Below are 55,845 nucleotides of genomic sequence, written 5' to 3'. Positions count from 1 at the left end.
GAGTGGCAGATCCCGCAGGCCGAGCAGGCACCGGTGTGGTGGCTGTGTCCGCCGCAGGCCCCGGTGCTGTCAGAGGCGCCATGGCAGGCCATGACGTGGGTCCCGTCCTGGAGCGCCTGCCCGTGGTCGTGGTCATGGTCGCTGCCATGATCGTGATCGTGGCTGGACGCCGGCACATCCACGATTGCGGGGCTGAATTCCTGCTCTGCCGGCGCTGCCCCGCTCGCACTGCGCATTGCATTGGCAGGCGCGAGCCCATGGCCCGAAGCTGTGTGCGAATGGACTGCGGCCTCGTGCCCGGGCTGAAGGGGTGCCGGCATCGCCATGCCGGTGGCCATGGCGCTACCCATCAGGCCTCGAAGGACCAGGACCATCATGAGCACGAAGTAAAAGCCGCGACGCATCCCTCGATGATACGGTAGCGGCATGCCGCGCTGCGAAGCCTCGCCCAGGCCGTTCTTGGTGTGCTCGCCATCCGTGAGGATGTATTCCTACACGGGGTACTGCCGAGGCCGTGCACAAAATAGGAGTACCTGATTCGCGCGTAGTTGTTTAGGATGAAAGCGCCGTTGCCGGCGCTTGTGCCTTGGCACCCCAACCCGGGTATGAACCGCGCAAGAAGCCCTATCTTCCTGAAAGGTCGCTGATGCCTTTGTGGCCGCCTCGGATCTCCGCAGTCTGGAGCACCCTGTCCGCCAGGATCCGGTGGCTGATTCTGGTGGCATCGCTTCCCGCGGTGGCTCTGCTGGTGCACCAGGCCAGCGAGCACCGGCTGGCGGGGGTGGCAGCTGCCGAGGACAAGGCCCGCCTCACCCTGCGCGCGGTGGTCGCAGGCCAGCAGCGCCTCGTTCAGACCACGCACGACTTCCTCAAGCAACTTGCGACCCAGCCCCAGGTGCATGACCCGTCGCAGCCGGCCTGCGGCTTGTTCCTGGCTGAAGTGCTGGCCTTGCAGCCCCTGTACGTGAACATTGGCGTTCCGCGCGCTGATGGCGAGCTTCTGTGCAACGCGCGCCCGCTCCAGGCGCCAGTCAATGTGGCCAACCGGCCGTATTTCCAGCGAGCGATCCAGGACCGTGAATTCTCGGTGGGTGCCTTCCAGATCGACCGTGCTGCGCAAGTGGCCAGCGTGAATTTCGCCGTGCCTGTGGTGCCGCCCGGCAGCGCCGAGCCCGTGGGCGCGGCAGTGGCTGTCGTGGGGCTGGAGTGGTGGAGCAAACGCCTGTCCGACCTGGGGCTGCCGGAAGGGGCGGTGGCGCGTGTGACCGACCCGCAAGGCAAGGTGCTGGCGCGCTTCCCGCCCGACCCCGCCGAGCTCGGCTCGGTGCTGGATGACGGGGCAGACATCAGCGCGCAATTGCTGAGTCCGGGCGAAGGCGTTCTGCAGCGCACCAATGCGCAAGGGCCGCACCTGGTGGTGTTTCAGCCGCTGGTCGAATCACGCGGCAAGGCGATCGCCACCATGAGCCTGACCGTGCCGCTCGGTGCACTGTACGCGGAAGCCAATCGGCACATGTGGATCGACATGGGCTTCTTGCTGGTAGGGGTCGTGCTGTCGTTCCTGCTGGCCAGGACCGGGGTGCGGCGTGGCGTCGTGCAGCCGCTGCAGCGGCTGATGGCTGCCACCGATGAGTTGGCCCAGGGACGGCACGTGCCACTGGAGCAGACAGAGGGATTGGCAGAGCTTGCGGAGCTCAGCCGGCGCTTCGACCGCATGGCGCGCACCCGGCAGGCGGCGGAGGTTCTTCTGCGCCAGAGCGAAGAGAACCTGGCAATCACCCTGCACTCGATCGGCGACGCCGTCATGGCTACGGATGCGGCCGGCAATGTCACGCGCATGAACCCCGTGGCGGAACGGCTCACGGGCTGGACCTTGGCACAGGCCCTCGGTCGGCCGCTGCGGGACGTGTTCCACGTTGTCAATGCCTCGACCCGCGCTGCGCAGCTCGATCCGGTGCATATGGTCATGGAGCGCGGTGAGATCGTGGAGCTGAGCAACCACACGACCTTGATCTCGCGCGACGGCGCCCAGTACCAGATTGCGGACAGTGCAGCGCCCATCCGCAGCGCGCAGGGCCAGATCGTGGGCGTGGTGCTGGTTTTCAGCGACGTCACCGGGGCCTACCAGGCGCGTGAGCAGCTGCAGGCCAACGCCGCACGCTTTCGGACGCTGGCTGCGCTGTCCTCGGACTGGTACTGGGAGCAGGACGCGCAGCTGCGGCTCACGCGGCTGGAAGGCAGTTCTGCAAGCCCGCCGGTGCAGGAAGTGGCCAAGCTCATCGGCAAGACCCGCTGGGAAGTGACTTCCCAGGGCGTGACCGACGCCCAGTGGGCGGAGCACCGCGCGCAGTTGGCCCGCCACGAGGAATTTCGCGACTTCGAGTTCCAGCGCGTCGCCCCGTCCGGCGAGGAATACTGGGTGTCCGTCAGCGGCACCCCTGTGTTTGACGACGCGGGCCGTTTCACGGGCTACCGGGGCGTGGGCAAGGACATCACGGCGCGCCGGCGTGACGAGCGGGAGCTGCGCATTGCCGCCATCGCGTTCGACTCGCAGGAAGGCATGGTGGTGACCGATGCGGATACGGTCATCCTGCGCACCAACCGAGCCTTCACGCGCCTCACGGGCTACGACGCCGACGAGGCGATGGGCCGCCGCGCCAGCATGCTGGCATCGGGCCACCACGACAAGGCTTTCTTCGACGCGATGTGGGCCAGCCTGAACGGCACCGGCGAATGGCGCGGCGAGATCTGGAACCGCTGCAAGAGCGGCGAGGTGCGCCTGAATGCCTTGGTCATCACAGCAGTGCGGGATGAGCGGGGCACGCTCACGCACTATGTTGGCATGCTGAGCGACCTGACCCAGCGCACACAGGCCGCGCGCGAGATCGAGACCTTGGCGTTCTACGACCCGCTCACCCACCTGCCCAACCGCCGGCTGATGCTGGACCGCCTGCAGCAGGCGTTTGCCACCAGTGCCCGAACAGGCATGCAGGGTGCTCTCCTGTGCCTGGACCTGGACCACTTCAAGACCCTGAACGATACGCTGGGCCACGACATGGGCGATGTGCTGCTGCAGCAGGTCGCGCAGCGCCTGGTGGCCTGCGTGCGCGAGGGCGACACGGTGGCGCGGCTCGGAGGCGACGAGTTCCTGATCCTTCTGGAAGACCTGGGCGCGCATGCCACCGAAGCGGCCGAGCAGGCGCAGGTGGTGGGCGAGAAGATCCTTCTGTCGCTGAACCGGTCGTACCAGTTGGCATCGCACCACGTGCACAGCACCACCAGCGTGGGCGCGGTGCTGTTCAATGCGCAGGGCCAGACGGTGGAAGACCTTGTCAAACATGCCGACCTGGCCATGTACGCCGCAAAGACCGCTGGGCGCAACAGCATCCGCTTCTTCGACCCCATGATGCAGGCGGCCGTCACGGCCCGCGCTGCGTTGGAGAGTGACCTGCGCGGAGCGTTGGAGCAGGGCCAGTTCGTGCTGCATTTCCAGCCGCAGATGGGCTGCGGCTTGCACATGGTGGGCGCGGAGGCGTTGATCCGCTGGAACCATCCGGTGCGCGGCATGGTGCCGCCGCTCGAATTCATTGCGCTGGCGGAAGAAACCGGCCTGATCGTGCCCATCGGCCAATGGGTGCTGCGCACCGCCTGCGCGCAGCTGCGGCGTTGGCAGGATCATCCGGCGACTGCGCCGTTGCAGCTGGCCGTGAACGTGAGCGCACGCCAGTTCCGTCAGGCCGATTTCATGGAGCAGGTCGTGGCGGCACTGCGTGAGACCGGCGCGCGGCCCGAACAGCTCAAGCTGGAGCTGACGGAGAGCCTCGCCCTGGAGAACGTGGACGACACCATTGACAAGATGCATGCCCTGCGTGCGCTGGGCCTGCGTTTTTCCATGGACGACTTCGGTACCGGGCAATCGTCGCTGGCCTATCTCACTCGGCTGCCGCTGGACCAGCTCAAGATCGATCAGAGCTTCGTGCGCAACATCGGCATCCAGGACGCGGACTCGCTCATCGTGCAGACCATCATCGGAATGGCGCAGAGCCTGGGCATCGATGTGATCGCCGAAGGCGTCGAGACGGAAGCGCAGCGCGTCTTCCTCGAGCGCCACGGCTGCACGCTGTGGCAGGGCTACCTGATGGGACGGCCCGCGCCGGCCGAAGAGCTGGAGCAGCGGCTCAAGGCACCGGCCACTGGGCCCGCAGGTGGCCCTGGCTAGACCCTGGTGGCCCGCGGCCGCGCGTATTCACACCGCCATGTAGCGCCCCGGCCGGTGGTTCATGGCCAGCACAAGATTCAGCGCCACAGCGCCCGCAATCGAGCAGGCCACCCGCACGGGGTCCACAGTCCACAGGGCCAGCAGCACGATGCAGCAGTCCACGGCCATCTGCACCTTGCCTGCGCGCCACCCGTAGCGGTCCTGCAGGTACAGCGCCGCGATGCCGACGCCGCCGAGGCTGCACCGGTGGCGAAACAGCACCAGAAAGCCGGTGCCCGTGATCAAACCGCCGGCAATCGCGGCGTACAGCGGCTGCAGCTGCGCAAACTGCAGCCACTGTGATTGCACTTCGGTGAGCAGCGACAGCAGCAGCACCGCAGCGAATGTCTTGATGGTGAATGCGCGCCCGAGCTTGCGCAGGGCCAGCCAGTAGAACGGCAGGTTCAGCACGAAGAAGATCTTGCCGAAGCCGATGCCTGTGGCGTAGTGCAGCAGGAACGCCAGCCCGGCGGTTCCCCCCGTGAGCAGTCCGGCGGTGGTAAAGAAGGCCACTCCCACCGAAATCAGCAACACCCCTGTGAAGATGGCGAGCGCGTCTTCCGTCAGGGTGTGCGGTACGGCGGCTGGGGCGGTCAGGGTTGCGCAGGAAGGCGTGGCAGGGGCGGAGGGTGAACTGGGCATGGTGCAATGGCGGCGGGCAGTGCGGAATCCGGACGATGGCCGGGCGGCCGATTGGACCATGCAAGCCTCATGCCGGAGTTGTCGCGCGTCAAGGTGACGCACAGGACGCCACGGTGCTGTATTTCAACAGCGACCGCGTGGCGCCGGCGAGGGGACGGGACGGGACGGGACGGGACGGGACATTCTCAGATGTAACACCTGCAACCTTGGGGGAGGCCTCGCAGATGCCTGTCCGGTTCCTGCGAAAATAGCCGGTTTTGCCTGCGGGGAACGATTCCCTGGCGCCGGCGCCCTTGGGGGCGAGGCCAGGCGCAGTGAATGGTTTCTCAGGGATGTATCCGCAACACAGACTCAGCAGCTCGGGCCTCGTTGTCCTGCTCCAGCAATGGATGCAGGCCGACGCGGGCGTTGCCGCGCGCCTGGACGTGGGCCTGGACGTGGCCGAGCAGATGGGCCAGGGCCTGAGCACGGTGGAGGCAGTGACCCTGAGCCGGTCGTTGCACGCCATCGAATCGTTCGCGCAGGATGCAGCGACCGGCGAGAGAGTGGACGTGCCAGCGCTGGAGCAGGCCGTTCAGCGGGCGAAGGCGGAGCTGACCGAACTGGCCTGTGCGCCACCCGCGCGCGCCAGGCCGGTGCGGGAGCGTGCGGACAACACCCGCGCCCAGGCGCCGGACCTGAAGGCCGAAGGCGAGTTCGGTTTCCACGCGCCGCGCTACCTCGGCCTGCAAAAACAGCTCGATGCCAGGCTGCTGGCCTTGCGTTCCCAGGTACGACAGGGGTTGGCGCAGGGCCCGAGGGCTCTGCGGCAACTCGCGGCGCTGGACGCGGTCATGGAGCAGCTCACCTGCGTGCGGGAGCAGCGACTGTGGGCCTCGCTGCCCGTGCACCTGGACAAGCGCCTGGTGCAGCTGCGCACGGCCCACCAGCAGCGGCTCGCAGCCCTGGGGCAGACCGACGAGCCGCTGCGGTGGCGCGATCCCGGAGGCTGGCTGACCGTATTCGAGCGGGATCTGCAGGCGCTGCTGCTGGCCGAGATGCACGTGCGGATGCAACCCATCACGGGCCTGCTGGAGGCAGCCCGCAACGAGAACATGGAACGACAGGAATGAACAAGAGTGTGATGGCCGCCGTATTTGCCCTGGGCTTGGCGGCAGTGGGTTGGGTGGTTTGGGGATTCGTGGGGTCGAGCCCGCTGGCGCTGGCTATGACGCTGTTGATCGGCGCCGTCTATGTGCTGGGTGCGCTGGAGTTGCTGCAGTTCCGCAAAGGCACGGTGGCGTTGGCCGGTGCCCTCGCCGACGGGGCGCCGCAGCCGCTGGCGGACCTGGGCCCCTGGCTGGAGCGCTTGCCCGCCCCGCTGCGCCATCCGGTGCGCCAGCGTATCGAGGGCGAGCGTGCAGTGCTGCCGGGGCCCGCGCTCACGCCGTATCTCGTGGGCTTGCTGGTCATGCTGGGCATGCTGGGCACGTTCCTGGGGATGGTCGTCACCTTCAAGGGCGCGGTGTTTGCCTTGGAGACGTCCTCCAACCTGGAGGCGATCCGTGCCGCGCTGGCAGAGCCCATCAAGGGCCTGGGCCTGTCATTCGGCACCTCGGTGGCCGGGGTGGCGGCTTCTGCCATGCTGGGACTTTTGTCTGCCATGGCGCGCCGTGAGCGCCTGGCGGCGTTGCGGCTGCTCGACGCGCGCATTCCGGCGATGTTCCGGCCGTTTTCGGCGGCCCACCGGCGTGACGAGACCTTCCAGGCGCTGCAGGCGCAGGCGCAGGCACTGCCGTTGATTGCCGACCGTCTGCAGAGCCTGGTGGAAGGGTTGGAGCGACGCCACGACACTCTGGCAGAGCAACTGCTGGTGCAGCAAAAGGGTTTCCACAGCGAGGCATCTTCGGCCTACAGCCAACTGGCCTGCGCCGTGGGAACGTCACTTCACGACAGCCTGGGGGCGAGCGCGCGGGTGGCTGGCGAGACGCTGCGGCCCGTGGTCGAGCAGGCGATGGCCGAGCTGGCGCTGGAGTCGCAGCGCGCGCACCAGCGGCTCACGGACGCCACTGCAGCCCAGATGCAAGCTCTGTCAGCCCAGTGGGAAGGCACGGCCCGCCAGGTCTCGGGCACCTGGACATCCGCGCTGGAACACCACGCGCATTCGCACTCCCGCCTGATGGGCGATCTCGAAGTCGCCCTGCAGTCCGTCACGGCGGCATTCGAGCAACGCTCCAGCGCATTGCAGGTGGCTTTGCAGGACACCGTGGCGCAGTCGCACGCCGCCCAGCAGGCAGCCGATGAGCAGCGCCTGGCCGGATGGGCGCAATCGATGGAAGGCATGGCGCAAACCCTGGCAGCGCAGTGGGAGCGTGCAGGCGCGCGCACGGTGGAGCAGCAGCAGGGCCTGCACGGCGCTCTGGAGGGTGCCACGGCGCGGCTGGAGCAGTCCCTGTTTGCTGCCACCCAGGCCTTCGAGCAGCGCTCTGCGGCGCTGGTCGTTTCGCTGCAAGAGACGGCAGCCGCCACGCAGGCGTCGAACGCCGCAGCGGACGAGCAGCGCATCGCCAATTGGCGCGCGTCGATGGACGGCATGGCGCAGACCCTCGCCGCCGAATGGCAGCGCGTGGCTGGGCAGGCAGCAGAGCAGCAGCAGGGCGTGGGCCAGGCGCTGCATGGCGCCGCCACGCAGCTTGACGGCGCGCTACAGGCTGCGACCCAGGCCTTTGAGCAGCGCTCCAGCGCGCTGCTGTCGTCGCTGCAGGACACCGTGGCGCAGTCCCACGCAGCCCAGGCGGCGGCGGACCAGACGCGCCTGGCCGGCTGGCATGCCTCGATGCAGGACGTGACGCAGTCGCTCACGGCCGAGTGGCACCGCATGAGCACCCAGACCCTGGAGCGCCAGCAAGCCGTGTGCGACGGGCTGGAGACCGCGGTGACCGGTCTGACCGGCCGCATGGGCGAGCAAGTGGCCCGCACCCTGGACGGCACGGCGCGGCTGATGGACCAGTCCGAGGCCTTGATGCGCACCCGCACCGACGCGGAAGCCCAATGGCTGCAAGCGCAGGGGGACCGCATGGATGCGCTGGCGGGTGTGTGGCGCACCGAACTCGCGGCGCTCCGGGATGCCGAGGCAGAGCGCGGCCGCGCTGCGGTGGACCGCCTGGAGATGCTGCAGGAGGCCGTGGCGCAGCACCTGGCCACGCTGGGCTCCGCCCTGGAGGCACCGCTCGCGCGGCTGCTGCAGACGGCATCCGACGTGCCGCAGGCGGCGGCGCAGGTCATCGCCCAGTTGCGCCACGAGATGACGCAACTGAGCGAGCGGGATAACGTCGCGCTGGCCGAGCGCACTGCCATGATGGAACAACTGGGCACGCTGCTGCAGTCCGTCAACGAAGCGGCCGTGCAGCAGCGCGGCGCCATCGAGTCCCTGGTGGGCACGGCGGCGTCGGCGCTGGAGCAGGCTGCGTCGCAATTTGCGCAGGCCCTGGACCAGCAGTCGGGCAGGGCGGGCGAGGTGGCCACCCATGTGGCCGCCAGCGCGGTGGAACTGTCCAGCCTGGGTGAGGCCTTCGGCCACGGCGTGGGGCTGTTCACCGCCAGCAATGACAAGCTCATGGAGAGCCTGCAGCGCATCGAAGGTGCCATTGGTCAGTCCCTGTCCCGCAGCGATGAGCAACTGGCCTACTACGTGGCCCAGGCACGCGAGGTGATCGACCTGAGCATCGCTTCGCAGCAGGGCATCGTCGAAGACCTGCGCCGGCTCAACGGCAAGGCTGCGGCTGCCTCTGCCGTGCACGAGGTGGCCGGATGATGGGCGGGGACGATGCCATCGACGATGGCACCGAACAGGCCGCCCCTGTGTGGGCGGTGTTTGGCGACCTCATGGCGGGCCTGCTGGGCGCCTTCGTGCTGATACTGGTGGGCGTGCTGGTGGTGCAGATCGATCTGGTCGCCAGCCTCAAGCAGGAGGTGGAAAAACGCCAACACGAAGAGAAGCGCCGCATGGCCCTGGAAAAGGCGCTGGCGGTGCCCCTGGCCAGCGGCCGCGTCACGATGAACAACGGCCGCATCGGCATCAGCGGCAGCGTGCTGTTCGCCGCCGGCTCCGACGAACTGCGGCCCGAGGGCCGGCAGCTTCTCAATAGCATGGTGCAGCCGCTGCAGGTGTACCTGCGCGAGCGCGACGAGATGCTGATGGTGAGCGGTTTCACCGACAACACGACGCTGCTGCAAGGTCGCCATCAGCGCTTCTCCGACAACCTGGAGCTGTCGGCGCAGCGGGCGCTCACGGTGGCGCGCGCGCTCATCGACGAAGGCATGCCGTCGTCGCAGGTGTTTGCGGCCGCGTTCGGCGCCGAGCAGCCCGTGGCATCGAATGCCGACGAAAAAGGGCGTGCGCAGAACCGCCGGGTGGAGATGGCACCGGTGCCCAAGGCCACGAACACCCCTGCCCGCGCGCAATGAGCGAAACCACCATCCCGTCGCTCAAAGCCCGGGGGGCCGACCGGCATGACCCGGTGCGCTTTCGCTATCTGGAGGCGATGGCAGAGCGTCTGGCTGCGCAGCCTGCCGCGGTGCAGCAGGTGCTGGCTCACCGGCTGCAAAGGGCGCTGGCCGACTACGCCGACAGGGTTGCTCAGGCCGAGAAAACCGACAGCCCGGGCCAGGCTGGCCCCCACGCCGCAGAACCGCTTGCGCCTTCGCCACTGGTACTGCTCAACCGCGATCTCGATGCGCGGGCGCAGGCTGAGGCGGACCGGGTGCGTGTCGAGGGGGGCGCCAGCGCTTCGGAGATGAAGAGCGTGCGTGCGTTCAGCGAGGTCTGGTCGCGCATCTCCGCCGAGCGGCAGGTCGCCCAGGCGATCGACCGGGGGCCGGAGAATGCAGGCCCGCTCAACCCGCACAGGCTCATGCTGCGCTCGCTCAGCCTGATGCGGACCCTGTCGCCCGACTACACGCGGTGCTTTCTGTCGCAGATGGATTCGCTGCTCTGGCTGGAGCAGGCCAACAGTCCGCGCGCGCGGAACTTCAGTGCGCCCGGCCGCACATCCCGGGCTCGGGCCAAGGGGTAGTTGCGAGCCCGCCGACTGACGGCGCAGGCCACCCGCCTGGGCGCGTGTAAGCCCTGGTGAGCACGAATCTTTCGCTTCTCCCAGCGAACACGCGGCGCCATCGCCTACATGCAACGGTGCAGGGTGCGGCGAGATTGAGTGCTTCACCACGGCCACCAGACGTCAGGGCTCACCAATGCCTCTCAGCACCATCCTCGTCGAAGACAGCAAAACCATCCAGGAAACGCTGGTGCCTGCGCTGCAAGAGCTGGCGGACGCGCATGTGGTGGCGATTGCCGCCACCGCCAGCGACGCCATCGAAGCACTTGCGCAGTGGCGGGAGGACTGGCAATTGATGGTGGTGGACCTGTTTCTGCAGGAGGGCTCTGGACTGGACGTGCTCCAGGCCCTGCAGCAACGGCAAGGGCTGCGGGCCACGCAGCCGGCGCGACAGGGAGAGCCCGGCCAGCATGTCTATGTGCTGTCGAACTATGCTACCGCCGACATGCGCCGCCAGTGCAAGGCTCTGGGCGCGGACGGGGTGTTCGACAAATCGACGGAGCTGGAGGCCTTTTTCGAGCTGTGCAGCGGGTTGCCGCACCCAGCGGACCGGGGTAGCGAGGATGCGGGCTCGCCGGGTCTCAGGTGAGTACCCTGATTTGCGACCGGGCTTGCAGTGGCATGCAGCGGCTCGAAGGGCTCGGAGCGGATTGACTCGCCTGCTGGAGACTTGCCTTTACCGCCGCACGAAATCGCCAAGTGCCTGATCGATCAGCGCCTGAACCTCTGCAGTTGGGGTCATGGGCTTGAACGCGTTGACGTGGCTGCGCCCGATGTTTCCGCGCGGTAGCCGGTCGAGCAGATGGCCCACGGACACCAGCGCGAGCCGCAGAAGTTGGCCGGCAGCTTCCCGCAGATCCCGCAGCGCCAGCGCGTAGTGCAGCATCGCGCAGTGGGACTGCCAGTGCAGGGGCAGCGAACCCTGGCCCACCACATGGGCGGCTTCCAGCCAACGCCAGCGGGCAGGCGGCGCTGCGCCGGCACTGTTGGCAAAACCTTCGAGAAGCTGATCGACAGCGCGGCGTCGTCGCCACGGGGTTGGTGGCGGTGCCGGGCCGTCGGAGGATTCATGTCTGAAAAGGGTGCGGGCCAGCGCACGCCAGCGGCGCTGCCGGTGCCGGAAGAAAAGCCAGGCGAAAACCGCGCTCAGCGGCGTCATGAGCCAGGGCAGGTAGCGTGCGGCCACATCGATATCGTCGGTGTACAGGGTCGCACCCTGAGGCAAGGCCTGCACCGTGATGCGATGGTCCCACCGGCACATGAGCCTGCCTTGTCCGTTGTCACGCAGGATGGGCCAGCCGCCCGCCTGCTGCGCGGGTTCGATGGAAATGCGCACGGCCTGCGAGCCCAAGGGGAGCAGGCCCAGCAGCCGCATGTGCACTTGCAGCTCGCCCACGGTCCAGCGGGTCGGCCAGGCGGCGCCGTCTGCCGGTGTGAACACCATGACCGGCGCCGTGATGTGACGGAACACCTCCGTGCTCTGCAACTGCAGCGCAACCCAGTCCGGCGGGGCCTCCAGGCGGGTCGACGAGCGCACCCGCATCTCAGTGTGCTCCGCTACGGGCAGGGGTACCGGTGGCCAACTCCTGCCGTGCCTGGCGGACCACGCTCCAGCCCCCTGTGATGGCCAGCCAGGCCATGATGGCTGCCACCGCCAGGTCGGGCCAGGCGGTACCGGTGCCGAACACGCCCAGCGCGGCCAGCATCACGGCCATGTTGCCCAGTGCATCGTTGCGGGTGCATAGCCAGACGCTGCGCATGTTGGCGTCACCCTCGCGGTAGGCGTACAGCAGCGCGGCCACGCCCAGATTGGCAGCCAGCGCCAGCAGACCCACGGTGCCCATCGTCAGCGGCTCGGGGGGGATGCCCTGCCAGGCACCCCAGGCCACGCGGGCCACCACCACCATCCCGAACGCGAGCATGCTCGCTCCCTTGACGATCGCCGCGCGTGCGCGCCACGCCAGCGCCATCGATAGCACCCACAGCGACAGCGCGTAGTTGGCTGCGTCCCCCAGGAAGTCGATGGCATCCGCCAGCAGCGATGCCGAGCCTGATTGCACCCCTGCACCGATTTCCAGCACGAACATTGCGGCGTTGACGACGAGTGCGACCCACAGGATGCGCCGGTAGCGCGGGTCGGCGGTGGCCGGAACGCCATGGTCGTGGTGGTTGTGGTTGTGGTTTTGGTTGTGGTGTTGGCAATTGGCAGACATGGGTCCTTCTTTCTTTCTCGGGATTCCACAGGTTTTGAATGCGATGGCATGATTGGAAACCTTGAAGTCACTTGAAGGTCAAGCCATGTTGCAGACGGTTATCGACACTCCGCAGTTGCGCATCGGCCAAGCAGCCCGGCAGTCCGGGGTGTCCGCCGCCAACATCCGCTACTACGAGAAAGAGGGCCTGCTGGCTGCTGGCGCGCGCGAAGACAACAGCTACCGCCTGTACAGCGGCGACGACGTGCATCGCCTGCGCTTCATCCGCCTGTGCCGGGCCATGGACATGTCGCTGGACGAAGTGCGCACGCTGCTGGCCCTGGACTGGAGCCGCAAGGCCGACTGCGAGGCCGCGCGCGACACGTTGGACGAACACCTGCAGCACGTGCGCAGCCGCCTGGCGGAACTGCAGGCGCTCGAGGCCGACCTGTTGGCGCTGCGCAGCCGCTGCGATGGCTCGGATGAGCACTGCCACATCATCGAGGCGCTGCATGAGCGCGCGGATGCCCAGCCTTGTGCATCGCCCGTTTCCGGGGTGGGCAAGCGGCATGTGTAGGGCTGCGTCCCGGCTGCGTGTGAGGAGCTGTTTCAGTCATCTCCTGAATGCTATTAAAAATATAGCTAATGGCGTTGGTGTGTCAAGCGATAGAAGCCAAAAATGGCCTGTAATCTTGGTGCCGTCCGGTGGACGTGCGACCTCCGGCACGCCGCTATGATCCGGTCATGATTGCGCGCTTGCCCGGCCTGTCCCTGCCCGAACGTGTGTGGAGCACCGCGCGGCGCTGGGCGGTGGCCTGGTGGCGCATTCTCTATCTGGGCGCCGTCGTGCTGGTGCTGGTGCTGTCGCCGTCGAGCTACGGCCGGGGGACGCGCCGGGCCCTGGCGCGCCACCTGTACCTCGACACCGCGCCTGTGCTGCTGGGCTTCACCGTGCTGGCCGCGCTGATCAGCCTGGTACTCACGCGCATCGTGGTGGTCACTGCGCTCAGCTACGGCCTGTCGCGCTATGCCCTCGAAATGGTGATCCGCGTGCTGGTGCTGGAGCTGATCCCGCTCACGGCAGCGCTGTTCGTGGCCATGCGATGCACCATACCCAATGGCAGCCAGATCACGCGCTTGCGGCAGACAGGCCGCTTCGACACCCTGCGCGAGCAGGGCTCCGACCCGGTGCGCATCGAGCTGCTGCCACGCGTGGTCGCCGGCGTGTTCGCCTGCATCACGCTGGCAGCGCTCAGCTGCGTGGTGGCGTTGGTGCTGGCCTACCTGGGGGTGTATGGTTTCAACCTCGCGGGGCTGCAGAGCTATACGCGGATGTTCGGCCAGGTGTTCAGTCCCACCGTCACCCTGGTGTTCGTGCTCAAGACCGTGTTCTTTGCCCTGGCCGTGGCCCTGATCCCCATGGCGGCAGGGCTCTACGACTCAGGCGAGCGCACGCAGCCCGATTCCGAGTTGGGCGGCCTGGCGCGCATGTTCGCCGTGCTCCTGCTCATCGAAGTGGCGTCGCTCATGGGCAACTACTACTGAGCAACCCGCACCACAGCCTGCAAAATCCGCGCGTCCCCACCCGGCCCATGAACGACACTACTCACCGACCCCCTGCCTCCGGCCAGCCGTCACCTGTGCACGCTGGCGATGTTCCGCCGGTGGAGACGCTTCGCCCGGTGGCCCACCTGGAGATCAAGGCGGCAGCGCTGCTGCTGTTCATGCTAGCGCTCGTCGTGGGCTCGGGTCTCTACCTGCTGTATGCGCGTGGCGCCTTCGAGCCCACACAGACCTTGGTGCTGACAGCCGACGATTCCGAGGGCGTGGTGGTGGGCATGGACATGACCTTCTCGGGATTCCCCATCGGCCGTGTGCGCCGCATCGAGCTTGCCAATGAGGGCAACGCCCGCATCATCGTCGACGTGCCCCGCAAGGACGCGCACTGGCTGCGGCAGTCGAGCGTATTCACCCTGGTTCGCGGTATCGTGGGAGGCACCAACATCCGCGCCTACACCGGCATGCTCAATGATGAGCCCTTGCTCGACGGGGCCGTGCGCCCCGTGCTGCGGGGCGATGCCACCGCGGAGATTCCGCAGCTCATGGCATCGGCGCGTGAACTGCTGACCAACCTGAACGCGCTCACGGCGCAGGATGCAGCTCTGGGCGGCAGCCTGGCCCAGGTGCGCACGCTCACCGAGCGGCTCAATGGCCCTGGGGGTGTGCTGGGGGTGCTGATGGGCAACGAGGCCGATGCGAAGAAGATCGTATCCACCTTGGAGCGCACCAACGCCTTGCTTGCGCGTCTTGACGGCATGGCTGCCCGCGCAGACCGTCAGGTGTTTGGCAGCGACGGCAGCAAGGACGCGCTGGTGCCGGAAGTGCGGGCCACAGTGGCCCAGCTCAATGGGCTGCTGGCCGACACCCGCACCAGCCTTCAGAAGGTGGATGCCGTGCTGGTGGAGGCGCAGGCCATTGGCGCCAATGCGCGCGAGGCCACCACTGACCTGGGCGCCCTGCGGGCCGAGGTGGAGAGCAATCTGCGCAAGGTCGAAACCCTGGTCAATGAGATCAATCGCAAGTGGCCCTTTGCCAGGGATACGGAGCTCAAACTGCCATGAAGTCCGATGATGGTGCTGCCGCTGCTGCCGCAGCAAAGAATCCTTTCGCCCGCAGCGTCCGCAGACACTCGTCGCGCGCATCTGCACGTTTCGTTCTGGCTGCCGCCATCACTGCCGGGGTTGCGCTGGGCCTGGCCGCCTGCTCGAGCAAGCCCGCGGTACCAGACTGGCAAATGAATGCCCATGCGTCCGCGAACAAGGCCATCGAGGCCTATCTGTCGGGCAACACGCGGGTGGAACTGCTCGAGTGGGATCGGGCCCGTGGGGAGGTGTCCCGCACAGGGCGGCCCGACCTGCTGGCGCGCCTGGAACTGATGCGCTGCGCTGCCATGGTGGCCAGCCTGGTTCCCGGGCCGTGCGAGCGTTTCGAGGCCCTGCGCGCCGACGCGGCGCCAGCTGAGCGTGCCTACGCCGACTACCTGGCAGGACGTCTTGACCCGACGCAGGCCCCGTTGCTTCCCGAGCCCCAGCGCAAGGTCGCGGCGTCGCCCGATATCGCTGCGCTGGCGGCCATGCCCGACCCTCTGTCGCGGCTGGTGGCAGCCGGCGTGCTGCTCCAGGGCGCTCGCATCAGCCCCGAAGCCATGGCAATCGCGGTGGATACCGCGTCAGGTCAAGGCTGGCGCAGACCGCTGATGGCCTGGCTGGTTTTGCAGGCTCAGCGTGCGGAGGCTGTGGGAGATTCTGCGGCCAGCGCCGCGCTGAAGCGGCGTATCTTGATACTGGAGCAGGGCACGCCAAGACGTTGAAGCGGCTGCCAGGGCGGTGCAGTTGTGCGACGGGCAGGGCCGGGCTGCCGCTGCGTTGTCTGCTAGCGCAGACGGGCCTCCAACTGGCTTTCGATGTGATCGCGCTCGGAAGCAAACTGTTGGGCCGTAATCTCATGGGCTTCGTACTTGCGCGCGGTGGACAGCAGCAGCACTGTGTTTTCCAGGCGCGTGTCCTGCTGCAGCGAGGGCGGCAGCGCCGTCAGCCGATCAAAGCTCTGGCGGTAGAACTCGCTCCAGCTCATGGTGCCTGCCTGGGCCTGCGCGCGCGCGGTGTCGTGCCAGCGCGCAAACTCGTCCAGCGTGCCGTCGCGCGGGCTCGTGCAACCCAGCATCAGAGCCCCCGCGGCGATGGCCGCGATCAGCCAGGCGCTTCGCAGGACATGAAAGGAGGGGAGGGAAAAGCCGACCGGGAAGCCAGCGGGGGTGCGAAAACGGGAGTTCATGATCGTCCTCCATTTTGGCCACCACCGTAACCTGTGGTGCGCAGCGCCAAATGGTACTCCGATGCTATGGTTTTTTCTACCCGGGTGTTGCTGGCGTGCGCAATGGGCGTCATGCGATTCTCCCTTGCGCCGGTGGCGACCCCGAATGACGGGCAGACCGCCGGTCACTCAAACAGGCTGGCGGGAAGAATCTGGTCCAAGCCATTCGGGAGCATTGCCGTGGAGTCCGCCGACTGGACAGCAAAGTCCGGGGTCATCACGGAGGCCGCGGCCAGCACGGCAAGTACAACGGCACCGACAAACGCAGCAAGTGCACGCATTCCGGGCGGCAGAGGGTGGCGTTTCATGGCAATGTCCTTGGAAAAAGGGGGTAGATCTCAATGACCGTTTGTGTCGCCGCAATGGCCGACATGGCTATTTGAGCAACGGCCACCAAGAGCGTCTGTCAGACAACGGCGATAACCGCGTTGATGATGGATTTGTTGCCTTTGGTTGCAATTGAATGGAGATCACACCAAGCCGGTCCTGTCTGCTGCCGGGTGCGAAGTGCCTTCGGCGCCTGCGCTGGATTCGGAGGTGGCATACGGGCGTGTCATGTCAGTCCCCGTCGCGGGGCGGCATTCTGCGGTTTTCGTATGTTCCTACCCGCCTGGGCGGACGTCTCTGACAAGGCCCGTGGTCAGTCAATACCCTAATGGCCTGAGCCGGGCTCATTCACCGCCCCCTGTGTGCCATGGTGCCCGGTTTTGAACGGAGGTGAAACCATGCAATCCGAGTCCCTCAACACCTTGCATCTGCGTCAATCGATGGTTGGCGAGGAAGACCCCGGCGCCGCGCTGGATGTCGTCACATCGATGCTGCGCAGGACTGCCCGAAATGGGCCTGAATCCACTGCAGACGCGGTGCCAGGTGGCCCCGTCGACACGGCCGCATGTCCTGCCAGGATCCAATTGAGCTGCAGTGACGATGGCAGGAACATTGACATCGGCGTGACCTGGCCCAACCACCCTTGGAGCGACGTCGCCAAGCTGCTGGGCCTGGTGGTCGCTCACCATGGCGCCATTGCAGATACTGCGCGGTCGGTATCGGACGCGGCCGGACTTCGCAGCGTCGAGTTGGAGGTGGATGAAGACACCGACGGCGTGTTCTACGTCAGCCGCAGAGATTGCTAGTTGCAACTTCCAACAGGTAGCGCCCGGACTCTGGCCGGATTGGATTTTTCAGCCCGCAGGTCGAAAGGCGTCCGTAGATGCAGCGGAGCGCGCCGAAGAAGCGCTCATGAGCAGGCCCGACGGGTATTTTTCTGCGCCCTGATGCTCTGGCGGATGGTGTGGTGTACAACAAAAAAGCCCACCATGGATCCATGGTGGGCTTTCAATGTGGCTCCTCGACCTGGGCTCGAACCAGGGACCTACGGATTAACAGTCCGGCGCTCTACCGACTGAGCTATCGAGGAATGATCGGTACGACTTGCAACTGACTAATTGAAAGGCCCCGCGTACACATGCAGGGCCTGCAAAATTCTTGGCTCCTCGACCTGGGCTCGAACCAGGGACCTACGGATTAACAGTCCGGCGCTCTACCGACTGAGCTATCGAGGAACAAGACTTAGATTATATACACAAAAAACACGTGCTGAAAACTCGCCTGGCAGGTTGTGGGGTGCATGTCGAAGGTTCAGCAGCCAGCCTGCGGTGGCTGCGCTGGTTGCGCGCATGTGTCACGGCTCGGGCCTGAGCCACAGCCAGATGAGCACACATGCCATGCAGATGGAGACAAGTGCGGTCACCCAGGTGCGCGTGCCGCCGACCCACAGGATGGTCGCACTGGCCGCCATGACGGTGCTCGCGCTCCATTTGGCGCGGCGGCTGACCTTGCCCCCCTGCGCCCAGTTGTGCAGCAGGGGGCCGAAAAACCGATGGTTCCAGAGCCACCGGTACAGCCGTGGAGAACTGCGCGCTGCTGCCCATGCCGCCATGAGAATGAACACGGTGGTGGGCAGTCCCGGAACGATCACACCGATGATGCCCATCACCAGGCACAGCACCGCAAACGCCAGCAGCAGCCACCGCACGGGCCACGGCAAGGGCTGCAGGGTCTGGCTGCTCGCGTTCGCCGCGGCTGTTGCGGCGGTTGCGGAGTGCGGGACTGCCGCTTCTGTGGCGTCTGTGGGCGGTGTGGCCATGGGCGGTATTGTCGCCCGCACGTTGCTGGCCGCGCTATGCTGCGCTTCACCGGCATCCGCCCGCAAAAACCACGACCCACCCGATGACCGTTCACACCATCCTCAAGATGGGCGACCCGCGCCTGCTGCGCGTGGCCCAGCCCGTGACCGAATTCGACACCGATGCCCTGCACCTGCTGGTGCGCGACATGTTCGACACCATGCGCGCCGTCAATGGCGCGGGCCTGGCCGCGCCGCAGATTGGCGTGGACCTGCAATTGGTGATTTTTGGCTCCAATGCACGCAACCCCCGCTACCCAGACCGCCCGCTGGTGCCTCCCACCGTGCTGCTCAACCCGGTGATCACCCCATTGGGCGACGAAGAGGACGAGGATTGGGAAGGCTGCCTGTCGGTACCCGGCCTGCGGGGCAAGGTTCCGCGTTGGTCGCGTATCCGCTACACGGGCAGGGACCCCTATGGCGATCCCATCGATCGCACGGTGGATGGTTTTCACGCGCGTGTGGTGCAGCATGAGTGTGATCACCTCGTCGGCAAGCTCTACCCCATGCGGGTGCGCGACTTCACGCAGTTTGGTTTCACCGACGTGCTGTTTCCCGACATCAGCGCCAACGAAGACGACTGACCGCTCGCGAGGCGGTCGATATGCCGGCCGCCGCCAGTCAGTCCGACAGCTCGCGCAGGAGTTCCGTCTCGATCTGGATCTGCCGCGCGTTGTTCTGCAACTCGGGCCCTTGCACGAGGAAGGTGTCCTCCACACGTTCGCCAAGCGTGCTGACCTTGGCCAGTTGCACGCTCAGGTGGTGCTGCGCCAGGATGCGCGCCACCAGGTACAGCAGGCCGGCGCGGTCGCTGGCGGAGATGGCCAGCAGCCAGCGCTGCGCTTTCTCGTCCGGCCGCAGGGTGACGCGTGGCGCGACCGGAAAGCTCTTGACCCGGCGGGATACCCGCCGGCGTGCAGGTTCCGGCAGCGGGCCGCCGGTTTCGATCACCCGCACCAGATCGCTCTCGACCATGTGCGTGAGCTCTCGGTAGTGCCCTGGTTGAGATGACGCCACGACCTGGAATGTATCGAGCGCATAGCCGTTATTGGCGGTGTGCACTCGGGCGTCCAGGATGGAGAAGCCCGCGCGGTCGAAGTACCCGCAGATGCGCGCGAACAGATCGGCCTGGTCGGCGGCATACACCATGACCTGCAGGCCGTCGCCCGCCAGCGACTGGCGCGCGCGCACCACGGGTTTGGCTGTGCCGACGTGGCGCGACAGGTGGCGGGTGTGCCAGGCGATGTCGGCGGCCTCGTGGCGCATGAAGTAGCTCACGTCCAGCGTGTCCCAGAGCTTCTTGTGCGCCTCGAAGGGCAGGGCGCTGAGCGCCAGCAGCACCAGCGCCTCGCGCTTGCGGGCCTCGACCTCGGCTGCTGCGTCGGGCGCGCGGCCGCCCAGGGCGCGCAGGGTGGCGCGGTACAGGTCTTCCAGCAGCTTGCCCTTCCAGGCGTTCCAGACCTTGGGGCTGGTGCCACGGATGTCGGCCACGGTCAGCAGGTACAGCGCCGTGAGGTAGCGCTCGTTGCCCACGCGTTTGGCAAACGCCGCGATCACGTCCGGATCGCTCAGGTCTTCCTTTTGCGCGATGCGGCTCATGGAAAGGTGTTCGCTGACCAGAAATTCCACCAGCTTCGCGTCCTCGCGGCCTACGCTGTGCTGCCGGCAGAAGTGCCGGACTTCCTGCGCGCCGATCACCGAATGGTCGCCGCCGCGGCCCTTGCCGATGTCGTGGAACAGCGCAGCCAGGTACAGCAGCCAGGGCTTGTCCCAACCGCCCGCCAGCTGCGAGCAAAACGGGTACTCGTGCGCATGCTCGGCCATGAAGAAGCGGCGCACGTTGCGCAGCACCATCAGGATGTGCTGGTCCACCGTGTAGACGTGGAACAGGTCGTGCTGCATCTGCCCCACGATGCTGCGAAAGGCCCACAGGTAGCGCCCCAGCACCGAAGTCTGGTTCATGAGCCGCATCGCGTGCGTGATGCCCGAGGGCTGTTGCAGGATGCGCATGAAGTTGGCACGGTTGACCGGGTCGCGGCGGAAGGCACCGTCCATCACGCCGCGCGCGTTGTACAGCGCGCGCAGGGTGCGGGCCGACAGGTCTTTCAAGCCCACCGTGGTCTGGTAGAGCAAAAAGGTCTCCAAAATGGCGTGCGGATCGCGCTGGTACAGGTCGTCACTGGCCACCTCGATGAGGCCGGCCTTCTCGAAGAAGCGCTCGTTGATGGGGCGCGGCTCGTGCGTGGAGGGGTTCAGTCGCTCCTCGATGTTGAGCAGCAAAATCTGGCTGAGCTGCGACACGGCCTTGGCCGCCCAGTAGTAGCGCCGCATCAGGCTTTCGCTCGCGCGCATGGGCAGGCGCGAGCCGTCGGGCGAGAGTGAGCGGTAGCCGAACGATTCAGCCACGGCGGTCTGCAGGTCGAACACCAGGCGGTCTTCATGCCGTCCGGCCGCGGCATGCAGGCGTGCGCGGATGAGGCACAGCACGGCTTCGTTGCGCTCGATCTGGCGTACCTCGAAAGCCGTGGCCATGCCGCTGGCCGCCAGCTCTTTCCAGTTGCGGCCCAGGCCTGCTGCTTGCGAGACCCACAGGATCATCTGCAGGTCGCGCAGCCCGCCGGGCGACTCCTTGCAGTTGGGCTCCAGCGAGTAGGGCGTGTTCTCGTACTTGTTGTGGCGCTGGCGCATCTCCAGCGTCTTGGCCACCAGGAAGGCCTGCGGGTCCATCTGCAGGCGGTACTGGCGCTGGAACTCGGCAAACAGCGCGGCGTCGCCGCACACGAGGCGTGATTCGAGCAGCGAGGTCTGCACGGTGACGTCGCCCGCGCTCTCAGCCAGGCATTCGGCCACCGTGCGTACGCTGGAGCCGATCTCCAGGCCCGCATCCCAACAGCTGCCGATGAAGCCTTCAAGCCGGGTGCGCAGCGCGCTGCCCGCCTCGGGGGCCACGCCTTCGGGCAGCAGCAGCAGCACATCGACGTCCGAATACGGAAAGAGCTGGTCCCGGCCGAAGCCGCCCACGGCCACCAGCGCCATGTCAGGGGGCATCCCTGCGCGCTGCCACAGGGTGTGCAGCAGGTGGCCCGCCAGGGTGGAGAGCTTGCGCAGCAGCACACGGATGCCGCGCGTGGAGGTGCCAGTGGCCTGCAATGCGGTCAGCAGGGCGGCCTTGTCACGACGATACGCGTCGCGAAGGGCATGGATTTCGGTCATGGTCGTCGTGTGTCGCGCTGTGAAGGGGCCATGCAAAAGCCATGCAAAAGTTGTGCGCGCCCGCTGGCAGAGGCAGGCATGCAGGCGGGGCCGGTCAGGTCTTGGTCGCGGTGACGAAGGACGGCAGAGGCGGCGAGCCGGCCGACAGCGTCATCACTTCGTAGCCCGTTTCGGTGACCAGCACCGTGTGCTCCCACTGGGCGGACAGGCTGTGGTCCTTGGTCACGATGGTCCAGCCGTCGTTGCCGTGTTCCTTCACCTCGCGGCGGCCTGCGTTGATCATGGGCTCGATGGTGAAGACCATGCCGGGAACCAGCTCTTCCAGCGTGCCAGGGCGGCCGTAGTGCAGCACCTGCGGCTCTTCGTGGAACCTCTGGCCGATGCCGTGGCCGCAGAACTCCCGCACGATGGAGAAGCCCTGCGCTTCCGCGAACTTCTGGATGGCGTGGCCGATGTCGCCCAGCCGGGCGCCGGGCCTGACCTGCACGATGCCGTGCCACATGGCCTCGAAGGTGATGGCGCACAGGCGCTTGGCGGCGATGGACCCCTCGCCGATGATGTACATGCGGCTGTTGTCGCCGTACCAGCCGTCCTTGGTGATCACGGTGACATCCACATTGACGATGTCGCCCTTCTTCAGGGGCTTGTCGTTGGGGATGCCGTGGCACACCACGTGATTGACCGAAGTGCACAGCGAGGCCGGGTAGGGCGGGTAGCCTGGGGGCTGGTAGCCCACCGTGGCCGAGATGGTGCCTTGCTGCGCCATGCATTCGGCGCCCAGGCGGTCGATCTCTTTGGTGGTGATGCCGGGTTTGATGTGCGGGGCGATGTAGTCCAGCACTTCGGAGGCCAGGCGGCACGCCAGGCGCATGCCCTCGATGTCCGCGGCGCTTTTGATGGTGATGCTCATGCCGCAATTATCCCATCGCACCCCGCCGGCTGCAGAGGGGGCCGGGCAGCCCGGTAAAATGCCGGGCTGACCACTTGGTTCCCGCCCACCGGCCGGGGGCTTCGCGTCAGCGCCACCACGTACCCCTCACACCCAACAGGCCGCTACAGTGACCTTGCACATGACCACGCTGGCGGGCGGCAACGCCCTCAGCACCTTCCGCGCACAGCAACTCCAACCCGCCCTGGAAGCCATCCACCCCAAGATAAGCGGCATTGCAGCGCGCTTCGTGCACCTGGTCGCCACGGATGCGGCCCCCGCGCCTGCCGAGCACGAGCGCCTGTCGGCCCTGCTCACTTACGGCGACCCGTACGCCGGCCCCGAAGACGGTCCCGCCATCGTCGTCACCCCCCGCCTGGGCACGCTGTCGCCCTGGGCCTCCAAGGCGACCGACATCGCGCGCAACTGCGGCATCGCCATCCGCCGTGTGGAGCGCATCACCGAATACCGCATCAGCCTCAAGTCCGGGCTGCTGGGCAAGACCCCCGAGCTGACCGCCGAGCAGCTGGCCCAGGTTGCCGCTTTGCTGCACGACCGCATGACCGAATCGGTGGTGACCGACCGCGCAGCCGCTGCGGCGCTGTTCACCGAGCTGCAGCCTGCGCCCATGGAGCACGTCAACGTGCTGGGCGGTGGCCGGGGGGCCCTGGAGGCCGCCAACAGCCGATTCGGCCTGGCCCTGGCCGACGACGAAATCGACTACCTGGTCAACGCCTTCACGGGCCTGGCGCGCAACCCCACCGATGTGGAGCTGATGATGTTCGCGCAGGCCAACAGCGAGCACTGCCGCCACAAGATCTTCAACGCCCAGTTCACCATCGACGGCGTGGCGCAAGACAAGTCGCTGTTCGGCATGATCCGCAACACCCACCAGCTGGCGCCCCAGCACACGGTGGTGGCGTACTCCGACAACGCCTCCATCATGGAAGGCCACCCGGTCGAGCGATTTGTGGCAAAAATGGCATCTAACGCTGATGCAGAAAGCGCTACCAGCTATCAAAAAAGTAGCGCAACCCACCATGTGCTGATGAAGGTGGAAACGCACAACCACCCCACGGCCATCTCCCCGTTCCCCGGTGCATCGACCGGCGCGGGCGGCGAGATCCGCGACGAAGGCGCCACCGGCCGGGGCTCCAAGCCCAAGGCGGGCCTCACGGGCTTCACCGTGTCCAAGCTGTGGGGCAGCACGGTCGGCAAGCCCGAGCACATCGCCAGCCCGCTGCAGATCATGGTCGAAGGGCCTCTGGGCGGCGCAGCGTTCAACAACGAATTCGGCCGCCCCAATCTGGCGGGCTACTTCCGTGAGTACGAGCAGGAAGTTGCCGGCGTGCAGCGCGGCTACCACAAGCCCATCATGATCGCCGGCGGTGTCGGCGTGATCGATGCCGAACTGACGAAGAAGATCGAATTCCCCGCCGGCTCGCTGCTCATCCAGCTGGGCGGCCCCGGCATGCGCATCGGCATGGGCGGCAGCGCCGCCAGCTCCATGGCCACCGGCACCAACGCGGCCGAGCTCGACTTCGACTCCGTGCAGCGCGGCAACCCCGAGATCGAGCGCCGCGCGCAGGAAGTCATCAACCATTGCTGGGCCCAGGGCGCCAACAACCCCATCCTCGCCATCCACGACGTGGGCGCGGGCGGCCTGTCCAACGCCTTCCCCGAGCTCACGAACGACGCCGGCCGTGGCGCACGCTTCGACCTGCGTGCCGTGCCGCTCGAAGAATCGGGCATGGCGCCCAAGGAAATCTGGAGCAACGAAAGCCAGGAACGCTACGTGCTGGCCATCGCGCCCGAGTCGCTGCCCCTGTTCAAGGCCTTCTGCGAACGCGAGCGCTGCCCCTTCGCCGTGATCGGCACGGCCACCGAAGAGCGCCAGCTGGTGCTGCAGGACTCCGCCGTCGTCGCGGGCGACCAGAAGCACCCCGTGGACATGCCCATGGACGTGCTGCTGGGCAAGCCGCCCAAGATGCACCGCGACGTGACCACGGTGCAGCGCCAGTTCGCGCCCATCGACCTGACCGGCGTGCCGCTGCAAAAGGCCGTGATCGACGTGCTGGCCCACCCCACGGTGGCGTCCAAGCGCTTTCTTATCACCATCGGCGACCGCACGGTGGGCGGCCTGTCGCACCGCGACCAGATGGTCGGCCCCTGGCAGGTGCCGGTGGCGGACTGCGCGGTGACTCTGGCCGATTACAAGGGCTTTGCCGGCGAAGCGATGAGCATGGGCGAGCGCACGCCCCTGGCCGCCATCAATGCACCCGCATCGGGCCGCATGGCCGTGGCCGAGGCCATCACCAACCTGCTGGCCGCGCCCATCGAGCTGCCGCGCGTGAAGCTGTCGGCCAACTGGATGGCCGCCTGCGGTGAGCCCGGCGAAGACGCCGCGCTGTACGAAACCGTGAAGGCCGTGGGCATGGAACTGTGCCCCGCCCTGGGCATCAGCATCCCAGTGGGCAAGGATTCGCTGTCCATGCGCACGCAATGGTCTGACGGCAATGACAAGAAAAAGGTCACCTCCCCCGTCAGCCTGATCGTGAGCGCGTTCGCCTCTCTGTCCGATGTGCGCGGCACGCTCACGCCCCAGCTGGATTCCGCCGAGGATGACACCACCCTGGTGCTGATCGATCTGGGCAAGGGCCAGAACCGCATGGGCGGCAGCATCCTGGGCCAGACGCTGGAGCAAAGCGGCGACGTGGTACCCGACCTGGACGACCCGCAGGAACTGGTCAACACCGTCAATGCCGTGAATGCACTGCGTGCGCAGGGCCGCATCCTGGCCTACCACGACCGCAGCGATGGCGGCCTGCTGGCAGCTGCGGCCGAGATGGCCTTTGCCGGCCATGTGGGCGTGTCGCTCAATGTGGACCTGCTGGTCACCGAAGGCGACGGCATCACCGACAGCCGCATGGAAACCGGCGACGCCAAGAACTGGGCGCAGCAGGTCAGCGCGCGCCGTGAAGAACTCACGCTCAAGGCCCTGTTCAACGAAGAGCTGGGCGTGCTCCTGCAGGTGCGCACCGCCGAGCGCAACGATGTGATGCAGGTGCTGCGCGAGCACGGCCTGTCCAAGTTCAGCCACTTCGTGGGCAAGACGCGCCCGCAGTCCTCCAGCATCGACGCCGGCAAGGGCGAGCTGCAGGTCTGGCGCGATGCCAAGGCCGTGTTCAGTGCCAAGTTGACCGACCTGCACCAGGTCTGGGACGCCGTGAGCTGGAAGATCTGCCAGCAGCGCGACAACCCCGCCAACGCCGATGCCGAGCACGCCGCAGCGGGCGAGGCCACCGACCCCGGCATGCACGTGCACCTCACGTTCGACGCAGCCGACGACGTGGCAGCTCCGTTCCTGAACCTGGCCCGCCCCAAGGTCGCGATCCTGCGCGAGCAGGGCGTCAATTCGCACATCGAGATGGCCTACACCTTCACCGAGGCGGGTTTCGAGGCGTACGACGTGCACATGACCGACCTGCAGACCGGCCGCGTCAAGCTCGAGGACTTCAAGGGCGTGGTCGCCTGCGGCGGCTTCAGCTATGGCGACACGCTGGGCGCGGGCATCGGCTGGGCGCGCTCCATCACGTTCAACCCCGTGCTATCCGAGCAGTTCCAGGGCTTCTTCGGCCGCGCCGACACCTTCGGCCTGGGCGTGTGCAACGGCTGCCAGATGTTTGCCGAGCTGGCCGACATCATCCCCGGCGCGCAGGACTGGCCGCGCTTCACCACCAACCAGAGCGAGCGCTTCGAGGCCCGCCTGTCGATGGTGGAAGTGCTGGAGTCGCCCAGCCTGTTCTTTGCCGGCATGGCGGGCAGCCGCCTGCCGATCGCCGTGGCGCACGGCGAGGGCTATGCCAACTTCAAGTACCGGGGCAATGCAGCACAGGCGGTCGCGGCCATGCGCTTCGTGGACAACCACGGCGCGGCCACCGAGCAGTACCCGTTCAACCCGAACGGTAGCCCGGGCGGCCTGACCGGCGTGACCACGGCGGACGGCCGCTTCACGGCCATCATGCCGCACCCCGAGCGCGTGTTCCGAAACGTGCAGATGAGCTGGACCAGCGGCGACCGCAGCGAACTGAGCCCCTGGATGCGCATCTGGCGCAATGCCCGCAAGTGGGTCGGTTAAAGGCTGCGATCCGCGCCAGCGGATGCTCCGCACGGTGAGCCCATCACGGGCCGCCGTCGGCACGGGGAATGACTTCCAACGGGGCTTCGGCCCCGTTTTTCATGCGACGGCGACACCGCTGGATTTGACCCGGGTCATTGCTATAGTCTGCCCCTTCACCGATTGACTCCAAGGACTTTCCCATGGCTTCTGGCAGCTTGCTGGCCCTGCTCGACGATATCGCTACCATCCTCGACGACGTGGCGCTGATGACCAAGGTCGCGGCCAAGAAGAGTGCGGCCATGGCCGACGACGTGTCGGTCATGACCAAGGTGGCCGCGCAGAAGACGGCCGGTGTGCTGGGGGACGACCTGGCGCTCAACGCCCAGCAGGTCACGGGCGTGCGGGCCGAGCGCGAGATCCCCGTGGTGTGGGCCGTGGCCAAGGGCTCGATGATCAACAAGGTCATCCTCGTGCCCGCAGCGCTGCTGATCAGCGCGTTTGCGCCCTGGGCCGTGACGCCGCTGCTGATGGTGGGCGGCGCCTTCCTGTGCTTCGAAGGCTTCGAGAAGGTGGCGCACAAGCTGCTGCACACCCCCCACGAAGACGCGGCCGAACGCGAGAGCCATGCACAGGCCAACGCCAATCCGGCGGTGGACCTCGTGGCTTTCGAGAAAGACAAGGTCAAGGGTGCCGTGCGCACCGATTTCATCCTGTCGGCGGAAATCATCGCCATCACGCTGGGCACCGTGGCCAACGCGCCCTTCACCCAGCAGGTGGCCGTGCTGTCGGGCATCGCGGTCATCATGACCGTCGGCGTCTACGGGTTGGTGGCTGGCATCGTCAAGCTCGACGACCTGGGGCTGTGGCTCAGCCGCAAGGCCAGCAGCGCGGCGCAGGCACTGGGCAATGGCATCCTGCGCGCCGCGCCATGGCTGATGAAGGGCCTGTCCATCGCGGGCACGGCGGCGATGTTCCTGGTGGGCGGCGGTATCCTGGTGCACGGCGTGCCCGCGCTGCACCACGCCGTCGAAGGCACGGGCGCGGCAGCGGCGCAGTGGCCGGTGGGCGGCCTGTGGGAATTGCTGGTGCCCAACCTGCTGAACGCGGTGGTCGGCATCATCGCCGGAGGCCTGGTGCTGGCCGCGGTGACGCTGGTCAAGCGCGTGCGGGGCAAGTCCGCAGCGCATTGACGACAAGCGCCCGCGAAGGGCGGATGCAAGAGCCCAGGCCGCGTTTCCTTGATGTATGTCTAAGGGCGCGGGCCGGGGCCTTGAGATAGGGCAAGGCCGGTGGGCGCCCGCAGCGGTTCAATGGATGCACGGGGGTCGTCCCCGTCCAACCGATGTGAACTGAACATGAAAAAGAACCTGCTGGCTGTCGCTCTACTGTGTGTCCTGTCCTCCGGCGCCGCCATGGCGCAACAGGCCGAAGGGCCGTGGATGGTCCGCGCACGCGCGGTGAACCTGGACAGCGCCAACAAGGACAGCACGCCCCTGGGTCTGTCGATCAACGACAAGACGATTCCTGAAGTCGACGTCACCTACTTCTTCAACCAGAACATCGCGGCCGAGCTGATCCTCACCGTACCGCAAAAGCACACGCTGAGCGCCGCAGGCACCGCCATCGGCTCGCTCAAGCACCTGCCGCCCACGCTGCTGGTGCAGTACCACTTCAATGCGCCCGGCTTCAAGCCCTATGTGGGCGCGGGCCTGAACTACACGCGCTTCTCGGGTGTGCGCCTGCCCGCTGGTGTGGACATCGACCGCAACAGCTTCGGCCCGGCACTGCAGGTGGGCGTGGACATTCCGCTGGCCAAGAACCTGTATCTGAACTTCGACGTGAAGAAGGTCTTCATCAAGACCGATGTGTCGGCGGGGGGCGCCAAGCTGGGCACCTTCAAGGCAGACCCCGTGCTGGTGGGCGTGGGTCTGGGCTGGAGGTTCTAGCTGGACTCCCCCTGAGTTGCTGCACGCCTGCGTGGCAGTGCGAGAGGCATGGCCTCTTCGGCCTGTCCAAGCCTGCGCAGGCAGGCCTGGAGCCGCAGGCTTCAGCCCCTGAGGGGGCGCCACCGGTGGCCCGGCAGAGCCGGTTCCACGGTGGCACTGGCGGCTTGGTGCCTATGGACAGACTCAATCCAACAGGAAATAACCTGTTGACTCTTCACAGCTAGGGACCCGGCCAGAGCCAGCAAGGCGCCGCCGCAGCAGCGGTCCAGCCACAGGATGGCGCGGCGTTGCAGCAGCTTCACAGCGCGTGTACCGATGGCGGCGTAGGCCAGCATGACGGCGAAGTCCAGACCTGCGAACACGATGGCAATGGCTGCGTACTGCGGCCATTGCGGTGTGCTGGCATCGATGAATTGCGGCAACAGCGCCGAGCAAAACAGGTAGCCCTTGGGGTTGGTCACCGCAACCAGGAACGAGCGCGCGAAGATGCCGCGCGGCGTGGTGGCCGAGCCCGGGACCTGTGCGCCCGCCGCCGCGAGTTCCAGACCTCCGTGCGAGCGCAGCAGCCGCACGCCCAGCCACGCCAGGTAGGCCGCGCCCAGCCACTTGATCACCGAGAACCAGAACTCCGATGCCGCCAGCAGCGCGCCCAGGCCCAGGGCCACGGCACCTACGAGCACGAAGTCCGACGCCACCGCGCCCAGCATGCCGGGCAGCGCGCGGCGCACGCCATAGCGCGAACCGTTGGCCAGCGCCAGCAGCACCGTGGGCCCCGGCGTGGCAATGGCCACGAGGGCCACCAGTGCAAAGACCAGCAGCGTGGCGAGCGTCATGCCAACAGCCCGCAGCCCAGGGGCTTGAGCACGCGTTCTGTGGACGCGGGGTACTTGGCCAGCTTGGAGGCCGGCCGGCGCGGACGCTGGACCAGGTCGCCGCCGCAGTTGGGGCAGACGTGGCCGAGCCGGGTGTCGGCACAGTCACTGCAGAAGGTGCATTCGAAGGTGCAGATGCGCGCGCCGGTGGAGTCCGGCGGCAGGTCTTTGTTGCAGCATTCGCAGTTGGGGCGCATCTGGAGCATGGGGTGTCCTTGGGGCAAAAGAAACGGCTGCAAGGGTATGCCAGCCGGCGTGGCCGGGCAAGGTACAGATGCCGCAGCGGCGAGCAGTACACACAAGTGCGGCTCGGCGCAGTGCAGGGCACTCAACGCATGGATCGTGAACACGCTCCTTGAAGGTCAGCCCCGCACGACTTTGATCGAAACCAGCCGCTGGCGTTGCCCGCTGGAGCTAGCGCGGGTCGGCCAATCAGGGGGCTGCAAGCTGCACGTCCGCACCCCACATGCGCTGCCACAGCCAGGGCAGGGCGGTGGCCAGGTCGGGTCGCTGCCACACCTGAGTGGTGGCCCGCTGGCCCGAAACCAGTTCTGCCGGCGTCCCCAGGTTGAAATGAAAGCTGTACGTGGGCTCGTTGCCCATGCGCAGGTCGGTGATGAAGACCTCGCCGCCGGCCTCGCTCATCTTGAAAAAGCCGTGGCTGAAGCGGGCTACGCGGTCCACCAGTGCGTGGCCTTGGTAGCGCGCATACAGCTCAGCCCCGCGCGCGTGGGTGGACCACCGAACGGGGCGGTCGCCATCGAGCAGCGAGTAGTAGCCCTCGTGGTAGTGCGTGGGCGTCACGGCCACTGCGCGCCACAGCAACGTGTTGAACGGCGCAGGGGTGACGAGCAACTGCCCGGGCGTGAGGTGCGGCACCGGCGCGGATGCCAGGATCTTGTGGGTGGCGATCTGCTGCGCAGCCAGGCCCCAGACCAGGTAGGCAGTGCTCAGCACGAGCCCGGCGCGCGTCCAGGCTATGCCTCGCCCCTGGCGCATCGCCAGGGCGAGCAGTACACCCAGCAACAAAGGCACGGTGTAGAGCGGGTCGATGATGAACACGCTGCCCACGGCATACGGCGTGTCGGTGAAGGGCCGCAGCAGCTGCGTGCCGTACACCGTCATCCAGTCCAGCAGCGGGTGGGTGATGAGGGCGAGCCAAAGGGCCAGCCACCAGCGCGTGAACCGGTCCGTTTCGCGGTGCAGGCGCGATACCAGCCACGCCATCGGCACCGACAGCACGGTCAGGTAGAACAGGGCATGGCTTTCTGCGCGGTGCAGCACCATGTTCAGGATGGCATCGCCGTGGTTGACGAAGGCATCCAGGTCCGGCAGCGTGCCGGCAATGCCGCCCCACAGCGCGGCCTTCCACACGGCGGTGCGGCGGCCCAGGGTGGCGATGGCGACGGAGGAGCCCAGAACGATTTGGGTGACGGAATCCATGCGGGCGTGTGGTGCGGACGGTGGCAGGTGGATGGGTGGCAGGTGGATGGGTGGCAGGTGGATGGGCGGGGGCGCCGGCTGGTGCCGTCGCCTTGCGACCCTATCAGGTCTGCACGACGATCGGGAATTCTCCCCGCATGCCGTCGGCCGCGGGGGCGAAGCGGACCGTGAGCGCCGCACGGTCCTTTTCGCTCAGCCGGCTCCAGAGGTAGTCGCGCGCATTGCCGGCGTCGCCCGCCACGTACATCTGCGTGGTCAGCAGCTCGCGCCCCGGCAGCCGCACCTTGAAGTGGATGTGTGGGGTTCGGCCGGTGTACGGCGCCGGCCGGATGGTGCGAAACCGGTACTGTCCATCGCGCCCCAGCACCACGCGGCCAAAGCCCTGGAAGGCCTGCGCTGCCTTGCCGCCGTCGCCCGGGTGATGGTAGTGGCCCTTGGCGTCGCACTGCCAGATCTCCACCGTGCCGCCAGCCAAGGGCACACCCTGCGTGTCCGTCACCCGGCCTTCCACCCAGACGGCCTCGCCCTGGGTGTAGCGCAGCATCCCGTTGCGCAGCAGGTCGGCGTCGCTGTCCGCCGGGAAGTCGACGGGGTAGTAAGGTCCCTCGGTCTGGTGCGGTGTGGGCATGGCGAGGGCCTGGGCCGCCGCCGGCTGCACCAGCGCCGGTGCGGCGACCAGCGCAGCGCCCCGCAGGCCCTGCTGCAGCCACTGGCGGCGTGTGGGGGCGGTGTGCCGTGGCGGAAGGTGGGCGTTGGCAGTGTTGTCGGGCATGGCGGGCTCCTGCCTGGGGCGGCTGCGGGTGGGTGATCGGCTCCGTGTCGGACGCACGGCGGTAGGAGCCATCCGGCGCGCAAAAAGTGCCGCAGCCGCGTCACGCCGGGCGGTGTGGGCGCCCGCGCACCGCAGGCAACGGGGAAACGGCCTACACGCCGCATCATCCTGCCGCCGCAGAATGTCCCGATGGCCGTGGGGTTATATTGCCTTTCACGGTCCAGCCTGCGGGCGGGACGGACGGCTTGGAGCCAGTGGGCTCCACGGCGGTCCCGCTCTATTACCAGCAGTGGCAAGCCATGCCGCGCCAGACGCTTCAAGATCCATGCCTTTGCCCAGCCCCACCGACGACATCACGCGCGGCCTGAACCAGCGCCCCGCCAGCATTTCCCCCAAGTACTTCTACGACCAGCACGGCTCAGAGCTGTTCGAGGAGATCACCCGATTGCCCGAGTACTACCCCACCCGCACCGAGACTGCGCTCATGCAGCAGCATGCAGACGGCATCGCCCGGGCTGTGGGCCCCGGCGGTACGCTGATCGAGCTGGGTGCGGGCAATTGCCAGAAGGCGCGCACGCTGTGCCGCCTGGTGCAGCCGGCCTGTTTCGTGGGGGTGGATATTTCGGCCGACTTCCTGCAGGCCGCGGTGCAGGGCCTGCGCGACGACTTCCCCGGGCTGGATGCGCGCGCCGTGGGCGGCGACATGACCCAGGGCGTGGTGCTGCCTGCAGATATTCCGCGCAAGGGGCGCCTGGTGTTCTACCCGGGCTCGTCCATCGGCAACTTCGACCCGCCGCACGCCCTGGAGCTGCTGGCCCACATGCGCGAGCTGATCGACGACGACGGCGGCCTGTTGATCGGCATCGACCTGCCCAAGGACGTGCAGGTGCTGGAAGCCGCCTACGACGACGCTGCCGGCGTGACGGCGGCGTTCAACCGCAACGTGCTCACGCACGTGAACCGGCTGATCGGCAGCGACTTCGACGTTCAGCAGTGGCAGCACCGCGCGTTCTTCAACCAGGAAGAGTCCCGCATCGAGATGCACCTGGAGGCTCTGGCCGACGCCGACGTACGCTGGCCCGGTGGTGCCCGCCGGTTTGACCAGGGTGAACGCATCCACACCGAAAACAGCTACAAATACCCCCTGCCCGTGTTCACCGACATGCTGGCGCGCGCGGGGTTCTCGCGGGCCCAGGCGTGGACGGATGACCGCGGCTGGTTTGCCGTGCTGCACGCGCGCCCCTGAGGATGGATGGACTATGACCAACATGGATGTGTGCCCCCCGTTGACCGCGCTGCTCTCGCGCTATGCCGCCGTGCGGGACCACAGCGTGGCCCTGGTCGCGCCCCTGTCGGCCGAGGACTGCGGCGCGCAGTCCATGCCCGACGCCAGCCCGGCCAAGTGGCACCTGGCGCACACCACCTGGTTTTTCGAAACCTTCGTGCTGGAGCCGAACGAGCCGGGCTTTGCGCCCTTCGACCCCGCGTTTCGCGTACTGTTCAATTCGTACTACAACGGCGTGGGCGCCAAGCACCCGCGTGCGCAGCGCGGGCTGCTGACCCGCCCGTCGCTCGATGCCGTGCGAGCCTACCGTGCCAACGTGGACCAGCGCATGGCGCGCCTGATGCCCACCGTGCTGAACGACGCGGCGCTGTGCGCGCTGATCGAGCTGGGCCTGCAGCACGAGCAGCAGCACCAGGAGCTCTTGGTGACGGACGTCAAGCACCTGCTGTCGTGCAACTCCACGTGGCCGGCGTACGGCACAACTTCAGATTCGGCGGGCGACCTGGCCCTGGTGCCAGCCATCGAGCCCTTCGGGTGGCTGACGCTGGACGGCGGGCTGGTGGACATCGGCCACCGAGGCGACGGTTTTGCCTTCGACAACGAAAGCCCGCGCCACCGCACCTACCTGGCACCGTATGCGCTGGCCTCGCGGCTGGTGACCAACGCGGAATGGCTGGCCTTTGTGGAGGGCGGAGGCTACGACGACCCCGCCCATTGGCTGGCCGAAGGCTGGGACTGGCGGGTGGCCCAGGGGCTTGACCACCCCCTGTACTGGCACCGGATGGACGGTGGCTTCTGGCATGCGTTCACCCTGGCGGGCCTGCAGCCGCTGCGTGGCGACCTGCCTGTGGTGCATCTGTCGTACTACGAGGCCGATGCCTACGCCCGCTGGGTGGGCGCACGCCTGCCGACCGAAGCCGAGTGGGAGCATGCGGCGCAAGCCGTAGCAGCGGCTGGTGGACACGATGATGACGGCGACGATGGCCACGGCGCCCACGATGGCCAGACGCTGGAACAACTGTTCGGTAGCGCCTGGCAATGGACGCAGTCGAGCTACGCCGCCTACCCGGGCTTTCGCACCGCCGACGGTGCGGTGGGCGAGTACAACGGCAAGTTCATGGTCAACCAGTACGTGCTGCGCGGCAGCTCTTGCGCCACGCCTTCCGGGCATGCGCGCAGCACCTACCGCAACTTCTTCGCGGCCACGGCGCGCTGGCAGTACACGGGGTTGCGGCTGGCGCGGGATGCGTGAGCGGCGCTAGTGCGGCATCTGGCCGCACGTTCAGGGTTCCATGCGGAAGGTGTGCTCAAGCACCAGGCGGGCGGGTTCGCCATTGCGCAGCAGCGGCGCAAACTTCCAGCGGCGCACCGCGTCAGTCGCGGGTTTGTGGAGGGCTTCATCGCCGGTTCCAGACACTACGCGCGCGGTGCCGACCAGCCCGCTGGGCATGATTTCGAACGACACCTTCACATCGCCGCGCGCCGTGGGCGACGGGTCATTCAGCATAAACGACGGGTAGCGCGGCAGCGGTGCCTCCAGCAGCGTCAGGGGCGTGTCGAGCGGCGGCGACACCTGCCGCCGCAGCAATTGTTCGTCCTCCCGCTGGCGGAAACTGGTGACTTGGGATTCGGTCACATCCACGCCGCGCGGCGGGGTGAACAGTGACGAACTGCAGCCGGCCAGAGTGAGCAGGCCGAGGGTGAGCGGTGCAAGAGGAGATAGGCGGAACATGGCGATGGAGGGTCAGTGCGCCCCGCGATCTGCGGGGCAATCCCGCCAGTATCCCGCAACTGGCGTCGGCTGCGGTCGAATGGTCAGACCGCGTCGAGTGCCTGCGCCAGGTCTGCCTGCAGGTCGTCGATGTGCTCGATGCCCACCGACAGGCGCACCATGCTCTCGCTCACGCCCGCCTTGGCCAGCTCTTCGGGGTTGAGCTGGCGGTGCGTGGTCGAGGCGGGGTGTGTGGCCAGCGATTTCGCGTCGCCGATGTTCACCAGGCGCGTGAAGAGCTGCAGCGCGTCCAGGAAGCGCGCACCGGCCGCCCGCGGGTCGGCGTCGGTGCTCTTGAGCCCGAAGCTCAGGATGCCGGAAGCCTTGCCGCCCGATTGCCGCTGCACCAGCGCGTGGTCCGGGTGGTCCGGCAGGCCGGCGTAGCGCACCCATTCCACCTTGGGGTGACTCTGCAGATACTTCGCCAGCGCCAGCGTGTTGTCGCAGATGCGGTCCATGCGCAGGGCCAGGGTTTCGATGCCTTGCAGGATCAGGAACGCGCTTTGCGGGGACAGCGCCGCGCCGGTATTGCGCAGCGGCACCACGCGCGCGCGGCCGATGAAGGCGGCGGGGCCCAGGGCTTCGGTGTAGACCACGCCGTGGTAGCTCACGTCGGGCTCGTTCAGGCGCGGAAAGCGGGCCTTGTGCTCGGCCCATGGGAACTTGCCGCTGTCCACGATGGCTCCGCCCACGCTGTTGCCGTGGCCGCCCAGGTACTTGGTGAGCGAGTGCACCACGATGTCCGCACCGTGCTCGATGGGGCGCAGCAGGTAGGGGCTGGGCACCGTGTTGTCCACGATCAACGGAATACCGTGCGCATGGGCCACATCGGCCAGGGCGCGGATGTCGGTCACGTTGCCCAGCGGGTTGCCGATGGACTCGATGAAGATGGCCTTGGTGCGCGCGTCGATGTGCTGCGCGAAGCTGGCTGGGTCGCGCGGGTCGGCAAACCGCGTGGTGATGCCCTGCTGGGGCAGTGTGTGCGCAAACAGGTTGTAGGTGCCGCCGTAGAGCGTGCTGGCCGACACGATGTTGTCGCCCGCCTCGGCAATGGTCTGGATGGCGTAGGTGATGGCCGCCATGCCCGAGGCCACGGCCAGTGCGGCGATGCCGCCTTCGAGTGCCGCGACGCGCTTTTCCAGCACGTCGGTCGTGGGGTTCATGATGCGGGTGTAGATGTTGCCCGGCACCTTCAGATCGAACAGGTCCGCGCCGTGCTGGGCGCTGTCGAAGGCGTAGGCCACCGTCTGGTAGATGGGCACGGCCACGGCCTTGGTGGTGGGGTCGGGCGCATAGCCTGCGTGGACGGCAAGGGTTTCGATCTTCATGCGGATGGGTCTCCCGGTAGATGAATGGTTACGCTGATGCAGCACGCCTGCGGCGCAGGGTGCGCGCAGGCGGCAGCGGCCATTCTTGCACCGGGACGGTGCGCATGGGTCGAATCGTTGGCTATGAGCTTATGCGCAGAATGCAGGCGCGTCCCAGCCTGCGAATTTCAAGTCAAAAATGCCTGCGGCGCTTTCTGGCAAAGCGCCAATAGCTATTATTTTGAGAGCGGATTCGCGGGTGGCCGCGCGCGGTAGAACTGCAGCGGCACGGCCAGCGCCTCGGTCTCCTTGGCGTGCTGGTTGAGCACCGACTTCTTCATCTTGCCCACCACGTGCATCTCGCACGGCTTGCAGTCAAAGCGCAGGGTGAGTTTTTCCTTGCCGTTGATCAGCATCAAGGGCTCGGCCTTGATGGTGCCCTGCACGCCCGTCACGCCCTTGGCCTGCTTGGGGCACAGGCTCATCGAGAAGCGCACGCAGTGCTTGGTGATCATGAGGCTGACTTCGCCTTCCTCCTCGTGCGCCTCGTAGGCCGCATCGATCACCTTCACGCCGTGGCGCACGTAGAAGTCGTGCGCCTTCTGGTTGAACACGTTGCCCAGGAACGAGAGCGTGTCTTCGGGGTAGGGCACGGGTGGGTCGACCGGCACCGCACGCTGCAGCCGCGCAAAGTTGCGGGCGCGGCAGTCTTCCAGGTCGGCCAGCGCGTCGCGGCGCAGCGCGTTGAGCACCGAGGCCGGCACGAACCAGGGTTCGGACAACTGCAGTGCAATGTCATGCACCGCGAAGATGGTGGCGCCGAAGCGGCCCAACTGCTCGCGCAGGCTGGCTTCTGCCTTGGCGGCGTCGGTGGCGCTCTGATGGGGTTGCTCCACGTCGGCACAGCCCACGTTGCCGTCTTCGTCGGTCAGCATCAGGCTGAAGCCCGAAGGCGTCTCGCTCAGGTGCGCCCACAGGCCGATGCGGCGGTCGCTGGATTTTTTCTCGAGCGTGCGCACCCAGTCCATGTCGCGGTTGCGGTTGACTTCGGTGCCCTTGCGCAGGTCCTTGAAGCCTTCCATCGGGTCCTTGGGGTACACCCGCCACTGGCCCACGCTGCGCGCCGACACGGGCTCGGCCACGTTGATGGCCATGCCCACCAGCTCCTTGTGCAGGTCGTAGTAGCACAGGCCGTCGCCGTTGTGCAGCACGGTGGCGGGGTCGCTCACCTCCAGCTCGACGAAGTCCGGCCCCATCTTGGTCACCCAGCCGATGGCCTGGCCCGGGTTCTTGGGGGTGTCGAACGCGCCGATGTCTTCCTTGCGGCCGGTCACGAAGTAGTCGGTGAACTCGCGGTTGAAGTTCTGCAGCGGGTCGGGCGTGAAGGTGAATGTGGTGGCGCCGCTGGACGATCGTGACAGCGGCCGGCCGGCATTCTCGCGCTCTTGCAGGATAGCGTCGAGCAGCGTGCGGTAGTGGGCGGTGATGTTCTTCACGTAGCCCATGTCCTTGTAGCGTCCCTCGATCTTGAAGCTGCGCACGCCGGCATCGATGAGCGCGCGCAGGTTGTCGCTCTGGTTGTTGTCCTTCATGGACAGCACGTGCTTGTCGTGCGCGATGAAGCGGCCCTGTGCGTCGGTCACCTGGTAGGGCAGGCGGCAGGCCTGGCTGCAGTCGCCCCGGTTGGCGCTGCGGCCGGTCTGCGCATGGCTGATGTTGCACTGGCCGCTGTAGGCCACGCACAGCGCGCCGTGGATGAAGAACTCGATGTTGGCGCGGCCCGGCGCATCCACGGGCCCCAGCGCCTTGTGCACGGCAGCGATCTGCTGCACCGTGAGCTCGCGTGCCAACACGATCTGCGACAGGCCCGCGTCCTGCAGAAAGCGCGCCTTCTCGGGCGTGCGGATGTCCGTCTGGGTGCTGGCGTGCAGCTGGATGGGCGGCATGTCGGACAGCGCCAGCAGGCCCATGTCCTGGATGATGAGCGCGTCGGCACCGGCCTCGTACACCTGCCAGGCCATGCGGCGCGCGGCTTCCAGTTCGTCGTCGCGCAGGATGGTGTTCAGGGTGATGAAGATGCGGCTGTTGAAGCGGTGCGCGTGCTTCACCAGGCGTTCGATGTCCCGGATGTCGTTGCCCGCCCCGGCCCGCGCACCGAAGGCGGGGCCGCCGATGTAGACGGCGTCGGCGCCATGGTTGACGGCTTCGATGCCGATGTCGGCGTCGCGCGCGGGCGAAAGCAATTCGAGCTGGTGGGGCAGGAGAGACATGGGGCGTGATTATCCCAGCCATACCGCCATGTGGGGCATCCGGCTGCGCGTGTCCGAGCGCGGAGGTATCACTATTAGCTCGCTTAATGACCCGCCAAGTTGCTATGTTTACATAGCATTGCGGGGCAAACCGGGGTGCAGGTGGCTAGGATGCGGGGCCGTGTCATGCCCCAAGGTGGTGCATGGTGCTGTGCGACCCCTTCTGACATCTACTTTCGGAGACTTCCAACGTGTTTCGCCGTGCTTCCCGCCCCTTCGTGCAACTGACCATCGCCGCAGCCTGCGCTGCGGCTGCCCACGCGGCCTACGCCCAGGACGTCCAGACCGTCAAGATCGCCCACGCAGGCCCCGTGTCGGGCGGTATCGCCCACATCGGCAAGGACACGGAAAACGGCGTGCGCCTGGCGATTGACGACCTCAATGCCCAGAACCTGGTGATCGGCGGCAAGAAGATCAAGTTCGAGATCGCGGCCGAAGACGATGCGGGCGACCCGCGCCAGGCCACCGCTGTGGCGCAAAAGCTGTGCGACCAGAAGGTGGCGGGCGTGGTGGGCCACCTGCAGTCGGGCACGTCCATCCCCGCAGCGGCCATCTACGACAAGTGCGGCGTGCCGCACATCACGGCGGCCGCCACCAACCCGGACCTGACCAAGCCCGGCTACAAGACCACCTACCGCCTGATCGCCAATGACAACGCGCTGGGCGCGGCGCTGGCGCTGTTCTCCGCCGACCACCTGAAGCTCAAGAGCGTGGCCATCATCGACGACCGCACCGCGTACGGCCAGGGCGTGGCCTCGGTGTTCAAGGCGACGGCGCTGCAAAAGGGCCTGAAGGTGGTGGGCGAGGAGTTCACCAATGACAAGTCCACAGACTTCATGGCCATCCTCACGTCCATCAAGAACAAGAAGCCCGATGCGATCTTCTACGGCGGCCTGGATGCACAGGCCGGCCCCATGCTGCGCCAGATGGAGCAACTGGGCCTGGGCGGCGTGAAGTTCTTCGGCGGCGACGCACTGTGCACCGAGAAGCTGCCCGAGCTGTCGGGCAAGAGCCCCGCGCTCAAGAACGTGACCTGCGCCACGGGCGGCGCGTCGGTCGACAAGATGCAGGGCGGCGCCGACTGGAAGAAGCGCTACGACGCCAAGTTCCCCGGCCAGTTCCAGATCTACAGCCCCTACGCCTATGACGCCGCCATGGTGCTGGCCGACGCGATGAAGCGTGCCAACTCGGTGGACCCCAAGGCGTACATCCCCTTCATCGGCAAGACCGAATACAAGGGCGTGACCGCCAACATCGCCTTCACCGCCAAGGGCGAGCTGACCACGCCCGCCGTGACGCTGTACACCTACAGGGACGGCAGCCGCGTCGCGTTGAACTGATCCTTCGGGATCCGTGGGGGGTCTGCCCCGGCGCGCAATGCGGCCGGGTTGGTGCCATGGTGCTTGCGGAACAGCCGCGCCAGGCTGCTGGCGCTGGCGAGACCCACTTCGTCGGCAATGGCGGCCAGGCTGTGGTGCGAGTTGGCGACTCGCCAGTGGGCATGCTCCATGCGCATCGTCGTCCAGTGATCGTGGGCACTGTGGCCGAAGCGGTCCGTGAACAGCCGGTCCAGCTGCCGGCGGCCGATGCCGATGCGCTCGGCGATACTGGCCACCGTCAGGCCTTCGGCCATGGAGCTGCGCATCAGCGCCACCGCGCGCCCCAGGTGCCGGCCCAGGTCCGGCCCGCCGCCGTCCATGGATTGCAAAGAGTGCCCCTGGTGGCGGGGCGCGTCCACCAGCATGTCCGCAAGGCCCTTGAAGGCGCGCACCCGGCCGCAGTGGCGTGACAGCAGCTCCACCGCCATGTCGATGGCCGCCGTGCCTCCCGCGCAGGTGATGCGGTCACGGTCAAAACAATAGATCTGCTCGCTGGCCACCGCGATGCGCGGAAAGGCATGGCGGAATTCGGCCACATGGCGCCAGTGCAGCGCCACCCGGCGGCCCTTGAGCAAACCGGCCTCGGCCAGCAGAAAGATCGCGTTGTCGATGGCCACCAGCGGCAGGCCTTGCGCCGCCGCCTTGCGCAGCAACGGTCCGTGGGTGTGCGCATGCCCCCGCGATGCCTGCACCGTGCGGCTGCCGAACACCACCAGATAGTCGAACGCCGCCAGGTCCACCGCATCCGCCGTGGCCTGCATGGCCACCTGCACGCCGCTGCTGGAAACCACGGGCGCGCCGTCGATGCCCACCAGCGTCCAGGCGCAATAGCGCTGGCGGCTGCGGTCCTCGTCGTCGGCCGAAAAGCGCAGCTTGTCGAGAAACGCGCCGAAAGGCAGCAGCGCGAAGTCGGGCAGCGGCATCAGGAGCAGGCGCACGTCCGGGCGTGGAAGGGGGCTGGCGTCGGCGGGGAGCATGGGAGGGTGTCTAATTTGGTGGCAATAATAGCCAGATCGGATTTCCTGTATCAGCCGGCTGGCACCTAGACTGCACTCCATCTTTTCAAGGAATGGTGCTGCGATGGATCTGAATATCTGGCTGGTCTACCTGCTGGCGGTCGTTGGCCTGTCACTGACCCCAGGCCCCAACAGCCTGCTGGTGCTGGCCCATGGCGCGCTGCACGGGCGCGTGCGCACGCTGTGGACCATTGCGGGCGGGGCGGTGGGCTTTGCGGGCCTGATCGGCTTGTCCATGCTCGGCATTGGCGCGCTGCTGCAGTCGTCGGCCCATGCGCTCACGGCGATGAAGTGGGTGGGCGGCGCCTATCTGGTGTGGCTGGGCATCCAGCTGTGGCGGGCCCCACCCATGCAGCTGGAGGCCGTGCCGGCGACGGCAGCCCCGGCTGCGGGCGCACCCGCCGCCACGGGCGGCAGGCTGTTGCGCCAAGGGTTGCTGGCCGCCATTTCCAACCCCAAGGTGCTGCTGTTCTATGGCGCGTTCCTGCCCCAGTTCATCGCGCCGGGGCGCGACCTGTGGCTGCAGTTCGTGGTCATGGCGGGCACCTTTGCGGTGGTCGAATGCCTGGTCGAATTCGGGCTGGCCAGCCTGGCGCACCGCATCCGCCCCTGGCTGCAACGGTCTGGCCGCAAGTTCAACCGCGCCTGCGGCGGGCTGTTCGGTTGGATGGGGGCGGCGCTGCCCATGACACATTGACAGGAGACGCGCGTACGGGAGGCGCGAGCGCGCTGTCCCGGTTTAAAGTGCTGATCTGTACAGCATCGGGAGCGCAGGCATGCGGGGATTGTTCGGTTTGGTGGGGCTGGTCGTGGTGCTGGCCATCGTGGGCATCGTCGCCAAGAAGCAGTTGTCGGCCACGCGTGCGCCGGCGGCGGTGCTTGAGCAGCAGCAGGCGCCCGGGCTCGGTACGGGGGCGTCTGCGCCAGCCGCCAACCCTGGCGGCAATGTGCGCATGCAAAGCCAGCAGGTGCAGCAGCAGGTCCAGCAGCAGCTGGACGACATCATGAAGCAGCGCAGCCAGGACCTGCTGCCTGAATCCGACAAGTGATGCACCGATGACAGCAGCAGTCTCGAGCGACGAAGAAGGCATGCGCCTGGCGCTGGCCGAGGCGCGGGCCGCGGGCGACGCCGGCGAAGTGCCCGTGGGCGCCGTGGTCGTCAAGGACGGCCAGGTGATCGCCACAGGCCGCAACGCCCCCGTTCAGGCCAAAGACCCCACAGCCCACGCCGAAATCGTCGCCCTGCGCGCTGCTGCGCAGCGCCTGGGCAACTACCGGCTCGACGGCTGCACGCTGTACGTCACGCTGGAGCCCTGCGCCATGTGCAGCGGCGCCATGCTGCATTCGCGGCTGGCGCGCGTGGTGTATGGCGCCACGGAGCCCCGCACGGGCGCTGCGGGTTCGGTGCTGGATCTGTTCGCGCACGCCGCCATCAACCACCAGACAGCCGTGCAGGGAGGGGTGCTGGCGGGCGAATGCAGCGCGCTGCTCACCACCTTCTTTGGCGAGCGGCGCCGCGAGCAGCGCGCCGATGCATTCGCCCGCCATCCCTTGCGCGACGACGCGCTGCGCACCCCGGACACGGCCTTTGCCCACCTGCCGGGCTACCCCTGGGCGCCGCGGTACGTGAGCGACCTGCCCAGCCTGGCGGGCCTGCGCATGCACTACCTCGACGAAGGCCCCGTGGATGCGCCGCGCACCTGGCTGTGCCTGCACGGCAACCCGGCATGGAGCTACCTGTACCGGCACATGCTGCCGGTTTTCCTGGCCGCTGGCGACAGGGTCGTGGCGCCCGACCTGATCGGTTTTGGCAGGAGCGACAAGCCCAAGAAGGAGCCGGCGCACCAGTTCGAATGGCACCGCCAGGTGCTGCTGGAGCTCATCGAGCGCCTGGACTTGCGCAACGTGGTGCTGGTGGTGCAGGACTGGGGCGGCATCCTGGGCCTGACCCTGCCCATGGCCTGCCCGGAGCGCTTTGCAGCCCTGCTGGTGATGAACACGCTGCTCGCCACGGGCGATGCGCCGCTGCCGGCCGGATTTGTCGACTGGCGCGCTATGTGCCGCGACAAGCCCCTGTATGGCGTGGGGCGCCTGCTTTTGCGCGGCAATCCGCACCTGTCTGCGGCGGAATGCGCGGCGTACGACGCGCCTTTCCCCGACAAGGGCTACCGCGCGGCGCTGCGCGCCTTCCCCGAGCGCGTTCCGGCATCGGTGGACGCCCCAGGCGCGGCGCTGTCCCGCCAGGCGCGCGACTTCTGGCAGCACCGGTGGCAAGGGCAGAGCCTGATGGTCATCGGTGCCCGGGACCCGGTGCTGGGCCCCGCCACCATGCACGAACTGCAGCGCCACATTCGTGGCTGCTCTGCGCCCACCGTGCTGCCCGATGCGGGGCACTTCGTGCAGGAGCATGGCGCGCCGGTGGCCCGGCTGGCTGTGGAATACTTCTCGTTTCCCGACGCTGGCCGCCCAAGCGGCTGAACCGGCGCCGGACGCAACCTGTTTTTGACGGAGCAGGCCCTTTCGCGGCCTGAGCGCTTTGCACGACGACCATTCACCCGATCACCCGCACGATCACGACCATTCCCAGTGCAGCCATGACCATGGCCCCAAGCACATCTACATCTATTCGCCCTCCAGCGCCGTGCGCGACAAGGCGGCCTTCAAGCGTGGCATCGCCCGCCTGAAGGCGCTGGGCCATGAGGTGGAGGTGGATGCCGACGCCCTGGCAACGCACACCCGCTTTGCGGGCGACGACGACACGCGGCTGGCCGCCATCCACCGCGCGGCCGCCAGCGGCGCCGATGTGGCGCTGATCTCGCGCGGCGGCTATGGCCTGTCGCGCATCCTGCCGGGCATTCGCTACAAGGCGGTGGCCAAGGCCATTGCAGGGGGTACGCGCTTTGTGGGAGTGAGCGATTTCACGGCATTCCAGCTCGCGCTGCTGGCCAAGACGGGCGCCACCTCCTGGGCCGGCCCATCCCTGGGGGCCGACTTCGGCGTGGCGGGGGAGCCCGACGACATCATGGAGGCCTGCTTCGACGATCTGCTGACCGGCCATGGCGAAGGCACGGGCTGGCGCATGAACAATGAAAAGCCCAGCCCCACCACCGGCAAGCCGGCGGTGCCCGATGTGTACGTGAAAAGCGCCACGCTGTGGGGCGGCAACCTGTCGGTGCTGGCCACGCTGGTGGGCACGCCATACCTGCCGGCCATCAAGGGCGGCGTGCTGTTTCTGGAAGACGTGCACGAGCATCCCTATCGCATCGAGCGCATGCTCACCCAACTGCTGCACGCCGGGGTTCTGGCCCAGCAAAAGGCCGTGGTGCTGGGGCAGTTCACCAACTTCAAGCTGGCGCCGCACGACAAGGGCTACAAGCTGCAGTCCGTCGTGGACTGGCTGCGTTCGCGCATCAAGGCGCCCGTGCTCACCAACCTGCCGTTCGGCCATGTGGAGACCAAGGTGCTGCTGCCCGTGGGCGCTACGGTGTCGCTGTCGGTGGAGCAGCGCGATGCCCTGATCTACTGGGGCCACCAGCACTAGCCGGAAATCGGCACTGGGGTCTGTGCCCTCCTGCGTCGTTGGTCGATGCGGGTGCGCGCAGTCTGTCAGTGCACGCGCGGCAGGTGGGGGGCTTGCGCTGGGCGAGGCGAGCGGGGCAACTGGCCCTGAAACAGCACGGTGATCTCGTCGATGGTGCGCTGGGCGCTGGCGTCCCCCCGAAGGAGCTGCAGCGTCTTTTGCAGGTCGATGCGCAAGTACCACAGCGCCTCGATGTCCGCCGCGTAGCGCAGCCGCATGTTCATTCGGGCCACTTCGCACCCCGTGGTGCCTACCAGGCTTTGCAGCATGGAGCGTCGCACGTCCTCCAGGCCCTGGTCGCGCACCCATGCCGTGGATGACGGCTTGTCACGGCCCAGCAGGTCGTGCAGGTTGTTGCGAAGATTGGGCTTGTTCCAGCGCATGATTCTGCGGAGGCAGGTTTTTGTAACAGGGTCGGCCAAAGTAAGCGGGACCGTTGGTTGGCGCAAGGGTGGCGCTCCTGTTTTTGCGTAAAGACAACAAACAATTCCCTTATGTTGCGAACTTTTACGTCTTCGGCCGAGTTTGATGGTGTGGCGCGGGTGGGCCGCCTGCCGCGCACGTGACTGGTTGTCGGGCCGGCTTGTGCGGGATGGCGGAGCACTCCGTGAGTCGCGCGGCAGCTCGGGGCCCGTTCTGCTGCCCATGCAACCAAGTGCCTTGCGCGACGGTTCGTGACGCTTTCCCTTGTGCGCGCGCGCAGAGCTTGGTCTAAACTGATTCACATGATGTTACTAATAGGCCAGCGTTCATGAGTGTGCTCTCAACGATGGTCTTTGCGGACATATCGGGCAGCGTTGCCCTGTACGAGGCATTGGGCAATGAGCGGGCCGCGGAAGCCATCACGCAGGTCACGCAATGGATCGGCGAGACCATGCAGGTGCATGGCGGGCGCGTGGTCAAGACGCTGGGCGATGGGGTGCTGGGTGTCTTCGGCGATGCCGCTGGTGCCGTGTCCGCGACGGCGACGATGCTGCGCCAGCACAAGCAGCGCCAGGACCGCTGGCCCCAGCCGCTGCGCATGGAGATCCGGGTGGGCGTGGCCACCGGCGAAGTGATCGACGTCGAAGGCGACTGCTATGGCGATGCCGTCAATGTGGCATCGCGGCTGTGCGAGCGCGCCGGCCCGGCCGAGATCTGGGCCACCGAGACCACGGTGCTGCTGGCGGGGGCGTCGGCCGATGTCTGGTATCGCAAGCTCGGCATGATGGAAATCCGCGGCAAGGCCGAATCGCTGATGCTCTACCAGGTGGAGTGGCGTGAAGACGAGGCGCCCGACTCTCTCACCATGCAGGCAGCCCTGGTCAGCAACTTCGCGCCCGCCGACTCCATCCTGGGGCAGATCCAGTTCTCATGGCACGGGGTGAACATGTCGTTCACCTCGTCGGATGCCCCTGTGCATGTGGGGCGTGCCAACCATGCGCAGTTGTGCATCAACGACCCGCGCGTGTCGCGCCTGCATGCACGCATCGACTGGCGCAACAGCGGCTTCGTCCTGACCGACATGAGCAGCTTTGGCACCTGGGTGCGCTTTGACGGCAGCGATGCGCCGGTGCGGCTGCGCCGCGATGCGTGCATCCTGCACGGCACGGGGAAGATCGCGCTAGGCGTGTCGTTCAGCGAGCCCAGCGCACCCATCATGAATTTTCAGGTGGCGGGCACCAGCGTGCACCTCGGGTGACACTGCGGCCGGCCACACCCTCCGGCCCTCCGGGGGCCCAGAATTCCCAAACATCGGAGACAGATCACTATGGCATGGATGAAGCGGACCGCCGTCGGGCTGGTGGCGGTGGCGTTGCTCGCAGGGACTGGCGCAGCAGTGTATGTGCAGCGCAGTTTTGCGGTGGTGGACGGCAAGCTCGCCGTGCAGGGGCTGGCGCAGCCTGTACAGGTGCAGCGCGATGCATCGGACGTGACGCACCTGCGCGCCAGTACCCCGCAGGATGCCTGGTTCGCAATGGGCTATGTGCACGCGCAGGAGCGCACCTGGCAGCTCGAGTTCAACCGCCGCGTGATGCACGGTGAACTCTCCGAAGTGTTTGGCTCCGCCACGCTGGAGACCGACAAGCTCATGCGCGCGCTGGACATCGTGGGCGTGGCGCGCCGCCAGTACGCCGGCCTTCCGCCGTACGCCAAGGAAGCGCTCCAGGCCTACAGTAACGGCATTCGAGCCTTCCACGGGAACCGGCCGCAGGCGCTGCCGCCCGAATTCCTGATTTTGGGGGCTCAGCCCGGCGGCGCGCGGGGCGCCGTGTGGGAGCCCGAAGACAGTGTGGGCTGGGCGCTGATGATGGCGCTGGACCTGGGCGGCAATTGGGGCAGCGAGTTCGCGCGCCTGTCGCTGGCGCGCACGCTGGACACCGACCGGCTGTGGCAGCTGATGCCGCCATATCCTGGTGAAAAGCCTGCCGCTTCGGCTGACCTGGCGGCGATGTACCGCCAATTGGGCGTGTACCGCGCGGGCGGGTCGGGCTCCACCGCAGCCGGCCCCAGCCCTGCAGCAGAAGACGTGGCCGGTGTGGCCGGGCGACAGGCCCAAGGCCCGCTGTCCCGCCAGGTCAGCGCCGGCATGCTGGCCTGGTCCGAGGAGCTCACACGCAATGCGGGCACCAACGAAGGCAAGGGCAGCAACAACTGGGTGATCGCAGGTTCGCGCACCGTGAGCGGCAAGCCGCTGCTCGCGAACGACCCCCATCTGGGCCTCTCTGCCCCCGCCATCTGGTACTTCGCAGGGCTGCAGGCTCCCGCCGGCCAGGCTGCCGACGGCACGCCCATCGCACCCATCGACGCTGTGGGCGCCACCTTGCCGGGCCTTCCGTTCGTGGTCTTGGGCCGCACCGACAAGGTGGCCTGGGGCTTCACCAACACAGGGCCCGACGTGCAGGACTTGTACCTGGAGCAGATCAACCCGGCCGACCCTGCGCAGTACCGCACGCCCGACGGCTGGGCGCCTTTCACCGTGCGTGCCGAGACCATCCGCGTCAAGGGCCAGGCCGACGTGCAACTGCAGTTGCGCAGCACCCGCCACGGGCCGGTGCTCAGCGACGTGCAGAAGTCGCACGCCGAGGTACTGGACCTGGGCAAGTACGTGCTGGCGCTGCGCTGGAGCGCGCTGGACGACGACAACCAGACCGTGGTCGCGGGCTTCAAGACCAACCAGGCCAAGAGCGTGGACGAACTTTTTGCGGGCCTGGCGCACTACCACTCTCCCATGCAGAGCGTGGTGGCGGCCGACGACCAGGGCACCATCCGCTTCAAGGCCGCTGGCCGGGTGCCGCTGCGCGATGCCGCCAACGACCTGCGCGGCGTGGCGCCGTCGCCGGGCTGGGATGCGCGCTACGACTGGAAAGGCTGGATACCTTACGACCAGACGCCGCAGGACGATGGTGCCAAGGGGTGGGTGGCCACCGCCAATCAGCGGGTCACCGATCCAGGCTACCCGCACTTCCTCACGCAGGACTGGGCCCTGCCGTACCGCTACGAGCGCATCGCGCAGCTCATCGAGGCTAGCCCCAAGCACGACGCGGCGAGCATGCAGGCCATCCACCGCGACGTGACCTCGCTGGCCACACGGCGCCTGCTGCCCCACCTGCAACAGGCGCAGACGTCCCACGTGCTAGCTGCCGCCGCACGCGAGCAACTGAAGGACTTCGACGGCGTGATGGACGCGGGCCGGCCAGCCCCGTTGATCTTTGCTGCCTGGACGGACGAGCTCGCACGCGGCCTCATCATTCCGCGCATCGGCGGGGACCGTTTCACCGCCACGTACGGCAAGCGCGACTACCGCGCGGCGCTGGAAGGCATCCTGGAGCGCAACGACACCTGGTGGTGCCAGCCCTCGTCCTGCGCCGAGCAATCCGCCGCTGCGCTGGGCCGCGCCCTCGACCGCTTGCAGGCCGCGCATGGCGCAGATCCCGCGCAGTGGCGATGGGGTGCGGCGCACCCGGCGCTCAGCGTGCACCGGCCTTTTGGCAATGTGCCGGCCCTGGCCCGCTTCTTCGACGTCAGTGTGCCCTCGCATGGCGACGGCTACACCGTGAACGTGGGCCAGTACAACGCGGGCGAAGCCAGCGGGCCCTTCGTCAATCGCCATGCGGCATCGCTGCGCGCGGTGTATGACCTGGCTGACCTGGAGCAATCGCGCTTCATCTACCAGACGGGCCAGAGCGGCCTCGTGTTTTCGCCACGCTACCGCGACATGAGCAGCACCTGGGCAGAGACCGGCTATCGCGCGCTGCAGCGACAGCCCACGCGGTGGGTGCACACGCTCACCCTGGTGCCTGGCGCCCCAGCGCAGTGAAGCCGCAGCAAGGAGCCACGCCATGGGCTTTGTCCCGCTGATCGAAACCACCCGGGGCGGCCTGCCCGAATGCCGGCATTGGGGCGCCGTGGCCGTGGCCAACCGTGAGGGCCGCGTGCTGGCCCAGGTGGGCGACCCCTATACCGTCACGTTCACGCGCTCCACCATCAAGGCGTTCCAGGCGCTGCCCTTCATGCAGTCGGGTGGTGCGCAGGCGCTGGGCTGGGGGCAGGACGACATCGCGCTGTTGTGCGCCAGCCACAACGGCGAGCCCATGCACGTGCAGCAGGCCGAACGCATGCTCAGCAGTGTGGGCCGGGACTACCGCGCCTTGCAATGCGGCTGCCACCGTCCACTGTTCGCGGAGCTGGGCATCGCGCCGCTGCCGCCCGGCTTCGTGCCCGACGAGCGCCACAACAATTGCAGCGGCAAGCACGCGGGCTTCGTGGCGCACTGCGTGCTGCAGGGGCTGCCGCTTGAGGGGCACCTCAACCCGGCGCACCCGCTGCAGGCCGCGATCCGCGATCACGTGGCGCGCGCCGTGGGTCTGGCGCCCGATCAGATGTCCATGGGCATCGACGGCTGCTCCGCCCCCAACTACGCCATGCCGCTGGCCCTGCTGGCCCGGGGCTACGCGCGGCTGGCTGGCGGCGCGCCCGACACGGACTTCCATGAAAGCCTGGTCACGCTGGCCGACGCCATGGTGGCGCGGCCCGAGCTGGGCTCGGGCACGGGCCGGCACGACCTGGACTTCATGCAGGCAGGGCAGGGGGACTGGGTTTCCAAGACGGGCGCCGACGGTGTGCAGGTGGTGGGCAGCCGCAGCCGCGGCGAAGCCTTCGCGCTCAAGGTCATGGACGGCAACATGGTCGCCCAGGTGGCCGCGGCCGTCGAGGTGATGGACCAGCTCGGCTGGCTGGATGCCCGCCAGCGCGAGGCGCTGGCACCGCGCCGGTCCGGGCGCATCATCAGCGCCAAGGGGTTGCAGGTGGGCGAGCGGCGGGCCGTGTTCCGGCTGCAGACCGCGAGCGACTGAAGCACCGTGAACGTGAAAATTCACAAGAAAATGGCCTCTAGCGATTTACTGGTATGAGCTGGCAGCTATAAATATAGTAGCAAAAGGCTCGGTGTCCGGTAGCACGTAGATCACCCCGCGCGACTGGCCGAACAGCGGCGCGATGAACTGGTTGTAGAACGCCTCCGGCGCATTCACGCAGCCGTAGCTGATGCGCTTGTCCGCGGTGCCCTTGCTGGCCAGGCGCTGGTAGCGGCGCTCGGCGGCGCTCACGCTGCGCACCCGGTGCAGCGACACGGCCGCGTCGTAGTCGATCCAGACGATGTCGTCGCCCTTGAGGTTGCGCCCGGGTTCTGTCACGAAGCGGCCGGCGGGCGTGGTTCGCTCTTCGGGCCGGATCTGCGACAGCGGGCGCTGGCCGATGTCGGGTGCGGACCGGTCGCCCAGTGCTGCACCCAGCAGCACCGGTGAGCTGCCCAGCCACTCGCCCCGGGCCGAGAACACATGGATGCTGGCGGCAGGCTTGTCGATCACGGCAAATGGCAGACCCTGCGTGTCACCCGTGGCCGTAGCCCAACGCACCAGTTGGCGCGCAGTGGCCGAGGCGTCGGTGGGCAGCGCCAGTGCACTCAGCGGGGTCACGAGCGCACAGGCTGCGACGGAAAGAACGAAGCGGCGGTTGAAGTTCATGGAAGAGCAAAAAAACAGTCGTTCGTCGATAGCGCAAGCACCGCGCACCGCCGCAGAACCGGCGCGCCCCGGCGGGTGCACCCGTGGATCTGGCCCTGCCAGTCCACCGGGTGCGTTCCCCTCAGGGGGAAGGCGCCGCGGGCGACTCAGGGGGGTTTTCAATTTTCGCCCAATAATGCCTGTACCCGTGACTCTTGCGAAGCCCCGTGCTTCGGCCCCCCATGTTCGACCGCCTCCGCAAAGCATTCAGCGCCACCGGCTCTTTGGGCGCTTCTGGCCGGCCCGTGACCAACCGTGATGTGTCGCGCTGGGCGGCGGACCAGCGCCTGCCCATCGTGGCCCATGCCACCGACGGACACTTCGACCTGGGCGGCGACATCCACGGCCACCCGTGGAGGCTGGAGTGCGGTACGCCCACGCGCGACTATGTGAAGGGCCTGGAGCTGCGTGGCCGTGCCGACGTGGGCGCCGACCCCGATGCCGCCGTGATGGTGATCAACAGGCCCTTGCAGGATGTGCTGGAGAGCACCGCTTACGACGAGATCACCGACACCCTGCAGACGGCCATCAGCACCAGCCTGCCCGAGGAGATGCGCTGGCTGTCGATGTACGAAGAAATGGCCTGGCCCGGTCTGCCCGCGTCGTTTTGCGACCATTTCACCGTGGTGGCCGAGCGCATCGAGGTGGCGCAGCGCTGGATTCATGCACCGGTGGTCTCGCAATTGCTCAATGCCGTGGAAGGCGAGGGCGGTGCCGAGAGGGCCAAGTCCCCCATGGTGCTGATGCTCGCGCGCGGCAAGGTCTACCTGCGCCTGGAACACACCCAGCGCAGCTTGGCCGAGATCGCGCATGCCAAGCAACTGCTGCTGGTCGCCGGCCAAGCAGCCTTGCAAAACCTGCCGCCCATGTCGGTGGCGGGGCCGGATGACGAGGCGGGATTCGGCCGCTGACATCGCACGCGCGCGATTCAAAACCGAAACGGAAACGGAAACAAAAACGGGGCCTGTGGCCCCGTGTTTGTTGGTGCGATACGCCCCCGCCCTCCGAAACTGGCACGCCCCAGGCCAGTGCACCCGTGGAACTGGCTTCGCCAGGCCACCGGGTGCGTCCCCCTCCCGCGCGCAGCGCGAGAGAGGGGGAAGACGCGAAGCGGCTCAGGGGGTGCTTACTTAACTTCCGCGAGTGATCGGCACGCCCGCATCGCGGCCATAGGCACCGTACTTGCCCAATTCCCACTTGGCGATGGCATTGCGGTGCACTTCGTCCGGGCCGTCCGCAAAGCGCAGGGTGCGCGCACCGGCGTAGGCATATGCCAGCGGGAAATCGTCGCTCATGCCGCCGCCGCCGTGCACCTGCATGGCCCAGTCGATCACCTGGCAGGCCATGCTGGGGGCCACCACCTTGATCATCGCGATCTCGGTCTTGGCGACCTTGTTGCCGGCCACGTCCATCAGCCAGGCGGCCTTCAGCGTCAGCAGGCGGGCCATGTCGATCTTGCAGCGGGCTTCGGCAATGCGCTCCTGCGTCACCGTCTGCTGTGCCACGGTCTTGCCGAAAGCCACGCGCGACGATGCTCGCTTGCACATCAGCTCCAGCGCGCGCTCGGCCAGGCCGATGAGGCGCATGCAGTGGTGGATGCGCCCGGGGCCCAGGCGCCCTTGCGCGATCTCGAAGCCGCGGCCTTCGCCCAGCAGGATGTTGGAGACAGGCACGCGCACGTTCTCGAAGGTCATCTCGACGTGGCCGTGCGGCGCGTCGTCATAGCCCAGCACGTTGAGCGGGCGGATGATGGTGATGCCCTTGGCATCGGCCGGCACCAGCACCATGCTCTGCTGCGAATGGCGGGGGGCTTCGGGGTCGGTCTTGCCCATGGTGATGAACACCGCGCAGCGCGGGTCGGCCGCGCCGGAGATCCACCACTTGCGGCCGTTGATGACGTACTCGTCGCCGTCGCGCTCGATGCGCGTCTCGATGTTGGTGGCATCGCTCGACGCCACGTCGGGCTCGGTCATCGCGAAGGCCGAGCGGATCTTGCCTTCGAGCAGCGGCTTGAGCCAGCGGGCCTTGTTGGCCTCGTCGCCGTAGCGGGCGATGGTCTCCATGTTGCCGGTGTCGGGCGCCGAGCAGTTGAACACCTCGCTGGCCCATGGCACACGGCCCATGATCTCGGCCAGGGGCGCGTATTCCTGGTTGGTCAGGCCTGCACCGTCGTAGCCAGAGGCTGCAGCGCTGTCCACCGGCAGGAACAGGTTCCACAGACCGGCGGCCTGGGCCTTGGGCTTGAGGTTTTCGATGGTGGAGAGGGCCGACCACCGCTTGCCTGCGGCCGTGTTGGCGGCCAGCTCGTCCTTGTATGCGACCTCGTTGGGGTAGATGTGGTCGTCCATGAACTTGAGCAGCCGGGCCTGCAGTTCCTTGGTTTTGGGCGAGTAGTCAAAGTCCATGGGTGTCTTCTCCGTTGGTAATCGAGGGGCGATGCCTGGGGGCGCTAACGCGTGGTGTTCATCCCCGCTGCGCGAACGACCAGGCCAACTCGGCCATGGGCCGCGCCGTGTCGCCCGAGGCCTTGGCCTGCGCGCTCGACGCTGTACCGGCCTCCACCCGCTTGGCAATGCCCTGCAGGATGGCCGCTATGCGGAACATGTTGTAGGCGAGGTAGAAGTTCCAGTCGGCGCGCAGCGCTTCGGGCGTGGCGATGCCGGTGCGTTCGCAGTAGCTGCGGATGTATGCGTCTTCGTCGGGGATGCCGAGGGCCGCCAGATCCTGCCCGGCAATGCCTCGACCCATGGCGGCGGGGATGTGCCAGCTCATGCAGTGGTAGCTGAAGTCAGCCAGCGGATGACCCAGGGTGGACAGCTCCCAGTCGAGCACCGCGATCACGCGCGCCTCGGTGGGGTGGAACATCAGGTTGTCGAGCCGGTAGTCGCCATGCACGATGGAGACATGGCCTTCGTCGCGCGCACTGGCCGGCATGTTGGCGGGCAGCCATTGCATGAGCTTGTCCATCTCGGGGATGGGCTGCGTGATGGAGGCCACGTACTGCTTGCTCCAGCGGCCGATCTGGCGGTCGAAATAGTTGCCCGGCTTGCCGTAGGTGGCCAGGCCCCGGTCCGCGAACTTGACGGTGTGCAGCGCTGCGATCACGCGGTTCATCTCGTCATAGATCGCGGTGCGTTCTGCGGGCGACATGCCGGGCAGGGACTGGTCCCACAGCACGCGGCCCTGCATGCACTCCATCACGTAGAAGGCGCGGCCGATCACCGATTCGTCCTCGCACAGCACGAACATGCGCGGCACCGGCACATCGGTGCCATACAGGCCGCTCATCACGGCAAACTCCCGCTCGATGGCATGGGCCGAGGGCAGCAGCTTGGCCACCGGGCCGGGTTTGGCGCGCATCACGTAGCTGGCACTGGGCGTGATGAGCTTGTAGGTGGGATTGGACTGCCCACCCTTGAACATCTCCACCGTCAGCGGGCCGGCAAAGCCCTGCATGTTTGTGGACAACCATGCGGTCAATGCGCCGATGTCGAACGCATGCTGGTCGGAGACGGGCCGCGTGCCCACAAAATGGTCGAAATTGCTCATGGGTGGGCGCTGCAAGGGTTGTTCTTCAGTTGTCTGTTTCGGCGATGCGCATCAGCGCATCCCGGTTGCGCACCACCAGGCCGCCCGGCTCGATGCGGATGGCGTCCTCGCGTTCCATGGCCTTGAGCTCCTGGTTCACCCGCTGGCGCGATGCCCCCAGCAACTGGGCCAGTTCTTCCTGCGCAAGTTGCAGGCCGATGCGCATCTCGCTGCCGTCCGACAGACTCGGAATGCCATAGCTGCGCACCAGGTGCACCAACTGCTTGGCCAGCCGCGCACGCAGGGGCAGGGTGTTGAGGTCTTCCACCAGGCCGTACAGCTGGCGAATGCGCCGCGCATGCAGGCGCAGCATGGCCTCGTAGAACTCGGTGTGCGCTGCCAGGATCTTCCTGAAGTCTGCTTTGGCCACACAAAGGATCGTGGTGTCGCCATGCGCGTAGGCGTCGTGCGTGCGCCGGTCCCCATCGAAGATCGCCACGTCGCCGAACCAGATGCCCGGTTCGACGTAGGTCAGCGTGATCTGCTTGCCCGAGATGGAGGTGGAACTCACCCGCACCGCACCGCGCGCGCAGGCGATCCACTCCTCGGGCGGATCGCCGCGTGCGGCAATCAGGCCGCCGTCCTTGAAGCGTTTGACGTATGCACATCGCAGGATGTCGTGGCGTAGCGAAGGTGAGAGGGATGAAAACCAGCGACCTGAGTTGATCGCTTCACGTTCTTCGATAGTAAGAATCGGGTCGTCCATGGCCTGTCTTTTGCGTGACTAGAAACGGGACCATTGTCGCGTGAGGGACCTTCGCGCTGCGTCAGGGTTGTCACCTGCGTGTCTCGCTCATTCACCTGACGCGCCGGGACTGCGCCACGCAAAAAAGAAAAAGCCCTCGGCTGCTTGATCGGCAAGCCGGGGGCTTCGGGCGCGGGGCGCTCGGTGCGCAGCGCAATGCGGCCTGTGCAGTGCGCGTCTACTGGTAGCGAGGCACGCTTTTTTCAAGGAAGGCCGTGATGCCCGCACCGCCATTGATATGGTGCAGGTTCTTCACGAAGTGGTCGCGCTCGCGGCCCAGGTGCTGCGTGAGGCTGGCCCCTGGCGCCTCGCCCAGCAGCTCCTTGATGCTGGCCAGGGCGTTGGGTGCCTTGGCGTTCAGTTGCTCGCCCAGTGCCAGCGCGGCGGTGAGCGCCCCGCCGGGCTCTGCAATGCGGTTGACGACACCCAGCGCATGCAGCCGCTCGGCACCAATGCGGTCGCCGCACATGAGGATCTCGGCGGCGGCCTGGCGAGGGAGCGCTTGCGACAGGCTCCAGCTCGCGCCGCCGTCCGGCGACAGCGCCACGTTGCTGTACGCCATGACGAACACCGCGTTGCGCGCCGACACGATGAAGTCGCAGGCCAGCGCCAGGGAAAAGCCCGCGCCTGCAGCCGCGCCTTCCACTGCCGCGATCACGGGCTTGGGGTAGGTGCGTATGGTCTCGATCCAGTTGTGCAGGCCTTCGATGCTCTGGGCCTGCACCTCGGGCGGCTGCTGGCGGTTGGCCAGCAGCCGCTGCAGATTGCCGCCCGAGCAGAACATGCCGTCCGACCCGGTGATGATCACGCTGCGGATGTCGGCGCTGCTCTCGGCCACGCTCAGGGCCTCCACGCCCGCCGCGTACATCGACGGGTCGATGGCGTTGCGCCGCTCCGGGTTGCTGAGGGTCAGGATCAGGGTCTGGCCCTGGCTGGTGCTCTTGAGTTCTGCGGGCATGTGCGTGACCTGGTGGTGGGGTGTAGGACTGTCAGGGCCGGGCGGGCGCTCGGTCAGGGGAGGGCGGGGCGCCTCATTCCTCTTCTACATGCGTGAGGCTCAGGCCGATGGCGCCGCGCCGGCGCAGCCAGGGGCTGGGGCGGTAGCGCGTGTCGCCGTACACGGTCTGCATGTTGAACAGCACTTCCAGGATGTTGGTCGGCCCCCAGCGGTCGCCCATGGCCAGCGGGCCCAGTGGGTAGCCCAGGCCCAGGGTCACGGCGGTTTCCAGGTCCTTGGGCGAGCAGATGCCTTGCTGGCAGATGTCGGACGCGATGTTGACGATG

General features: G+C 67.2%; 49 protein-coding genes, 2 tRNA genes and 1 pseudogene (2 of these 52 cut by a window edge). 26 read left to right on the top strand and 26 right to left on the bottom strand.

The annotated features are described in order from the left end of the window. On the bottom strand, positions 1–404 hold the 5' portion of the coding sequence (locus KW835_RS07755) for a hypothetical protein (protein WP_218381774.1). It extends 127 nt beyond the left edge of the window; only the first 404 of its 531 coding nucleotides appear in the window; its start codon is at positions 402–404; its stop codon lies beyond the left edge, outside the window. A gap of 314 nt (positions 405–718) precedes the next feature. On the opposite strand from KW835_RS07755, the gene KW835_RS07750 reads away from it, so the two are divergent. Further along, on the top strand, positions 719–4,219 hold the full coding sequence (locus KW835_RS07750; RefSeq protein ID WP_339385515.1) for an EAL domain-containing protein: 3,501 nt from the start codon (positions 719–721) through the stop codon (positions 4,217–4,219). A gap of 27 nt (positions 4,220–4,246) precedes the next feature. On the opposite strand, the gene KW835_RS07745 is transcribed toward KW835_RS07750, so the two are convergent. Further along, on the bottom strand, positions 4,247–4,900 hold the full coding sequence (locus KW835_RS07745; RefSeq protein ID WP_218381772.1) for a YitT family protein: 654 nt from the start codon (positions 4,898–4,900) through the stop codon (positions 4,247–4,249). Between the two features lie 332 nt (positions 4,901–5,232). Between KW835_RS07745 and KW835_RS07740 the strand changes: the two genes are divergently transcribed. The 5 genes from KW835_RS07740 to KW835_RS07720 all read left to right on the top strand — a co-directional run bounded on the left by KW835_RS07740 (position 5,233) and on the right by KW835_RS07720 (position 10,582). Beyond that, complete coding sequence (locus KW835_RS07740; protein WP_218381771.1) at positions 5,233–6,012, top strand: DUF3348 family protein; 780 nt, start codon at positions 5,233–5,235, stop codon at positions 6,010–6,012. Then, positions 6,009–8,693, top strand: coding sequence for a DUF802 domain-containing protein (locus tag KW835_RS07735; RefSeq protein ID WP_218381770.1), 2,685 nt, complete (start codon positions 6,009–6,011; stop codon positions 8,691–8,693). Before KW835_RS07740 ends, KW835_RS07735 begins: the two co-directional genes overlap by 4 nt. After that, on the top strand, positions 8,690–9,346 hold the full coding sequence (locus tag KW835_RS07730) for an OmpA family protein (RefSeq protein WP_218381769.1): 657 nt from the start codon (positions 8,690–8,692) through the stop codon (positions 9,344–9,346). The genes KW835_RS07735 and KW835_RS07730 overlap by 4 nt, the downstream gene beginning before the upstream one ends. Continuing rightward, on the top strand, positions 9,343–9,954 hold the full coding sequence (locus tag KW835_RS07725) for a DUF2894 domain-containing protein (protein ID WP_218381768.1): 612 nt from the start codon (positions 9,343–9,345) through the stop codon (positions 9,952–9,954). Before KW835_RS07730 ends, KW835_RS07725 begins: the two co-directional genes overlap by 4 nt. Positions 9,955–10,129: 175 nt before the next feature. Further along, on the top strand, positions 10,130–10,582 hold the full coding sequence (locus KW835_RS07720) for a response regulator (protein ID WP_218381767.1): 453 nt from the start codon (positions 10,130–10,132) through the stop codon (positions 10,580–10,582). 87 nt (positions 10,583–10,669) lie between these two features. Here KW835_RS07720 and KW835_RS27110 read toward each other — a convergent pair whose 3' ends face one another. Both KW835_RS27110 and KW835_RS07710 read right to left on the bottom strand, forming a co-directional pair. Further along, positions 10,670–11,536, bottom strand: coding sequence for a DUF3703 domain-containing protein (locus tag KW835_RS27110; RefSeq protein ID WP_218381766.1), 867 nt, complete (start codon positions 11,534–11,536; stop codon positions 10,670–10,672). Between the two features lies 1 nt (position 11,537). Then, a complete protein-coding gene (locus tag KW835_RS07710; protein ID WP_218381765.1) occupies positions 11,538–12,206 on the bottom strand; it encodes a cation transporter in 669 nt (222 codons plus the stop codon). An 85-nt stretch (positions 12,207–12,291) separates the two neighbouring features. Here KW835_RS07710 and KW835_RS07705 point away from each other — a divergent pair, with 85 nt between their 5' ends. The 4 genes from KW835_RS07705 to KW835_RS07690 all read left to right on the top strand — a co-directional run bounded on the left by KW835_RS07705 (position 12,292) and on the right by KW835_RS07690 (position 15,555). Further along, the gene (locus KW835_RS07705) at positions 12,292–12,762 is read left to right on the top strand and encodes a Cd(II)/Pb(II)-responsive transcriptional regulator (protein ID WP_218381764.1); all 471 of its coding nucleotides are present in this window, start codon (positions 12,292–12,294) and stop codon (positions 12,760–12,762) included. 167 nt (positions 12,763–12,929) lie between these two features. Next, entirely contained in the window at positions 12,930–13,730 is an 801-nt protein-coding gene (locus tag KW835_RS07700; protein ID WP_218381763.1) for an ABC transporter permease, read from the top strand. Positions 13,731–13,777: 47 nt separating this feature from the next. Further along, a complete protein-coding gene (locus KW835_RS07695; protein ID WP_255593364.1) occupies positions 13,778–14,806 on the top strand; it encodes an MlaD family protein in 1,029 nt (342 codons plus the stop codon). A gap of 173 nt (positions 14,807–14,979) precedes the next feature. Next, complete coding sequence (locus KW835_RS07690) at positions 14,980–15,555, top strand: hypothetical protein (RefSeq protein ID WP_255593385.1); 576 nt, start codon at positions 14,980–14,982, stop codon at positions 15,553–15,555. 62 nt (positions 15,556–15,617) lie between these two features. Here the strand turns inward: KW835_RS07690 and KW835_RS07685 are convergent, their stop codons facing one another. Together KW835_RS07685 and KW835_RS07680 are read right to left on the bottom strand one after the other, a co-directional pair. Next, a complete protein-coding gene (locus KW835_RS07685) occupies positions 15,618–16,019 on the bottom strand; it encodes a hypothetical protein (protein WP_255593362.1) in 402 nt (133 codons plus the stop codon). A 164-nt stretch (positions 16,020–16,183) separates the two neighbouring features. Then, the gene (locus KW835_RS07680; RefSeq protein WP_218381762.1) at positions 16,184–16,366 is read right to left on the bottom strand and encodes a hypothetical protein; all 183 of its coding nucleotides are present in this window, start codon (positions 16,364–16,366) and stop codon (positions 16,184–16,186) included. A 417-nt stretch (positions 16,367–16,783) separates the two neighbouring features. Between KW835_RS07680 and KW835_RS07675 the strand changes: the two genes are divergently transcribed. After that, a complete protein-coding gene (locus tag KW835_RS07675) occupies positions 16,784–17,191 on the top strand; it encodes a hypothetical protein (protein ID WP_218381761.1) in 408 nt (135 codons plus the stop codon). 208 nt (positions 17,192–17,399) lie between these two features. Here KW835_RS07675 and KW835_RS07670 read toward each other — a convergent pair. The 3 genes from KW835_RS07670 to KW835_RS07660 all read right to left on the bottom strand — a co-directional run bounded on the left by KW835_RS07670 (position 17,400) and on the right by KW835_RS07660 (position 18,204). Next, a tRNA-Asn gene (locus tag KW835_RS07670) sits at positions 17,400–17,475 on the bottom strand. Between the two features lie 69 nt (positions 17,476–17,544). After that, positions 17,545–17,620, bottom strand: a tRNA-Asn gene (locus tag KW835_RS07665). A 119-nt stretch (positions 17,621–17,739) separates the two neighbouring features. Beyond that, a complete protein-coding gene (locus KW835_RS07660; protein WP_218381760.1) occupies positions 17,740–18,204 on the bottom strand; it encodes a YbaN family protein in 465 nt (154 codons plus the stop codon). 83 nt (positions 18,205–18,287) lie between these two features. Between KW835_RS07660 and def the strand changes: the two genes are divergently transcribed. Then, entirely contained in the window at positions 18,288–18,827 is a 540-nt protein-coding gene (gene def / locus KW835_RS07655; RefSeq protein ID WP_218381759.1) for a peptide deformylase, read from the top strand. A gap of 37 nt (positions 18,828–18,864) precedes the next feature. Here the strand turns inward: def and KW835_RS07650 are convergent, their stop codons facing one another. Together KW835_RS07650 and map are read right to left on the bottom strand one after the other, a co-directional pair. Further along, the gene (locus KW835_RS07650) at positions 18,865–21,456 is read right to left on the bottom strand and encodes a [protein-PII] uridylyltransferase (RefSeq protein ID WP_218381758.1); all 2,592 of its coding nucleotides are present in this window, start codon (positions 21,454–21,456) and stop codon (positions 18,865–18,867) included. Between the two features lie 94 nt (positions 21,457–21,550). Then, positions 21,551–22,366: a type I methionyl aminopeptidase gene (map, locus tag KW835_RS07645; protein ID WP_218381757.1), complete on the bottom strand. Its 816-nt coding sequence runs from the start codon at positions 22,364–22,366 to the stop codon at positions 21,551–21,553. 148 nt (positions 22,367–22,514) lie between these two features. On the opposite strand from map, the gene purL reads away from it, so the two are divergent. The 3 genes from purL (at position 22,515) to KW835_RS07630 (ending at position 28,450) form a co-directional block, all read left to right on the top strand. Next, positions 22,515–26,522 carry a phosphoribosylformylglycinamidine synthase gene (purL, locus tag KW835_RS07640; protein ID WP_218381756.1) on the top strand — a complete coding sequence of 1,336 codons (4,008 nt, stop codon included), beginning with the start codon at positions 22,515–22,517 and terminating at the stop codon, positions 26,520–26,522. Positions 26,523–26,704: 182 nt separating this feature from the next. Further along, positions 26,705–27,694 carry a DUF808 domain-containing protein gene (locus KW835_RS07635; RefSeq protein ID WP_218381755.1) on the top strand — a complete coding sequence of 330 codons (990 nt, stop codon included), beginning with the start codon at positions 26,705–26,707 and terminating at the stop codon, positions 27,692–27,694. 165 nt (positions 27,695–27,859) lie between these two features. Beyond that, positions 27,860–28,450: an OmpW family protein gene (locus tag KW835_RS07630; RefSeq protein WP_218381754.1), complete on the top strand. Its 591-nt coding sequence runs from the start codon at positions 27,860–27,862 to the stop codon at positions 28,448–28,450. A gap of 218 nt (positions 28,451–28,668) precedes the next feature. On the opposite strand, the pseudogene KW835_RS07625 reads toward KW835_RS07630, so the two are convergent. The 4 genes and pseudogenes from KW835_RS07625 to KW835_RS07610 all read right to left on the bottom strand — a co-directional run. Further along, positions 28,669–29,283, bottom strand: a pseudogene (locus KW835_RS07625) (LysE family translocator); the annotation flags it as partial. Then, positions 29,280–29,528 (bottom strand): DUF1272 domain-containing protein, encoded by a 249-nt coding sequence (locus tag KW835_RS07620; RefSeq protein ID WP_218381752.1) that lies wholly within the window; start codon positions 29,526–29,528, stop codon positions 29,280–29,282. The pseudogene KW835_RS07625 and the gene KW835_RS07620, both read right to left, overlap by 4 nt. A gap of 226 nt (positions 29,529–29,754) precedes the next feature. Next, positions 29,755–30,765 carry a metal-dependent hydrolase gene (locus KW835_RS07615; RefSeq protein WP_218381751.1) on the bottom strand — a complete coding sequence of 337 codons (1,011 nt, stop codon included), beginning with the start codon at positions 30,763–30,765 and terminating at the stop codon, positions 29,755–29,757. 103 nt (positions 30,766–30,868) lie between these two features. Next, positions 30,869–31,537: a protocatechuate 3,4-dioxygenase gene (locus KW835_RS07610; protein ID WP_218381750.1), complete on the bottom strand. Its 669-nt coding sequence runs from the start codon at positions 31,535–31,537 to the stop codon at positions 30,869–30,871. 325 nt (positions 31,538–31,862) lie between these two features. Between KW835_RS07610 and egtD the strand changes: the two genes are divergently transcribed. Then, entirely contained in the window at positions 31,863–32,783 is a 921-nt protein-coding gene (gene egtD, locus KW835_RS07605) for an L-histidine N(alpha)-methyltransferase (RefSeq protein ID WP_218381749.1), read from the top strand. A gap of 13 nt (positions 32,784–32,796) precedes the next feature. Continuing rightward, the gene (egtB, locus tag KW835_RS07600; protein ID WP_218381748.1) at positions 32,797–34,074 is read left to right on the top strand and encodes an ergothioneine biosynthesis protein EgtB; all 1,278 of its coding nucleotides are present in this window, start codon (positions 32,797–32,799) and stop codon (positions 34,072–34,074) included. A 30-nt stretch (positions 34,075–34,104) separates the two neighbouring features. On the opposite strand, the gene KW835_RS07595 is transcribed toward egtB, so the two are convergent. The 3 genes from KW835_RS07595 to KW835_RS07585 all read right to left on the bottom strand — a co-directional run bounded on the left by KW835_RS07595 (position 34,105) and on the right by KW835_RS07585 (position 38,170). Then, the gene (locus KW835_RS07595; RefSeq protein WP_218381747.1) at positions 34,105–34,554 is read right to left on the bottom strand and encodes an energy transducer TonB; all 450 of its coding nucleotides are present in this window, start codon (positions 34,552–34,554) and stop codon (positions 34,105–34,107) included. 83 nt (positions 34,555–34,637) lie between these two features. Beyond that, a complete protein-coding gene (locus KW835_RS07590; protein WP_218381746.1) occupies positions 34,638–35,921 on the bottom strand; it encodes an O-acetylhomoserine aminocarboxypropyltransferase/cysteine synthase family protein in 1,284 nt (427 codons plus the stop codon). A gap of 215 nt (positions 35,922–36,136) precedes the next feature. Beyond that, positions 36,137–38,170 carry a U32 family peptidase gene (locus KW835_RS07585; protein ID WP_218381745.1) on the bottom strand — a complete coding sequence of 678 codons (2,034 nt, stop codon included), beginning with the start codon at positions 38,168–38,170 and terminating at the stop codon, positions 36,137–36,139. Between the two features lie 230 nt (positions 38,171–38,400). Between KW835_RS07585 and KW835_RS07580 the strand changes: the two genes are divergently transcribed. Continuing rightward, the gene (locus tag KW835_RS07580) at positions 38,401–39,549 is read left to right on the top strand and encodes a branched-chain amino acid ABC transporter substrate-binding protein (RefSeq protein ID WP_370633597.1); all 1,149 of its coding nucleotides are present in this window, start codon (positions 38,401–38,403) and stop codon (positions 39,547–39,549) included. Here the strand turns inward: KW835_RS07580 and KW835_RS07575 are convergent. Then, positions 39,516–40,565, bottom strand: a complete 1,050-nt coding sequence (locus KW835_RS07575) for a GlxA family transcriptional regulator (RefSeq protein ID WP_218381744.1) — start codon at positions 40,563–40,565, stop codon at positions 39,516–39,518. The genes KW835_RS07580 and KW835_RS07575 overlap by 34 nt on opposite strands. A 103-nt stretch (positions 40,566–40,668) precedes the next feature. Here KW835_RS07575 and KW835_RS07570 point away from each other — a divergent pair, with 103 nt between their 5' ends. The 4 genes from KW835_RS07570 (at position 40,669) to KW835_RS07555 (ending at position 44,145) form a co-directional block, all read left to right on the top strand. Further along, positions 40,669–41,301: a LysE family translocator gene (locus KW835_RS07570; RefSeq protein WP_218381743.1), complete on the top strand. Its 633-nt coding sequence runs from the start codon at positions 40,669–40,671 to the stop codon at positions 41,299–41,301. A gap of 79 nt (positions 41,302–41,380) precedes the next feature. Next, on the top strand, positions 41,381–41,653 hold the full coding sequence (locus KW835_RS07565) for a hypothetical protein (protein ID WP_218381742.1): 273 nt from the start codon (positions 41,381–41,383) through the stop codon (positions 41,651–41,653). Positions 41,654–41,660: 7 nt separating this feature from the next. Beyond that, a complete protein-coding gene (tadA, locus tag KW835_RS07560) occupies positions 41,661–43,082 on the top strand; it encodes a tRNA adenosine(34) deaminase TadA (protein ID WP_218381741.1) in 1,422 nt (473 codons plus the stop codon). Between the two features lie 58 nt (positions 43,083–43,140). Next, positions 43,141–44,145 (top strand): LD-carboxypeptidase, encoded by a 1,005-nt coding sequence (locus tag KW835_RS07555; protein ID WP_218381740.1) that lies wholly within the window; start codon positions 43,141–43,143, stop codon positions 44,143–44,145. Positions 44,146–44,210: 65 nt separating this feature from the next. On the opposite strand, the gene KW835_RS07550 is transcribed toward KW835_RS07555, so the two are convergent. Then, positions 44,211–44,567, bottom strand: a complete 357-nt coding sequence (locus KW835_RS07550; protein ID WP_218381739.1) for a hypothetical protein — start codon at positions 44,565–44,567, stop codon at positions 44,211–44,213. 368 nt (positions 44,568–44,935) lie between these two features. On the opposite strand from KW835_RS07550, the gene KW835_RS07545 reads away from it, so the two are divergent. The 3 genes from KW835_RS07545 (at position 44,936) to KW835_RS07535 (ending at position 49,520) form a co-directional block, all read left to right on the top strand. Further along, positions 44,936–45,865, top strand: coding sequence for an adenylate/guanylate cyclase domain-containing protein (locus KW835_RS07545; protein ID WP_218381738.1), 930 nt, complete (start codon positions 44,936–44,938; stop codon positions 45,863–45,865). Positions 45,866–45,934: 69 nt separating this feature from the next. Next, positions 45,935–48,484, top strand: a complete 2,550-nt coding sequence (locus KW835_RS07540) for a penicillin acylase family protein (protein WP_218381737.1) — start codon at positions 45,935–45,937, stop codon at positions 48,482–48,484. Positions 48,485–48,506: 22 nt separating this feature from the next. Continuing rightward, on the top strand, positions 48,507–49,520 hold the full coding sequence (locus KW835_RS07535) for an asparaginase (RefSeq protein ID WP_218381736.1): 1,014 nt from the start codon (positions 48,507–48,509) through the stop codon (positions 49,518–49,520). A gap of 45 nt (positions 49,521–49,565) precedes the next feature. On the opposite strand, the gene KW835_RS07530 is transcribed toward KW835_RS07535, so the two are convergent. Beyond that, positions 49,566–50,189: a hypothetical protein gene (locus KW835_RS07530; RefSeq protein ID WP_218381735.1), complete on the bottom strand. Its 624-nt coding sequence runs from the start codon at positions 50,187–50,189 to the stop codon at positions 49,566–49,568. Positions 50,190–50,410: 221 nt separating this feature from the next. Here KW835_RS07530 and KW835_RS07525 point away from each other — a divergent pair, with 221 nt between their 5' ends. Next, positions 50,411–51,139 (top strand): hypothetical protein, encoded by a 729-nt coding sequence (locus KW835_RS07525; RefSeq protein ID WP_218381734.1) that lies wholly within the window; start codon positions 50,411–50,413, stop codon positions 51,137–51,139. 219 nt (positions 51,140–51,358) lie between these two features. Here the strand turns inward: KW835_RS07525 and KW835_RS07520 are convergent, their stop codons facing one another. The 5 genes from KW835_RS07520 to KW835_RS07500 all read right to left on the bottom strand — a co-directional run. Next, positions 51,359–52,633 carry an acyl-CoA dehydrogenase family protein gene (locus KW835_RS07520; RefSeq protein ID WP_218381733.1) on the bottom strand — a complete coding sequence of 425 codons (1,275 nt, stop codon included), beginning with the start codon at positions 52,631–52,633 and terminating at the stop codon, positions 51,359–51,361. Between the two features lie 58 nt (positions 52,634–52,691). Then, on the bottom strand, positions 52,692–53,777 hold the full coding sequence (locus tag KW835_RS07515) for a phosphotransferase (protein ID WP_218381732.1): 1,086 nt from the start codon (positions 53,775–53,777) through the stop codon (positions 52,692–52,694). A gap of 25 nt (positions 53,778–53,802) precedes the next feature. After that, positions 53,803–54,522, bottom strand: coding sequence for a Crp/Fnr family transcriptional regulator (locus tag KW835_RS07510; protein WP_218381731.1), 720 nt, complete (start codon positions 54,520–54,522; stop codon positions 53,803–53,805). 217 nt (positions 54,523–54,739) lie between these two features. Further along, complete coding sequence (locus KW835_RS07505; protein WP_218381730.1) at positions 54,740–55,519, bottom strand: oxepin-CoA hydrolase, alternative type; 780 nt, start codon at positions 55,517–55,519, stop codon at positions 54,740–54,742. Positions 55,520–55,592: 73 nt separating this feature from the next. Beyond that, positions 55,593–55,845 carry the 3' portion of a 3-hydroxyacyl-CoA dehydrogenase gene (locus KW835_RS07500; protein WP_218381729.1) on the bottom strand. It continues 1,271 nt past the right edge of the window, so only the last 253 of its 1,524 coding nucleotides appear in the window; the start codon falls outside the window, past its right edge; its stop codon occupies positions 55,593–55,595.

Source organism: Acidovorax sp. sic0104 (genome assembly GCF_019219095.1).
Taxonomy (GTDB): Bacteria; Pseudomonadota; Gammaproteobacteria; order Burkholderiales; family Burkholderiaceae_C; genus Acidovorax.
The sequence above is the reverse complement of the archived record's forward strand: the minus strand, read 5'-3'. Positions and strand labels throughout refer to the sequence as shown.

What these genes read in the sequence shown, in the direction of transcription:
- KW835_RS07590 (WP_218381746.1), bottom strand. Translation starts at nt 35,921, where the DNA reads ATGAAGATCGAAACCCTTGCCGTCCACGCAGGCTATGCGCCCGACCCC.
- KW835_RS07540 (WP_218381737.1), top strand. Translation starts at nt 45,935, where the DNA reads ATGGCATGGATGAAGCGGACCGCCGTCGGGCTGGTGGCGGTGGCGTTG.
- KW835_RS07545 (WP_218381738.1), top strand. Translation starts at nt 44,936, where the DNA reads ATGAGTGTGCTCTCAACGATGGTCTTTGCGGACATATCGGGCAGCGTT.
- KW835_RS07610 (WP_218381750.1), bottom strand. Translation starts at nt 31,537, where the DNA reads ATGCCCGACAACACTGCCAACGCCCACCTTCCGCCACGGCACACCGCC.
- map (WP_218381757.1), bottom strand. Translation starts at nt 22,366, where the DNA reads ATGAGCATCACCATCAAAAGCGCCGCGGACATCGAGGGCATGCGCCTG.
- KW835_RS07705 (WP_218381764.1), top strand. Translation starts at nt 12,292, where the DNA reads ATGTTGCAGACGGTTATCGACACTCCGCAGTTGCGCATCGGCCAAGCA.
- KW835_RS07505 (WP_218381730.1), bottom strand. Translation starts at nt 55,519, where the DNA reads ATGCCCGCAGAACTCAAGAGCACCAGCCAGGGCCAGACCCTGATCCTG.
- KW835_RS07550 (WP_218381739.1), bottom strand. Translation starts at nt 44,567, where the DNA reads ATGCGCTGGAACAAGCCCAATCTTCGCAACAACCTGCACGACCTGCTG.
- KW835_RS07515 (WP_218381732.1), bottom strand. Translation starts at nt 53,777, where the DNA reads ATGAGCAATTTCGACCATTTTGTGGGCACGCGGCCCGTCTCCGACCAG.
- KW835_RS07690 (WP_255593385.1), top strand. Translation starts at nt 14,980, where the DNA reads ATGAATGCCCATGCGTCCGCGAACAAGGCCATCGAGGCCTATCTGTCG.
- KW835_RS07635 (WP_218381755.1), top strand. Translation starts at nt 26,705, where the DNA reads ATGGCTTCTGGCAGCTTGCTGGCCCTGCTCGACGATATCGCTACCATC.
- KW835_RS07720 (WP_218381767.1), top strand. Translation starts at nt 10,130, where the DNA reads ATGCCTCTCAGCACCATCCTCGTCGAAGACAGCAAAACCATCCAGGAA.
- egtB (WP_218381748.1), top strand. Translation starts at nt 32,797, where the DNA reads ATGACCAACATGGATGTGTGCCCCCCGTTGACCGCGCTGCTCTCGCGC.
- tadA (WP_218381741.1), top strand. Translation starts at nt 41,661, where the DNA reads ATGACAGCAGCAGTCTCGAGCGACGAAGAAGGCATGCGCCTGGCGCTG.
- KW835_RS27110 (WP_218381766.1), bottom strand. Translation starts at nt 11,536, where the DNA reads ATGCGGGTGCGCTCGTCGACCCGCCTGGAGGCCCCGCCGGACTGGGTT.
- def (WP_218381759.1), top strand. Translation starts at nt 18,288, where the DNA reads ATGACCGTTCACACCATCCTCAAGATGGGCGACCCGCGCCTGCTGCGC.
- KW835_RS07675 (WP_218381761.1), top strand. Translation starts at nt 16,784, where the DNA reads ATGCAATCCGAGTCCCTCAACACCTTGCATCTGCGTCAATCGATGGTT.
- KW835_RS07725 (WP_218381768.1), top strand. Translation starts at nt 9,343, where the DNA reads ATGAGCGAAACCACCATCCCGTCGCTCAAAGCCCGGGGGGCCGACCGG.
- KW835_RS07585 (WP_218381745.1), bottom strand. Translation starts at nt 38,170, where the DNA reads ATGTCTCTCCTGCCCCACCAGCTCGAATTGCTTTCGCCCGCGCGCGAC.
- KW835_RS07510 (WP_218381731.1), bottom strand. Translation starts at nt 54,522, where the DNA reads ATGGACGACCCGATTCTTACTATCGAAGAACGTGAAGCGATCAACTCA.
- KW835_RS07575 (WP_218381744.1), bottom strand. Translation starts at nt 40,565, where the DNA reads ATGCTCCCCGCCGACGCCAGCCCCCTTCCACGCCCGGACGTGCGCCTG.
- KW835_RS07570 (WP_218381743.1), top strand. Translation starts at nt 40,669, where the DNA reads ATGGATCTGAATATCTGGCTGGTCTACCTGCTGGCGGTCGTTGGCCTG.
- KW835_RS07650 (WP_218381758.1), bottom strand. Translation starts at nt 21,456, where the DNA reads ATGACCGAAATCCATGCCCTTCGCGACGCGTATCGTCGTGACAAGGCC.
- KW835_RS07735 (WP_218381770.1), top strand. Translation starts at nt 6,009, where the DNA reads ATGAACAAGAGTGTGATGGCCGCCGTATTTGCCCTGGGCTTGGCGGCA.
- KW835_RS07660 (WP_218381760.1), bottom strand. Translation starts at nt 18,204, where the DNA reads ATGGCCACACCGCCCACAGACGCCACAGAAGCGGCAGTCCCGCACTCC.
- KW835_RS07685 (WP_255593362.1), bottom strand. Translation starts at nt 16,019, where the DNA reads ATGAACTCCCGTTTTCGCACCCCCGCTGGCTTCCCGGTCGGCTTTTCC.
- KW835_RS07595 (WP_218381747.1), bottom strand. Translation starts at nt 34,554, where the DNA reads ATGTTCCGCCTATCTCCTCTTGCACCGCTCACCCTCGGCCTGCTCACT.
- KW835_RS07525 (WP_218381734.1), top strand. Translation starts at nt 50,411, where the DNA reads ATGTTCGACCGCCTCCGCAAAGCATTCAGCGCCACCGGCTCTTTGGGC.
- egtD (WP_218381749.1), top strand. Translation starts at nt 31,863, where the DNA reads ATGCCTTTGCCCAGCCCCACCGACGACATCACGCGCGGCCTGAACCAG.
- KW835_RS07695 (WP_255593364.1), top strand. Translation starts at nt 13,778, where the DNA reads ATGAACGACACTACTCACCGACCCCCTGCCTCCGGCCAGCCGTCACCT.
- KW835_RS07730 (WP_218381769.1), top strand. Translation starts at nt 8,690, where the DNA reads ATGATGGGCGGGGACGATGCCATCGACGATGGCACCGAACAGGCCGCC.
- KW835_RS07520 (WP_218381733.1), bottom strand. Translation starts at nt 52,633, where the DNA reads ATGGACTTTGACTACTCGCCCAAAACCAAGGAACTGCAGGCCCGGCTG.
- KW835_RS07565 (WP_218381742.1), top strand. Translation starts at nt 41,381, where the DNA reads ATGCGGGGATTGTTCGGTTTGGTGGGGCTGGTCGTGGTGCTGGCCATC.
- KW835_RS07745 (WP_218381772.1), bottom strand. Translation starts at nt 4,900, where the DNA reads ATGCCCAGTTCACCCTCCGCCCCTGCCACGCCTTCCTGCGCAACCCTG.
- KW835_RS07620 (WP_218381752.1), bottom strand. Translation starts at nt 29,528, where the DNA reads ATGCTCCAGATGCGCCCCAACTGCGAATGCTGCAACAAAGACCTGCCG.
- KW835_RS07680 (WP_218381762.1), bottom strand. Translation starts at nt 16,366, where the DNA reads ATGAAACGCCACCCTCTGCCGCCCGGAATGCGTGCACTTGCTGCGTTT.
- KW835_RS07630 (WP_218381754.1), top strand. Translation starts at nt 27,860, where the DNA reads ATGAAAAAGAACCTGCTGGCTGTCGCTCTACTGTGTGTCCTGTCCTCC.
- KW835_RS07530 (WP_218381735.1), bottom strand. Translation starts at nt 50,189, where the DNA reads ATGAACTTCAACCGCCGCTTCGTTCTTTCCGTCGCAGCCTGTGCGCTC.
- KW835_RS07700 (WP_218381763.1), top strand. Translation starts at nt 12,930, where the DNA reads ATGATTGCGCGCTTGCCCGGCCTGTCCCTGCCCGAACGTGTGTGGAGC.
- KW835_RS07615 (WP_218381751.1), bottom strand. Translation starts at nt 30,765, where the DNA reads ATGGATTCCGTCACCCAAATCGTTCTGGGCTCCTCCGTCGCCATCGCC.
- KW835_RS07535 (WP_218381736.1), top strand. Translation starts at nt 48,507, where the DNA reads ATGGGCTTTGTCCCGCTGATCGAAACCACCCGGGGCGGCCTGCCCGAA.
- KW835_RS07740 (WP_218381771.1), top strand. Translation starts at nt 5,233, where the DNA reads ATGTATCCGCAACACAGACTCAGCAGCTCGGGCCTCGTTGTCCTGCTC.
- KW835_RS07710 (WP_218381765.1), bottom strand. Translation starts at nt 12,206, where the DNA reads ATGTCTGCCAATTGCCAACACCACAACCAAAACCACAACCACAACCAC.